Below are 42,180 nucleotides of genomic sequence, written 5' to 3'. Positions count from 1 at the left end.
GCGGCCGCCGATGCCGGCCCCGGCCAGGCGACGCGCGTCCCCGGCCGCGGCCAGCGATTCTGCATGGCTACGCCCGGACAGGCTGTCCAGCGCGTCACGGATACCTTGCCCGTCCAGCGGCGCCAGGGCTGGGAACAGGGTCGCCGCATCGCCCGTGGGCCGGACACCGGCCGCCGGCCGCACCGCATCGAGCGCCGCACCGACCGCCGCCTCGTTGGCGGACTGCGCCACGCCGGCCGCCGGCAGGTTGCCATAGGCAGCCGGCGTCACCACCAGGTCGATGGCGGTGCTGCCGTACAGCGCATCGAAGCGGGTGCCAGGGGCGAGGCCCGCTGCAGGCTGCGCCAGGGCCACGAAGCTGCCGCCGATGCCGCCTGCGGCCGCCACCACATTGGCGAAGCGCTGGCCGAGAACCGGGGTGTAGCTGTTGCTGGCCGGCGCGGAGATGCCGCGCAGCTGCACCGCCAGTGTGCCGCCGGCGGTGAAACCGTTGCCGGCGCCCAGCACCAGCACCCGGTCGTAGCCGCCGGCCCCGGCGGCCGCCGCGGTCCCGTCCACCTCGATCGTCAGGGTACTGCCGCTGGCCATGGTGACCGGCGCGGCGAAGGTCAGTAGTCCCGGCGAGTTGCCGGGCGCCAGGGTGCCGGCAATCCCCGTGGTGGCCGCCACGATGCCAGCACCGGAGAGGGTGCCGCCGGCCTGCACATCCACCGCGCCACCGGACAGCAGGCCGTCGACCTGCAGGCGGCCATCGCTGACCGTCGTGCCTTCGCCGAAACGGGCTGTGGAGGACAGCACCAGGGTGCCGGCGCCGGCCTTCGCCAGGCTGCCGTCCAGGTCGATCGGGTCGGACAAGGTGAGGTCGTCGCTGCGGTCGAAGCGGGTCTCCGCGCCCGCGCCGCCGGGCGGCTGGAACAGCACCGAATACCAGCCCACCCCCTGATAGGCGATGCCTTCGCCCTGCAGGCCGTCCGACAGGTCGGCGGTGAACAGGTGCCAGCCGGTGGCGGCGTCCAGGAAGCGATAGACCGGGTCGGTCCCCGGCACCTGGCTGTCGAAGGCGCCGAAGGCACGGCCCTCCGCGGTCCAGCCCGGATCGGCCGCCAGGTCCGCCTGTTCGGCCACATCGGCCGTGTAGATGCGGTCGCCGCTGGCGGCATGGGCATAGGCGTTCACGTCGGTCACGCCGGGCCGGGCGGTCTCATTCGCGAAATCGACGGCGACGAAGGCCATTCCCGCATCGGCGAGGGCGACGGCCTCGTTCGAACTGCCGGTCAGCCGGTCGGGGCCGGCGGGATCCTGCATGCGGAAGACGATCGGCAGGGTATCGCTGGCGTCGTAGGCGGACAGCGCCTGCGCCGCGTAGCTGACCGTGCCCGGATCGTCCAGGCGCATGTCGATCGCATAGGTCTGTGGCAGCGCCGCCCTGGTATAGGTGGTGCCGGCGGAAGGCGTGCGGCCGGGGCCGCCCGGATTGTAGAGGTCGAGATAGCCGGCCTCCGCCGAGGTCGGGATCTCGACCGAGCGCAGCAGGGCGATCGCCGCCGCATCGCCCTTCAGCACGATGTCGAAGTAGTTGTCGTGGTCCTCGACATAATAGGCGCGGTCGAGCGGTACATCCTGCGGCGCGCCGACCTCTGCCAGGCCCACCACCTCCACCGTGCCGACCCCCAGGTCGTAGACCTGCCCGGTCCTGTCGATCACCACCGTGTTGCCCTGGGCGTCGACCGCATGCAGCCGGAACAGCTGCGGGAAGTCGGTCGGCAGGATGCCGCTGACCCCGTCGGTGGAGAAGCCGCCGGAGGTGAACAGGCGCAGCCGGTACTGCGCATCCTCGCCGTAGAGCGAATAGGCGTCGTTGGGAAAGGCGTTCGACAGGTTGGGCGGCGAGAAGTCGCCGGCCGGGGAGAACGGACTCAGCGCGGCACCGACCAGGGCGGGCCCGGCGAGATAGGGATTGCTGGAAAGCTGCGTCAGGCCGGTGATGTCCACCGGCCCGTCCGGCCCGATCGCCATCAGCCGGCCGGCGCCGGGCACGATCTCGATGGAGACCGGATAGACGGCGCCGGGCGTGCCCGGCGTCAGGCGGTTGCCGAACTGGCCGAACACCACGATCACATGCCGTTCGTTCAGGTCGAAGTTCGGGTTCAGGGCGGCGACCGACGGATTGACCACCTGGCCGGTGTTGAGGGTGATGGCGATGGTGTCAGGGCGCACGGTGCTGGGCAGCAGCGGCCAGCTGAATTCGATCGGCATCGCATCGCCGTAGAGCGGCGCCCCGCCGAAACCGGCGGCGGCGATGCCCAGCTGGCCCGCGGCGGAGGTCAGGTTGCGCAGCGGCGGCACCGGGTCCAGCTGCGCCCAGTCGAGGTTGACGCCCGCGCCGGCCGCAACGGCCAGGTTCAGGTCGGCCGCGGTCCGCAGGCCGGGAATCCCCATGATCCCTTCGAAACCGTAGCCGGCGGCCAGGATCTCCGCCTCGCCGGTCCACAATTCGGCATTGACCACGACGTCGCGCTGCAGGTCGATATAGGCTGGCATCTGCGTGGCGGGCGTCTGCTGCGCGATCGCCGGCAGCCGGGCGCCGGCGAGTGCCAGGACAGCAGCGAAGCCGCCGATGACGACGCGAACCGAGGAACCCGCCATATATGCGCCTCCTGCCCGACCGGTGTTCCGACAGCCTTGCCCCGTTGCGATGCAAAGCCCCCGCTCTGGCGGGCCCGGGCCCCGACAAAGGCCACGGCATGACTAGGCCGATTCGAAAACGGACCGCAAAGCGACTTTGCTCTCGCAGACGCAATCGGGCCAATCGGCTCTCGCGATCGTAGAGAACTTGCTCAGATCATGACCAGCACTGTTCCGAGCGACCCGGACCGGCCGGCGGATGGGATGCCCCTGGACGGACTTCCGGTGCCGCGCCGCTACCTCGCCATGCTGGCGATGGCGATGGCGCTGACCATGGCGGTGCTGGATTCATCGATCTCCAATGTCGCCCTGCCGACCATCGCGCGGGACTTCGGCACATCGCCGGCGGAAACGATCTGGGTCGTGAACGCCTACCAGCTGGTGATCGTCGCGGCGCTGCTGCCGCTCGCCTCGCTGGGGGAGATCATCGGTTATCGCCGGGTCTACATCGCCGGCCTTGCCCTGTTCACCGTCGGCGCCGGGCTGTGCGCGATGGCGGATTCCCTGACCTGGCTGATCGCCGCGCGGATCCTGCAGGGCTGCGGCGCCGCGGGCGTGATGAGCGTCAACACCGCCCTGGTCCGCTTCATCTATCCCAGCCGCCATTTCGGCCGGGCGCTGGGGCTGAACTCCATGGTGGTGGCGATCTCCGCCGCCAGCGGCCCGACGGTGGCGGCGGCGGTGCTGGCCGTCGCGCCCTGGCCGTGGCTGTTCGCGATCCATGTGCCGCTGGGAATCGTCACCTTCTTCGTCGCCCGCGCCATGCCGGCCACGCCGCTGGGCAGCCACCGCTTCGACCTGGTCAGCGCGGCGCTCAGCGCCGCGACATTCGGCCTGCTGATCATCGCGATCCAGGGACTCAGCCACGATGCCGGGCTGCACTGGGTGCTGGCGCAGTTCGCCGCCGCCGGCATCGCCGGCTGGCTGCTGGTGCGGCGCCAGCTCAGCCAGACGGCACCGCTGCTGCCGGTCGACCTGCTGCGGGTCCCGATCCTGGCCCTGTCGGTGGCGACATCGGTCTGTTCCTTCACCGCGCAGATGCTGGCCTATGTCTCCCTGCCCTTCCACCTGCAGGACGCGCTGGGGCGCTCGCCGGTACAGGCCGGGCTGCTGCTGACCCCCTGGCCTCTGGCCACCGCGATCACCTCGCCGATCGCCGGGCGCCTGGCCGACCGCTGGCCCGCCGGCATCGTGACCAGCATCGGCGTCGCCCTGATGGCGATCGGCCTGGCGCTGCTGGCGACCCTGCCGCCGGCGCCGGGCGATGCCGCCATCGTCTGGCGCATGGCGGTCTGCGGCATCGGCTTCGGCCTGTTCCAGTCGCCCAACAACCGCACCATGATCGGCTCCACACCGGTGTCCCGTGCCGGCGGGGCGAGCGGCATGCTGGGTACCGCCCGCCTGCTGGGCCAGTCGGTCGGCGCGGCGCTGACCGCGCTGGCCTTCGGTCTGTTCGCGGAAGCGGGGGTCGCCGCGCTGACGATGGGGGCCGGCTTTGCGGCGGTCGCGATGATGTTCAGCGCCGCGCGCCTGGCGCCCGCCGTGGTCCGCCGGGTGCCTCGTCCGAACGAATAGGCCGGAGCGGCGGTTTACCGCGGATTAAGTCCGCCGCGCCAGAAATGGCGATCTCTTTCCGCTTTGAACGAGCCCGTCGCCGATGGCAATCGCCAAAGCCCTGGTCACCAATCTGGGGCTGTTGTCACTTGCCGCCATACTGGTCTTCCTGCTCCTCACCAGGCTTGCCCGGCCTGCCGAGGGCCGGGGCAGTCTTGTCCTGATCGGTGTCGTTCTGGGCGGCCTCGCCGCGGCGATCATCCTGTTCCCGATACCGGCCCTGCCGGGGACGGCCTTCGACCTGCGGGCCACACCCATCATCCTGGCCGGCGCCCTGGCTGGCGCAGGGGCCGGCTTCCTGGCGGCGATCATCGCCGCGGCCATTGACCTGAAGCTTGCCGGCCCGGCCGCGGCCGGCGGCATCGGTGCAGCCTTTCTCTGCACCGCCTTGGGCAGCCTGTATGGCTGGTGGCGGCGGCGCCACCGGCCGGAGCCGGGTATCGGGGATGCGGGTATCGGGGATGCGGGTATCGGGTATCCGGGCATTTGGATCTTCTCCCGTCCCGCCCTGCTGACCCTTGGCGTCCTCACCGGACTGGCTGTACTGCCCGTCTTCCTGGCCGGCATCCCGGCCGAGGCGGCGGGTGCCCCCGCGACCGGTCCCGCGGCCTACTGGCCATTGCTGCTGCTGGCCAATGCCGGCGGTGTCCTGCTCCTCGGCAGCATGCTTCAGACCACGCTGTCGGTCGCCCGGATGCGCGATCGCTACAAGGTGGAGCTTGAGACCTCGCGGCTGGCGCGCGGTACCGGCGGCATCGGGGTATGGAGCTACGACTATCGCAGCCGGCAACAGACCCGGGACCCGATCGCCCGTCAGGTGCTGGGCCTGCCAGACGACGACATGACGGAGGGCGATGCCGCCATCATCCGGAACCTGCTTCTGCCTGAGGACCTGGCCCGTTTCGACCGGCAGATGACCGATGCGCGACGGGGGACCGGCCCGATCGAATTGCGGTTCCGCATCCGCACGCCGGCAGGCGAGATCCGTCACATCAGGACCACGACGACCTATGTCGGCGGCACGTCCGAGGCGCCGCACCTGACCATCGGGGTCGGCATCGACGAGACGGCGGAGGTCCGGCTGCGCAGCGAAATGGCGCTGCGCGGTGCGGCCCTCGACGCGGCCGGCGACGGCATCCTGATCGCCGAGGCCGGCGGCGACCAGCCGATCGTCTATGCCAACCGGCGCTTCCTGGAGATCACCGGCTATGCCGAGGCCGAGGTGATCGGCCTGAATTGCCGCTTCCTGAACGACGGCCTGCGCGACCAGGCCGCCCTGGAGGACCTGCGGCGGGCGATTGCCGCCGGCCGGCCCTGCACCGTGGTGGTGCAGAACGCCCGGCGCGACGGCAGCCGCTTCTGGAACAGCGTCACGATCTCCCCGCTGCGGGACGATGACGGCCGCATCAGCCATTTCATCGGCACCTTGACCGACCTGACCGGGCAGATCTCCGCCCGGCTGGAGGCGATCCTCGTTTCCGCGCCCGACGCGATCCTGACCGTGGACGAGAAGCAGCAGGTCACCAGCTTCAACCCGGCGGCGGAGCGCCTGTTCGGCTGGCCGCGCGAGGTGATCCTGGGGCGGCGCGTCGAAAGCCTGATCCCGGAAGATGTCAGGACGCGCCACCGCAGGCTCGCGGCCGGCTATGTCGGCGACGCGGATGCGCAGCCGGGTTCGATGACCGGCATGCGCATCATCAGCGCGCGACGGCGTGACGGCAGCACCTTCCCCGCCCTGGTCAGCCTCGCCCGCTTCATCCGGGACGGCCGTCCCGCGGTCGCGGCAACCGCCCACGACATGACGGAAATCGTCACCGCCAACGACCGGCTGACCCAGCTGTCGCTGGACCTGTCGGACCAGCTGAAGGCGGCGGAGGATGCCAGCGCGGCAAAGTCGCAGTTCCTGGCGCATATGAGCCACGAACTGCGGACGCCACTGAACGCGGTGCTGGGTTTCGCCGACCTGATCCGCTGGACCGGCCCGGAAGAGATCGGCACCGAGAGGCTGTCCGGCTATATCGACGACATCCACCGCAGCGGCGCGCAGCTGCTCGACCTGATCAACGACGTGCTGGACCTGTCCAAGATCGAAAGCGACGGTCTGCCGATCCGGATGGAGCCCTGCGCCCCGCATCTGCTGGTTGAGGCCGCGGTGGAGACCATCCGGCCGATCGCGGAGGCCCGGAACATCGACCTGCAGGTCGATGTCGAGGCAAGCGCCCGTATCCGCTGCGACCGGCGGGCGATGCACCAATGCCTGCTGAACCTGCTGTCCAACGCGGTCAAGTTCTCGCCCGTCGGCCGCACGGTCGCGGTGCGGGTGACGCAGCAGCCGGCGCAGCTGTGTTTCGCGATCCGCGACGATGGCCCGGGCATCAGCCAGGAGATGGTCGCCCAGATCGGCCAGCCGTTCCTGCGCGGCACACTTTCCCACCTCAGCAGCAATTCAGGCGGGACCGGGCTCGGGCTGGCGATCACCAAGCGCCTGCTGGACCGGCAGAACGCCAGACTGGAGGTCGACAGCGCGCCCGGTGCGGGCTCGACCTTCACCATCATCGTCGAGACCGCGACCACGGCGTCTGGCGACACGACCAGGCAGGTCGACCGGCCTTCCCAGCCCGCGACCTGACCGCCGGCAACGCCTGCGCTACACTTGCATGGCCGGGCGGAGCCAGGATCCGGCGACAGCGGGAGGCGCGGCGATGGCGAAGCCGATCGCGACCGTCGCCCTGCCGGGCGGCATGCGCGTGCCGGTGCTCGGCCAGGGCAGCTGGGGCATGGGTGAGGATGCGTCGGTCCGGGAGGCGGAGATCGCCGCCCTGCAGGCCGGCATCGACCTGGGCATGACCCTGATCGACACCGCGGAAATGTATGCCGATGGCAGCGCGGAGCAGGTGGTGGCGGCGGCCATCGACGGCCGCCGGGACGCGGTCTTCCTGGTCAGCAAGGTGCTGCCGGAACATGCCGATCGCGACGGCACGATCGCCGCCTGCGAGGGCAGCCTGAAACGGCTCCGCACCGACCGGCTGGACCTCTACCTGCTGCACTGGCGCGGCGGCATTCCGCTGGAGGAGACGCTGGAAGGCATGCTGGCGCTTCAGCGCGCCGGCAAGATCCGCCACTGGGGTGTCAGCAATTTCGACACTGCCGATCTCGAGGAACTGGAGGCGCTCGCCCCGCCGGTGCCGCCGGCCGTCGACCAGGTGCTCTACAGCCTGATCCACCGCGGCATCGAATTCGACCTGCTGCCCTGGTGCCGTGCGCACGGCCTGCCGGTGATGGCCTATTCGCCGATCGCCCACGGCCACCTGCTGCGCAATCCCGCCCTGCTGCATCTCGCCCGCCAGCACCGGGTCTCGCCCGCGCAGCTCGCCATCGCCTGGGCATTGCGGCAGCCCGGCATGATTGCGATCCCGAAGGCCGCAACCGCCGCCCATGTGGCCGAGAACCGTGCCGCCGCCGAAATCCGCTTCAGCCGTCAGGAGGAAGCGGCGCTGGACCGCGCCTTCCCGCCCCCGGCCCGCAAGAAGCCCCTGGCGATGCTGTGACGCGACCGGGCCAGAGGGGGATCGGGAGATGACGCGTCCGGACGCACCGGCTCCCGCGGACCTCGGCGACGGCTGGCCGGTCGCCGCGCCCGCGGAGGCCGGGCTCGACCCCGGGATCCTGGACGGCTTGGTGCCGCAGTTCACCGCCTGGCGCGCGGCGAACCTGCATGCGGTGCTGATCGCGCGGCACGGCCGGCTGGCCTATGAGCGCTATTTCACCGGTCCCGACCAGCGCTGGGGACAGGACCTGGGCGCCGTCTCCTACGATTCCGGCATGGCGCACGACCTGCGCTCGATATCGAAGAGCGTCACCTCGCTGCTCGCCGGCATCGGGCGGCAGCGGGGCTGGCTGCCTGGCCTCGACACGCCGGTGCTGTCGCTTCTGCCGGAATGCGCGGACCTGGCAGGGCCGGACAATTCGGACCTGGACCGGGGCGCGATCACGATCCGCCACCTGCTGACCATGTCGGCGGGGCTCGCCTGGAACGAGGACCTGCCCTACAGCGACCCGCGCAACAGCGAGCGCCTGATGAGCATCGCGCCGGACCGCGCCCGCTATGTGCTGGAACAGCCGCTGCTGCGCCCGCCCGGCCGGGTCTACGGCTATAATGGCGGCCTGACCCTGCTGCTGGGCGACCTGCTGGCGGCCGGCGGCGGCGCGGCGCTGGACGATCTGGCGCAGGAGGTCCTGTTCGATCCCCTGGGAATCGCCCGGCCCGACTGGGTGCGCTACCCGGACGGCGTGCCGATCTGCGCCTCCGGCCTGCGGCTGCGCCCGCGCGACGGCCTGAAGATCGGCCAGATGGTGCTGCAGGGGGGCCGCTGGCAGGACCGGCAGGTGGTGCCGGCGGACTGGATCGTCGAAAGCCTGACGCCGCAGATCAACGGCCAGGAGCTGTATTTCTACGGCTACCAGTGGTGGCTCGGCCGCTCGCTGGTGCGGAAGCGCGAGATCGGCTGGGCCGCGGCAATGGGCTGGGGCGGCCAGCGGCTGTACCTGGTGCCCGGCCTGGACCTGGTCGTGCTGGTCCATGCCGGGCTGTACGACAACCCGCCGCTGCAGCCGGTGGTCGGCGGCGTCGTGCTGCGCCGCTATGCGCTGGAAGCCGCCGTCGCCGCCGATGCGGCCGGCACCTGAGCGATCTCCGAACGCCCGGTCAGGCCGAGCCGCCGGGCGATGGGTACAGATCGGGCAGCGGCCCGGCGGACCTGCCTTCGTCCCGGCCCCAGTTCCGCACCCCGACCCGGCTGCGAGCCGCGCGGAAGGCATCGTGCAGCGCCACGAGTTCCGCCGCCGGCGGCTGCCAGCCCGGTTCGGATCGGGCATCGCCATAGAGCCGCCGGGTCACCGCGCGCACCGCCTGTTCCAGGGCCTTCGCCTGCAGCCGCGCGGCCACAGCGGCGGCACCGCGTGGCGGGTTCTCCGGCCAGCGGGCACGGCCCCATTGTGCCAGCGCATCCAGGGCCGCCGCGGCAGTGCCGGCCGCGCAGGCCTGCGCCAGGGAGGTCTCCGCCCGTGCCAGGTCTTCCCGTCCCGCCGCTGCCCGGATCCCTGAAACCGGCGCGCCTTTCCGAGCCGCCAGAGCGGCATTCCGACGACGGCGCAGTGCAAGGAAACCGCCGGCGCCGAGAAGGAGCAGCCCGGCACCGGCGGCAAGGCCTGTCCCGCGATCGGGGAGCCAGGCGGAGGTGGAAAAGCGCCCCTGCCCGGCCCCTCCCGGGGAGGCCGTCTCCGGAGCGTCCGTTGCCCGTGCCGCGTCGACAGGGCCGGCGGCGACGGCTGCCGGCGCGGTGGAACCGCTGCCGGGCATTGCGGCGACCTGCAGGGTCCGCGCAGGCAGCACGGCCTCGCGCTGCTGTTCCGCCGCGACATCCCACCAGGCGACCCGGATCTCCGGCAGCGCCACCGTCCCGGCACGGCTGGGCACCACGGCCACCGTGGTCTGGCGGGCGGTCAGCGTGCCGTCGCCGCGGGTCACCGTCTGGCGGCCATCGTCCTCGACATACTGCTTCACCCCGGGCGCGTCGGGCAGCACCAGGTCCGGCAGCTGCGCCCCGGTCAGCCCCTTCGCCATCAGGGTGACCGTCCGGGTGACCGGCGTACCGGCGGTGAAGCTGTCGGCGCTCCAGTCCTCGACCAGGCGCACATCCTCGGCGGGCAGGAACCAGTCGGCGGTGGCTGACGCGGGGCGCTCGCGCACCTCCAAGACCAGCGGCTGCGACAGGACCTGACGCCGCTGTCCGAACATGCTGCCGAAGGGGTCGCTGCCGAAGCCCATCTGGCGCATGCGCGCGAACATGTCGGCAAAGGGATCCGCGCCACCGCCGCGGGCGAAGGGAAAGCGCGCGCCGAAGCCGGCGCGGTCGAAGCCGCCGACGTCCGCCGCAGGCACCTGCGCCTCCAGTCGCAATGGCGGGATCTCCAGACGGCCGGAGGCTTGCGGGAAGATGGCGAAGCGCCGCTCGATGACCCGGTAGTCGCGATCGCCGCGCCGCTCCCGATAGACCCTGTCCTCGCCGAGCCGTTCCACCACCGCGCCGGGAATCTGCGGATCGGTCAGGGCCGCGGCGGTCATGCCGGCGGCATCGTGGATGCGGGCGGTCAGCACCGTCTGGCCCTGGACGTAGGGATCGCTGCGATCGACCTCCGCTTCCAGGAACAGGTCGGGCAGATCGGCGGCCGCCGCACGTTCCTGCGGCGTCGGGGCGGCGGCGACCTGCAGCGGCAGGGCCTCGCTGCTCGCATCGCCGACCTGCAGTGCCGGCACAGTCGCCGCGCCGGCATGCCTCGGCGTCAGGGTCACCACCCAGTCCAGGCTGGCATCGCGGCGGCCGTTCACGATCATGGTGCGTTGCGACTGCCGCGTGTCGAGGATCCGGAAATCCCGCTCCAGTGGCGCCAGGTCGGGTGCCGGCGCGCCGGCCGAGGCGTCGTCGGGCCGATAGCGCAGCAGCAGCTCGACCGTCTCCCCCACCCGCACCTGGTCGCGGGACAGGGCGGATTGCAGGCTGTCGGCGAGAGCCGGCTGCGCGAGAAGTCCCAGGCCAAGCGCGGGGACGAGAACGGCGGCGAAGAGGATGGAGCGCGGCCCGTGATTGCGATCAGCGGATGCCATTGCCGAAGCCTCCCTGGCGATTTTCCCCATAGCGGTCTTCCAAGTACTTGCGGCGCAGTTTCTCCCGCAGCAGGGCGCCGGGATCGTCCCGCACCCGTGCCAGCCATTGCTCGGCCGCCTGGTCTTCTTCGGTGCGCCGGCCGGGCAGGTCGGCGGCGACCTCCTGGGCGTCAGCCCGGGGCTCATCGACCTGGGGCTCATCGGCGCCCGGCTGCAGGAGCGCCTGCATGGCGCGATCGATGCGGTCGCCGAGCGCCTCTCCTTCCATCGCCTCCGTCTCGGCGGAAACCGGGGTCCCGTTCTGCCGGTCTTCCGGGCCCTCCTGACCTGACTGCTCCTGCTGCCCCTGCCCGGACTGGTCCCGGGCCGATTGCTGTTGCGCCTGCTGTTCCTGCCCAGACTGGTCCTGAGCCGATTGCTGCTGCGCCTGCTGCCCCTCCCCGGACTGGTCCTGGGCCGATTGCTGCCGGTCCTCCTGCCCTTCCCCGGACTCGTTCTGGGCCGACTGCTGCCGGTCCTCCTGCCCTTCCCCGGACTCGTTCTGGGCCGACTGCTGCTGGTCCTCCTGCCCTTCCCCGGACTCGTTCTGGGCCGACTGCTGCCGGTCCTCCTGCCCTTCCCCGGACTCGTTCTGGGCCGACTGCTGCTGGTCCTCCTGCCCTTCCCCGGACTGGTCCTGGGCCGATTGCTGCTGGTCCTGCTGTTGCTGCTGTTGCTGCCGATCCAGCAGCTCCTGCAGCAGATCGCGATTGAAGCGGGCATCCTCATGCGCCGGCATCTCGGCCAGGGCCTGGTCGTAGGCGTCGATGGCTTCCTCGAGCCGGCCTGTGCGGGCCAGTGCATTGCCGCGGTTGTAGGCTGCCTCCGCTCCCTGCTGGTCCGCCAGGGAAGTGGCCGCGCGGCCGAAGTCGCCCGCCCGGTATTGCGCGGCGGCCTGCCAGGCCGGATCCGCGAACAGCTCCGCCGCGGTCGCGGCATCGCCTGCGGCGAGCGCGGCCGCGCCCTGCTGGTCCGGACGGGCCCAGAGATCCGCCCAGCCGAAACCGTGGCCGGCTGCGGTCGCATCGTCGGCCGCGGCCTGCGCCGGGCCCGGCGGGGTCAGCATCAGGCCGGCGGCGACGGCTGCAGGCGGCAGCATCGCGATCACTCCGCGCCGGAAGGCCAGCGGTGCCAGGGCCAGCGGCAGCAGGATCAGCCAGAAGCCCTCGTCCATCCAGGCATCGGCCTTTGCCTCGACCGCCTCCGCCTGGGCCTGTCCCGGTGCCGCCGCAGCGAAGGGCGCCATCAGGCCTGCGATGTCGCGATCGTCCGGCGTCAGCCGCACCACCTGTCCGCCGCCGGAAGCCGCCAGGCGGTCCAGTGCGGGCGGCACCGCGCCCCCGTCCGGCAGCACCGCCAGCACGGAGACGGGATAGCCGGCGGCGCGGGCCTGTGCCGCCGCCTGTTCCGCGGCCTCCGGTGCCGTGCCGGCGCTATCGGTGAGGAGGACGATGCCGCCCGACGGCGCGCCGGCCTGCCGCAGCAGGCCCGCCGCCTGGGCGATCGCCCGGTCGGGCCGGTCGCCGCGTCCCGGCATCAGGTCCGGCTTCAGCACCGGCACCTGCGCATCGATCACATTCGGATCGTCGGTCAGCGGGGCGACGGTGAAGGGTTCGTCGGCATAGATCACCAGGCCGGTCCGGCCCTCGTCGCGCGCCGCCAGCATGTCGCGCAGTTCGAAGCGGGCACGGGCCAGGCGGCTGGGCGCCAGGTCCGCCGCCTGCATCGAGGGGGTCATCGCCAGGGTCAGGACCACCGGCGTCTGCTCCTGGAACACAGGTTGCGGCAGCCGTTCCCAGGCCGGCCCGGCCAGCGCCAGGCTGCCGGCCAGCCAGCCGGAGGCGATCAGGACCAGCGGCCAGCGCGCCGTCCGGCCGGCCCCTTCCGGCATCAGCCGCTGCAGGAAGCGGCTGTCCATCACCCGCTGCCAGGCCTGGTCGGCGCCGCCGGCGACGGTGAGGCGCCACAGCAGCCAGGCCAGCGGCAGCAGGGACAGCAGCCACCAGGGGCGCAGCAGATGGAATTCCTCAAGCGACATCGCAGAAAATTCCCTCAAGCTATTGTTTTATCGTTTGAACCGATCTGCGGAACCATGCCCACGCGGCCCAGATGCACCGCCGCCACGGCACCGGACAGCAGCATCGCCAGGGCCAGCGGCCAGGCATGCAGCGCGCGGGTCGGGCGAAGGGTGGCGGGTTCGCCCTCGGTCGGTTCCAGCGCATCGATGCGGGCATAGATCTCCGCCAGCCCGCCGGCATCGCGGGCCCGGAAATAGGTGCCGCCGGTCGTGTCGGCGATCCGCCGCAGCATCGCCTCGTCGAGCTGGCTGTCGGGCGACAGCCGCCGCGGCCCCAGCGGCGTCTGCACCACCGCCCGGTCGGAGCCGATGCCGATCGTGTGGATCCGGATGCCGTAGTCGCGGGCCAGCCTTGCAGCCTGTTCCGGCTGCAGGGCGCCGGCGGTGTTCACCCCGTCGGTCAGCAGCACCAGGACCCGCGCATCCGCCGGCCGGTCCTTCAGATGCTTCACCGCCAGCCCGATCGCGTCGCCCAGCGCCGTGTCGGTGCCGGCCAGACCGATCGCGGAGTCCCGCAGCATCTCGTGGACAGAGTGGCGGTCGGCGGTCAGCGGGGTCTGCAGATAGGCACGGCTGCCGAACAGGATCAGGCCCAGCCGGTCGCCGGCACGCCGTTCCAGGAAGTCGCCGCCGACCAGCTTCACGGCCGTCAGGCGGTCCAGGGCGGCACCGTCGCTGCGGAACTGCATGTCGGCGATCTCCATGCTGCCGGAGACGTCGACCGCCATCATCAGGTCCCGCCCCTCAGTCGGCAGGGCCACCGGTTCGCCGATCCATTGCGGCCGTGCCGCCGCGACCACCAGGGCGATCCAGGCCAGGCCCATGAGGCCCAGCAGCGCCGTGCGGCGGACCCGCCCCCGGCTGCTGCCGCTGGCAGCACCCGGCAGGCCGCGGACGGCGGCGAAGAACGGCACCGGCAGGGCGCCGGCCCGCGCCTCCGGCGCGCGCCGCCACAGCAGCCGCACCAGCAGGGGCAGCGGCAGCAACAGCAGCATCCAGGGCCAGAGCAGGACAATACCGGACCAGTCGATGCCGTTCGGCAAGCCGAAATCCATCTTTTCCTCCCGCTCATGCGTTGCGGCGCAGCCAGCGCCGCGCCGCGTCCAGCAGGTCCTGCGGCGGGACGAAGACCTCCCGCGCATAAGGTCCCTGGGCGACCGCCAGGGCGACCGGCCCGGTGAAGACGGCCGGCGCCGAAACGCCGTCCAGGCCGGCAGCCCTGCCGCCCCGGTTCAGGAAATCGATCCAGGCCTGGCCGTGCAGGCGCGCCACGACGCGCCGGCCGAAGCGGGCCATCGCCGTCCGCCGCAGCAGTTCGGCCACCGCGGCAGCAAGGCCCTGTGGCGGCAGCCGCCCGGCCTCATGCTCCGCCGCCAGGCGGTCCAGCAGGCGCAGCGCGACCGTCCGGCGGCTGCGGCGATGCCGGTGCAGCAGGTAAATGCCGGCACCGCTGCCCAGCAGCAGGACTCCCCCCAGCAGCCACCAGCCCGGCGCCGGCGGCCAGGCGGAGACCGCCTCTGGCAGGTGGATATCGCGAAGCTTCGCCAGGGTCTCCTGCACGGCCGGGTCCTGCAGGGTTTCAGCGGCAGTCATGACGGTGCCCCCCCCGGTAATGTCTCTCCGGCGATTGCCCGGTAGGGCCGGCCGGCGAGCGCCTGCGCCGGATCGTCCACGGTGGACAGTTCGCGGAACGCGAGTCCCCCCTTGCGACAGGCCTCCGCCAGCGCCTGCCGGCGGGCGGCGAACAATCCTTCATAGGCGCGCCGCCAGCGGGCATCGTCTGCCCGCAGCACGGCCAGCGCGCCACCGCCGCCGCCCTCGGTCACCCGATAGCGACCCGGCCGCGGCGCGGCTGCTTCCAGCGGGTCGTGCACCAGGAAGGCCATGCCCTCGGCATGGCGGCCCAGGCGCATCAGTTCGTCAGCGGCCGCCGCGTCCAGGTCGTGGAAGTCGCTGAACAGCAGGACCAGGCTGCCGGGACGGGTGACCCGCCGCAGGCGCCGCAGCGACCGGTGCAAGGGCTCGCCGTCCTGACTGTCGGCACCTGCCGGCGCCGTCGCATCCGACAGGGCGTGCAGCAGGCGCATCAGCTGGCGGCGATCCCGTTGCGGCGGCAGTTCGCGATGGGCGCCGCCGGCAACGACCAGGCCGCCGATCCGGTCGCCCTGCTTCAGCGCCACCCAGCCGGCAAGCGCCGCCGCCCGCGCCGCGACGACCGACTTGAAGGCGAGCCGGCTGCCGAACTGCATCTGCGGCCGCAGGTCCGCAAACAACAGGACCGGCCGGTCGCGTTCCTCGTGGAACAGCTTGGTATGGGTGCGGCCGCGCCGCGCCGTCACCTTCCAGTCGATGCTGCGGACATCGTCGCCGGGCACATAGGCGCGTACCTCGGCGAACTCCATGCCGCGGCCGCGGAACGGCGAGCGGTAGGCGCCGGCCTGGCGGCTCAGGACCTGGCGGACCGGCGGCAGGGTCAGGCCGGCGGTCCAGCCTTCCAGCGCCACCAGCTCCTTCAGGGAGGCGGCGAGGCCCGTATCCTCCCCCCACCAGGCCAGATGCGGACCCGCCGGGCGTGCGGCCCGTGCCTCTGCGACAGCCATTTCCGTCCTCCGCCGGCAGCGATCAGGACAGCGGCACGGCGGACAGCAGCCGGTCGACCACCTCGTCGGTGGTGACGCCGTCGGCCTCCGCTTCGAAGGTCAGCAGGATGCGGTGGCGCAGCACGTCGGGCGCCACCGCCTGGACATCGTCCGGGGTGGCGAAGTCGCGGCCGTCCAGCCAGGCGCGGGCCCGCGCCGCCAGGTCCAGCGCGATGGTGCCGCGCGGGCTGGCGCCGGCGCGGATGAACGGCACCAGGTCGGGGGCATAGTCGGCGGGCCGGCGGCTCGCCACCACCAGATGCACCAGGTAGCGTTCCAGCGCCTCCGACAGGTGCAGGGTGGAAGCCGCCGCCCGCGCGGCGAAGACCGCCTCCTGCGGCAGGGGCGCGAAGCTGCCGATATCGGCGACTTCGCCGCCCGCGGCGGACGCGGCACGCACCCGGCGCAGGATCCGCGCCTCCGCCTCCGCGCCCGGATAATCGACCCGGACATGCAGCATGAAGCGGTCGAGCTGCGCCTCCGGCAGCGGGTAGGTGCCCTCCTGCTCGATCGGGTTCTGGGTCGCCATCACCATGAACAGGCGCGGCAGGCGATAGGTCTCCCGGCCGACCGTCACCTGGCGCTCCGCCATCGCCTCCAGCAGCGCGGACTGCACCTTGGCCGGCGCGCGGTTGACCTCGTCCGCCAGCACCAGGTTGTGGAACAGCGGCCCGGACTGGAAATGGAAGCTGCCCTCTTCCGGGCGGTAGATCTCGGTGCCGGTCAGGTCCGCCGGCAGCAGGTCGGGGGTGAACTGGATGCGGTGGAAATCCGCCTCGATGGCATTGGCCAGCGCCTTGATCGCCATCGTCTTCGCAAGGCCTGGCGCCCCCTCCACCAGCAGATGGCCGCCGGCGACCAGGCCGGTCAGCAGCCGCTCCACCAGGGCCTCCTGCCCGACGATCGCCCCGTTCAGGTGGTCGCGGAGGCGACCGAAGGCGGCCTGAAGCTCCGCTTCGCTGTCCGCCGTCATGCCGCCCCGGATGGGGGTGTCCAGATCCTGCATCGCGCGCATCTCCTGCTTGGCAGATGGCCGCGGCTGCGCGGCCCCGTCTCAGGAGCCAAAGCTGGCCTGCAAGATGGGTGGATCGTGGCCGGATCTGTTTCGCGGTCGCGCCGGATTGTGGCGGGAATGTGGCGCGCAGCGGGAGCATGGCACCGGCCGCCATCTCCCGGCAGAATGACCTGCGCGTGCGTGATTCGTGAAGGGACGGACAGCGATGCCGGACATCCCGCTTTGCTCCAATGCACCGGAGCCGGCAGTTCTTCTCGAAGCTGGGGATTTCTACAGCCTGGCGCTGAGCCCGGAGGCGAGCAGCCGGGATATCGCCCTGGCCGGCTTCCTCAGCGGCTTCACCGACGAGCTGGGGCCGGTGCTGCAGCACCTGCCGGATCCCGATGCCGAAGTTCTTCTGGCACTCGGCATCTACCACTGGTCACAGGAGCGGACGGACGAAGCCCTGGCCACGCTGGATCGTATCGCACCGGACGATGCGCAGGCGGCGCGGACGGAACGGCTGCGCGCCCTCCTGTCGCGCGAGGTGACGGTGCTGTCGTTCTCCGGCTCGCCCGGCGGCGGCGCGGCGCCAGGCGAGTCGGCCATGCACGCCCTGCGGAAGGATACCGGCCCGGGGCTGCGCCTGCTGACGGCCGGCTTTCAGCAGGCGGACGATCTGCGCCTGGACATCTCGCAAGAGCTGGCCGATCAGGTCCGGGCTGTCCCGCCGGGCCGCGACCCGGATCTGGTCCTGAACATCATGGAGGACTGCTACCTGCCGGCCAGTTTCGACAGCCTGCCGGCGCCGAAAATCGCCCTCCTGGCCGACATGCACGACCATATCCTGCGCCATAGCAGCCACTATCAGAGGCATGACCTGTTGTTGTCGCTGTCGCACGAGCAACGTGACATCGCCCGGCGGATGTTCGACAGCAGGGTCCTCTACATGCCGTTCGCGGATTACGTCTTCCTGGACATGTCCGCAGCGGGTGGCTCCGCCGGAAAGCCGATCACCTTTTCCTACGGCGGCAGCCTGCTGCACTTTGCCCGGACGAAGAAGCTCCGCGACCTCTGGCCGGTCGTCAACCGCAGCCTGGAGGAGGTGGTACTGCTGTATCAGGGGCGGATGCCGTTCGAGAGCTACGCAAAGCTTGTCGCACAGTCCCGCTACACGGCATCGACCTTCGACTTCGAGGATTTCGTCACCCAGCCGCGAACCTTCGAATATATGCGGCAGGGTGCCGGCATCTTGCAGGCGGCCGGCAGGTTCATGCGGCTGATCCTGACACCGCTCGGGGTCGAGATTGCCACGTTGGACGGGTTCTGTGGTCGCGAGGCGATGGCGAGCGGCGTGGCAGCGCCGACGGCCGATTTCGGCAGAGGCGGCCTTCTGCACGCGGCGGGCCTGTTCCAGGGACGCAGCAGCTATGCCGCCCTTGCGGCAGCCCATGGCCAGCGTCCTGGCATGGCGGCGCGGCCCGGACGTCAGGCTCTTCGCGCGACGATCGGGCTCTGTCTCCTGCAGACCAGCCGACCGGACATGATGCAAGAGGCGCGGCCGCTGCCGCGGCGCGGGCCCTGGTGTCCAAGCTATTCCGTTCCCACCGACGTCGTGGAACGGATGGCCACGACCGGCCTCGAGGCCAGCCTGGCGTGTCTTGAACAGCCGTCCGATTACAACCTTGCCCTCCAGCTGGCGCGGCGGCTGTTACATCACAGGAATGACCATCCCGGACCGGAGGACGGCGACAGCATTTCTCGCGATGGGCCGGACGACGAGACGCCGCAAGCGCCCGTTTCGGGATGGAACCGCCAGCGAGTCGCGAATCTGCGGTCGCAGCTCTCTGCGGAAGCGGTCGGTAAATTCCCCCATTGCTCCCCGTTCGTGTTCGACTTCTATCTCAGCCGGCTGGGCGCGTCCGTCCCGCCGCTCCCCTCGCCCGACCTCAGGCGGCTGTTCCTGGAAAGCGCCGACCGGCATATCGCTGCGGAAACCGCTTTCCTCAGGGCATGCCGGCCGCAACCGCTGCTCGATCTCGGTCCGGTAGAGGGCGACCATTTCATCGCCATCCAGTTTCTCGCCTCGCATTATCTCGGCACCTACGGCAGGGACGGCGAGACGGAAGCCGCCATCGACCTGTCGCAACGGCTGCGGCGGCAGTTGCTCGCCTATCTCCATCTTCTGAAGGGCGAACTGCTTCTGCAGGAGGGCCGTCACGACGAGGTGATCTGCGCCCTGTGGCAATCGCTGAAATGGTCCCACAACCACCCCAACGTAACCCTGCCGGTCACCCGGCTGCTGCGGACCTGGCAAGCCGACCGGCTGTGCCGCTACCTGTCGCTGCCCGAGCTTGTTTCCAAGATTCTCTCGGCCATGCGCGATGCCCCCGACCTTCTGCGCGCGGCCGGCCTCGACCTGGCCTATCTCTGTCTGCAGGCCGGAGACCGGCCTCTGGCCCGCGATCTCTGCGAACTCTGGTTCCGATGGGTCTATCGGGTGGTCAGCGTCGACGGTGCCACGGTCAGCCCGGCCAGTACCAGGCGCCTGCAGGCCTTGCGGCCGCTCTGGCCCGACTGGGTGGTGAACCGGCTGGAGGGTCGTCCCGGCCCGACGATCGCCCTGGCCGAGGCGTTCATCGACTACGGCCCGTTGGAGACGGTGCTGCGCGGCGCGCTGCGCGGTTGAAAACCCTACACCTTCGCGAACGGCGCCATGCCGTCGCGACGGAGCTGTTCGGTCAGGCCGAACTCCCAGTCCAGATAGGCCTGCATCGCCTCGCGCGCGCTTTCCGGGCTTTCATAGGGGCGCGGCCAGTGGTCGTCGGGCTCGCAGAAGGCCGCGGGCATGCCGGTCTCCAGCGGCAGGCCCGCTTCCGTCCATGCCGGCGTGCCGCCGGCCAGCACGCGGACGATCAGGTCCGGACGGGCCGCCATGAGGTCGCGGGCGCCGTAATGCGCCAGCACCGCATCGGGCGAGGTCAGGATCAGGAAGCCGATGGCTGGCATCCGCACCAGCCCCTCCACCAGGCGGGCGCGCACGCCCCACCAGGCGCCGGGAATATGGCCGCGTTCGAAACTGCGTGAATCCGCCAGGTCGATCAGCGCCGCCGCCTCGCCGGAATCCAGCACCGCCTTCGCCTCGTGCGCGCTGACCGTCTCCACCTCCCGGAAGTCGAGCGGCCCTGGCTCGGGCTGCGGCGGCACCGCGTCCGCCGCGGCCAGGCCGCCGGCCAGCCAAAAGGTGTCGGCGAAGCCGAGCTGCCGCAGCCAGGCCGCCGTCATCGGCGCGCGCACCTCCTCCCCGTCGATCAGCACGATCCGGGCGCCACGTGTGGCGAGATATTCGTCGGTCGCCTGCACCAGCTGGCCGCCCGGCGCATGGCGGGCGCCCGGCCAGGTGCCGGCGGCGAACTCCTCCGCGGTGCGCACGTCCAGCAGGTACAGCGTGCGGTTGCCCGCCTCCGCGGTCCAGGCGGCAATCGTCCCGCGGTCAATCGCGGCGGCGCCGAAACGTGCCGCCACCCGCGCCGCATCCGCCTGCGCCGCCGCCAGGGCCGCCGCGTCCGGCGCCCCGCCCACCGCGGTCGCGCCCTGAGCCAGGCCGTGGCCGGCGAGCTGCCAGCCCATGGTGCCGTTCTCCAGCGCCGCGACCGGGTTCGGGATGCCGGCATTGACAAGCGACTGCGCGCCGATGATGGAGCGGGTGCGGCCGGCGCAGTTCACCACCACCGTGGTACGCGGGTCCGGCGCCATTGCCCGGACCCGGTACAGCAGTTCCGCCCCCGGCACGTTCACCCCGCCGGGGATGCTCATACGGTGGAACTCGTCATAGGGGCGACTGTCCAGGATCACCAGGTCTCGGTCCGCCTCCAGCGCCGCGGCGACGGAATCCGCGCTCATCATGGGCGTATGGTAGTTTTCCGCCACGAACTCGCCGAAGGCCTTGGAGGGCACGTTGTTGCCGGAGAAGGTCTCCCCGCCAGCCGCCTGCCAGGCGCGCAGGCCGCCCTTCAGGACCGCCACGTCGGTGTAGCCCAGTTCCAGCAGCCGGGCGGCGCCGCGCGCCGCCAGGCGCACCGCCTCGCCGCCGTCGGTCAGCACGACCGGCGTCGACCGCCGCGGCACCAGGCGGGCGACCTCCAGCTCCAGGCGGGAAAGCGGCAGGTTCACCGAGAACAGGATCTGCGCATGGTGGAAGGGTCCGCGTTCCCGCAGGTCGAGGAAGGCGATCTCGCCCTCGCCTGCATGGGCGGCGGCGATGCGCCGGCGCAGCTCGTCACCGTCGATCCGGCTGAAGCCGGGCTGTAGGTCCGTCATGCCGGTTGCTCCTCCGGGCGGTCGGTCAGCAGGATCAGGAAGGCGGCGAGGTTCACCCCGGCAAAAGCCATGAAGGTGGGCCCCGCACTGCCGTCATGCATCAGGGAAAGCAGGGTGCCGATCGCCGCGGCCCCCAGGGTCTGCACCACGCCCAGCACCCCGGTGGCAACCCCGGCCCGGGCGCCATGGGCCTGCACCGCCAGCGAGGTGGAGTTCGCCACCACCAGGGAAAAGCCCAGCATGGCGCAGCAGAAGCAGAGGATCTGCAGCTCGTGCAGCAGCGCCAGATCCGGCAGCAGGCCGCTGACCAGGGTGCCGGCGATACCGCCGGCCATGCCCAGCAGCAGGCCGCTGCGCAGCATGGCCATGATCTTCACCCGCTTCAGCAGGCGCGCATTGACCAGGCCGCCGACCGCGATGGTGCTGGCGACGATGGCAAAGACCAGGGCCATTTCCGGCGGCGACCAGCCCCAGTTCTCGATCACGATCGGCGAGATCGTGGAGAGGTAGATCAGCAGCGCGGAGAAGCCGAGCGTGTTCACCGCCACGAACATCAGGGTGCGCCGGTGGAACAGCACCAGCCGGTAGGAGGCGAGGATACTGCCCGGCCGCATCGCCGCGGCGCCGCGGCCGATATGGGTCTCCCCCTGCACGAACAGGATCAGCAGGAAGATGCCGACGCCCCAGGCGGCGACGAAGCCGAAGATCCAGCGCCAGCCCAGCGCCTCCAGCATGGCGGCGCCAAGGATCGGCGCGATGATCGGCCCCAGGATCAGCATCGACATCACATAGGACATCACCCGTGCCATCGCCGCCCCCTCGAACCGGTCGCGGACCAGGATCCGGCCCAGCACGGCCGGTGCGCCGGCGCCGATGCCCTGCAGGAAGCGGGCGCCCATCATGCTGGCGATATCCGGGCTGAGGGCGCAGGCGAGGCTGGTGACGATATAGGCCAGCATGCCGATCAGCAGGACCGGGCGCCGGCCGAAGGCGTCGGAGGCGGTACCCCAGCCGGCCTGGCCCAGGGCGAAGCCCAGGAAGAACAGGGTGACGGTGAGCTGGCCGTCCTCGACACTGGCGCCCAGGCTCTCGGTGATCGACGGGATCGCCGGCAGGTAGATGTCCATGGCGATCGCCGGGCAGACGACGATCGCCCCTGTCATCAGGACGAAGCGCGGCAGGGAGACGGGCGGCAGGGCCATGGTTCCGGATACTCTCGAATGCGGATGCCCGGCGGTCCGGCTGGCGCTGGGGTGGTGGCGCGCCGGGCCGTCCCGGGCGGGGCCGTTCTAGGCGCGGCCGCGCGCCTCGTCTATACAGGGCGGGTTGCAACCGTATGCGGGCTGCGGCCGGCTGCCATGCATGCTGCCCGGGGGCCGCCCCGGAGAGCGGCGCGCGGCAGCACCGGAACCGCCCCGCCGGCCTGGAGGAGGCGCGCCATGAACCAGTTCTCCACCGATCTCGGGACCGAAGCGGGCGGGGCCGCGTCCCGGCCGCTGTCGCAGGTGCTGGCCGATTTTGCCATCGGCCTGGACCATGACACGGTGCCGGAGGCGGCCCGGCAGCGGGCCGTGCTGCTGATGCTGGACGCGATCGGCATCGCCTTCGCCTGCACCCGCTACGACTTCGCGCATCGCATGCTCAGCGGCATGGCCAGCCTGGATGCCGGCGGCGACATGCCGGTGATCGGCATGGCGGCCCGCCTGCCCTGGCGCGACGCCCTGGTGATGAACGCCTACCTGGCGCATGGCCTGGATTTCGACGACACCCATGTCGAAGGCGTGGTCCATGCCACCGCCGCGGCGATGCCGACCGCCCTGGTCACCGCCGCCTGGCGCGGCCGCTCCGGCCGCGACGCGGTCACCGCCTATATCGCCTCGGTGGAGACGGCGGTGCGGATCGGCGCCGCGGCCAAGGGCGGCTTCCACCAGGTCGGCTACCACCCGACGGGCCTGGCCAATGCCTTCGGCGCCACCCTGGCAGCGGCGCGGCTGCTGGACCTGACCGCGGAGCAGGCGGCCCATGCCCAGGGCATCGCCCTGTCGACAGCGGGCGGCAGCCTGGAATTCCTCAACGACGGCGCCTGGACGAAGCGGATGCATCCCGGCTGGGCCGGCATGTCGGGCGCCACCGCCGCGGCCCTGGCGAAGCAGGGCTTCCAGGGGCCGGCGCTGGCCTATGAGGGCCGCTTCGGGCTGTACAACATGCTGCTGCAGAACGCCGCCGCCTCCTGCGACCTGCCGCGCCTGACCGAGGGCCTGGGCGACGTGTGGGAGGTGGCGAAGGTCGCGGTGAAGCCCCTGCCCGCCTGCCATTTCGCCCATGCCTCCGCCGATGCCGCGGCGATCCTGGCACAGCAGCACGGCCTGACCGCCGACGATGTGGAGAGCCTGGAGCTTGCCGTGCCGGAAGGGGTGGTGAAGGTGATCTGCGAGCCGGAGGCCCAGAAGCGCCGCCCCGCCAATCCCTACGAGGCGCAGTTCAGCGTGCATTACCTGTCGGCCAACGCCTTCCTGAAGGGCGGGGTCGGCTTGCGCGACCTGGAGCCCGACGCGATCCGCGACCCGGCCGTCCTGGCGCTGGCCGACCGCACCAGCTACCGGATCGACCCGGCCTCGCCCTTCCCGAAATACTTCTCCGGCGAGGCGAAGATCGTCACGAAGGACGGCCGCACCCTCACCCACCGGGAGGAGATGAACCGCGGCTGCGCCGACCGCCCGCTGTCGGCGGAGGATATCGTGTCGAAGTTCATGTCGAACGCCACCATGACCCTGTCGCCCGCCCGCGCGGCCGAGGTGCGCGACGCGGTGCTGATGATGGACGACGCGGACCTGCCCGCCGACGACCTGCTGGAGCTGCTGGCGGGCTGATCGCCCCCTGCCGCCGCCGGACAGCCGCCGCCGGCCCGCCGGCGGCGGACGCTCCGGCTGCCGCGTTCATCGGAAAGGCCAGCCATGTCCCAGGCACAGCTCGACGCGCTCCTGGCGCTGTTCCGCAAATATCCGTTCGACCCGGCGGTCGGCGAAGGCCCCCGGCGCAGGCTGATGGACCGGATGGGTGAGGTGTTCGCGCCGCCGCCGCAGGTCGCGGTCGAGCCGGTGGCGCTGGGCGGCGTGCCGGCGGAGCGGCTGACCGCTTCGGCCGACGGACCCGCCCTGCTCTACCTGCACGGCGGCGGCTATGTCACCGGGTCGGTGGCCTCCCACCGCCATCTGGGCGGTCTCCTGGCGGCGGAGATGCAGGGGACCGTCCATGTCCTCGACTACCGGCTGGCACCGGAGGCGCCGTTTCCCGCTCCGCTGGACGACGCGGTTGCCGCCTGGCGGGCGCTGGCGGCGGAACGCGGCGGCCGCCCGGCCGGCATCGCCGGGGATTCCGCCGGCGGCGGCCTGGCTTTCGCCACCGCGCTGCGCTGCCGCGCGGCAGGGTTGCCGATGCCCAACTGCATCGTCGGGCTGAGCCCCTGGGTCAATCTGGGGACCGAGAGCGAGAGCTACGACAAGCTCGGGCCCCTGGACCCGACCCTGTCGCGCGAGGCGGCCGCCTGGTACGCCGACCGCTACCTGGCCGGTGCCGACCCGCGCGATCCGATGGCCTCGCCGCTGTTCGCCGACCTTGCCGGGCTGCCACCGGTGCTGATCCAGGTCGGCGACCGGGAGGTGTTCTTCGGCGACGCGGCCAGCATGCACCAGTCCCTGCTGGCGGCCGGGGTCGAGGCGCGCCTGTCGGTCTGGCAGCGGATGTTCCACGCCTGGCACCTGTCCTGGCCGCAGCTGGACGAAGGCCGGGCGGCGCTTGCCGAGGCCGCGGCCTTCATCCGGGAGAGCCTGTCGGCCTGACCGCCGGCCGCGCGGCGGCAGGTCCTATCCCTCCAGCAAGCCGTTCAGCCGCTCCGCCGCCGCAACGAAATCCGCCTTGAACTGCTGCACGACGGCGCCGGCGGACATGGTCTGCGTCATCAGCCCCACCCCCTGCCCGACCCAGTAGGTGGCCAGGTCGCGGGCGCCGTCATGGCCGCCCTGTGCCAGGGTCGCGACCTTGCCCAGTGCCGGCTCCGACAACAGCGACTGCAGCGGCATCGGCAGCGGTTCCGGCGCGCCCTCCGCTTCCCAGGCATCGGTCCAGGTGGAGCGCAGCTGGCGGGAATGCTTGCCGGTGCGCGAGCGCGACCGCACCGTGTCGCGGGAGGAGGCGGCCAGCATCTTCTCCTTGATCACCGGGTCGGGCTCACCCTCCGCCGTGGTCAGCCAGACCGAGCCGCACCAGGCGCCGGCCGCGCCCATCGCCATCGCCGCCGCCATCTGGCCGCCGGTGACGATGCCGCCGGCCGCCAGCACCGGGGTATCGCCGGCGACGGAGACCACCTCCGGCACCAGCACCATGGTGGAGATCTCGCCGCAATGGCCGCCCGCCTCGCCGCCGGCCGCGACCAGGATGTCGACCCCGGCGGCGATCTGCGCCAGGGCATGTTCCTTCGCGCCGACCAGGGCGGCGACCGGGACGCCGGCCGCCTTGCCGCGCTCCAGCATCGTCTTCGGCGGCACGCCGAGCGCGTTCGCGATCAGCCGGATCGGGAAGGAGAAGGCGACGTCCAGGATCTCCTCCGCCCCGGCCGCATCGAGGTTGCGGGCGAAACGCAGCCGGTCGGCCCGGCGGTCGTCGAGGTCGGCGGTATCGATGCCGCGCTGCGCCAGCAGTCCCGCGACGAAGCTGCGGTGTTCCTCCGGCAGTGCGGCGATCAGCCGGTCGCCGTCGAACGCCTGGCCCTTGCCGGCGATCCTGTTGGGCACGATCAGGTCGACGCCATAGGGCCGGCCGCCGGCATGGGCGTCGATCCAGGCGAGTTCCTCGCGCAGTTCCTCGGGCGTGTGGCGGACCGCGCCGAAGACGCCCATGCCGCCCGCGCGACTGACCGCCGCCACCACGTCGCGGCAATGGCTGAAGGCCAGCAGCGGAAACTCGATACCCAGCATCGCGCAGATCGGTGAACGCATTCCCTTCCCCCTCCCGGCTACCATCATTTTCACAGACCGAACGTTCTGTCTGTGTGTTATAAATCCAATGCTGACGAGGGGCAAACGCCATGACGGCAGCGGCGATCGCCCCTGGCCGGCGAATCTGTCATCTGCCCATATTTGACAAAATATCTGACAGACCGAACGTTCCGTCTGTCAAACTTGGCCAGTCCGGAGCCGTCGATGCCGCCGCCCCAATCCCAGATGCAGCTGCTCCGCAAAAGCCGGCAGGCGGAGAATGCGCGGGCACGCATCTGCACGGCGACCATCCTGTGCCTGGACCGGCACGGCTATGCCGGCACCTCCATCAACCGGGTACAGGACCTGGCGGGGGTCAGCCGCGGCGCGCTGACCCACCACTTCCCGTCCCGCCAGACCCTGGTGGCGGAAACCGCCAGCCGCATTCTGCAGCGGGCAGTCGGCTCCACCGAGAGCCGCCGCGCTTCGCTCGCCAGGGTGATGCGGGAGGCGGTCGCTGCCGGTGACGGCGGCGGCGAGGATCCCGTCGCCGCCTGGCTGGTCCGCACCTGGACCCGGGTGGTGAACAGCCGCGAGGGCCGGGCCCTGCTGGAGATCCTGATCGCCACCCGCACCGACCCGGAGCTGCACCGCCAGCTGGCACCGGAACTGGCGGCCTGGGACCGGCGGATGTCGGATGCGATCCTCGACCTGTTCACCGGCAGCGCCGGCGCGGACGACGCGGCATGCGATGCAGAGGCGCGGCTGCTCTGGGGCATCTGCCGCACCTTCCTGCGCGGCCTGCTGGTGCAGGAGCGGTTCACCGCCGATCCGGAAACCCTGCGGCTTTACATGCAGCGTTTCGCAGGCTTGATATCGCCGCAATTGCGGCTGCGCGCGCCGGTCACGGCGACGCCGGCCGCACCAGTGAAAGAGAGGAATGCCCGGTGAGAAACCCCTTCGAGACCGATGAGCGACGCGGCTTCCGCGAGAGCATGGCCCGCTTCGTGGCGCAGGAGATCCGTCCCTTCGCCGACGAATGGGACGAGGCCGGCGGCTTTCCCTGGGAACTGCACCGCAAGGCCGGCGATCTGGGCCTGTTCGGTTTCGGCATCGCCGAGGAATATGGCGGGCTGGGTTTCGACGACTGCTTCATGCGCGCCGCCGCCGGCGAGGAACTGGGGCGCTGCGGCGCCACCGGGGTCGCCGCCTCCCTGGGCGCCCGCAATATCTCAACCGGGCCGATCGCGCTGCTGGGATCGGAGGAACTGAAGCTGCGGGTGCTGCCGAAGGTGCTCTCGGGGGAGACCGCCTCCTCGCTGGCGATCACCGAGCCGGGCGGCGGCTCCGACGTGGCCAGCCTGCAGACCAGTGCCCGGCGGGACGGCGACGAATGGGTCCTGAACGGCCAGAAGACCTTCATCACCGGCGGCATGAATGCCAGCCACTATGTCGTCGGCGCCCGCACCGGCGGGCCGGGGCTGAAGGGCATCTCCCTGTTCTTCGTCGACTGGGGCACGCCCGGCTTCAGCCGCAGCGCGCTCGAGCGGAAGATGGGCTGGTGGGCCTCCGACACCGCAAGCCTGTATTTCGACGATGTTCGCCTGCCGGCCAGCGCCCTGCTGGGGCCGGAGAATGGCGGCTTCATCGCGATCATGAACAACTTCAATTACGAGCGGCTGACGATGATCGCCCAGGGCCTGGGCATGGCGAAGCTCTGCTTCGACGAGGCGGTGGCCTATGCGCGGGAGCGCCGCACCTTCGGCAAGCGCCTGATCGACCACCAGGTGATCGCCCACAAGGTGGCCGAGATGTCGGCCCGCATCGATTCCGTGGAGGCCTATCTGAACCAGATCTGCTGGCTGGCGGAGAACGGGCCGATGCCGGTGGCCGAGATCTCGAAGGCGAAGTTCCTGTCCACCAAGATGCTGGAATACGTCGCCTCGGAATGCATGCAGATCTTCGGCGGCGCCGGCTATCTGCGCGGCAACCCGGTGGAGCGGGTCTATCGCGAGGTCAAGGTGATGGCGATCGGCGGCGGCTCGGAAGAGATCATGAAAGACCTGGCGATCCGGCAGATGGGGGTTGCCGCCGGCTGATCCGCCGGCGCCGCCTCAAGGCGTCCAGAACACCGCCAGCCAGACGGTCTGTGCCTGCGGGTCGGTCCAGGCCACCCGGTGGCGCAGGCCCGCCGGCAGCAGGACATGGTCGCCTGGCGTCATTTCCTGCACCCTGCCGTCGGCGAATTCCAGCCGCGCCGCGCCGGCCAGCAGGGCCACCCATTCATCTTCCGCCTGGTCGTACCAGAAGCCGGGCGTCGAGGCCTGGCCGTGGCTGACGATCCGCTCCACCCGCATGCCCGGCCGGCCCGCCAGGACCTGCACCAGCTCCTCCTGGCCGGCATTCTCCGGCGCCAGGAGGTTTGCCGCACCTGTTTCCGCCATGACTGCATCCCCCCGCCCGGAACTGCCAGTGCCGCTCATCGTTGCCCGTGAAAGGGACCCCTGTCGCAGAAGGACAAGCGCCATGCCCGAGACACCGTTGAGCGACCGCGATTTCGACCTGGTGAGCACGATATACCATGCTGCGAAGGGCGCACGGATCAGCCGGCAGCACGCGGCCGACGCGCGGGAGGCCAACGACCAGGAGGCAGCTGCCTTTCTGGAGACGGCCCGCAAACAGTACGACGACCTGGCGGCACGCGGCTGCCAGCTCCTGAAGCAGCGGCTCTGACCCTGGCCTGCACGACAGGTCTGGCTGACGCCCCGCCCGCCCTCCCCTATCCTGCGGCCCGCAATCGCAGCGGGGAGGAACGGGATGAGCGCCGCGCCGGCAGTGACCTTCTGGTTTGAGTTCGCCAGCACCTATTCCTATCCGGCGGCGCACAGGGTCGGGGCCCTGGCCGCGGCGGCCGGCGTACCCGTCGTCTGGCGGCCCTTCCTGCTGGGTCCGGTCTTCGCCGCGCAGGGCATGACCGACAGCCCGTTCAACATCTATCCGGTGAAGGGCGCCTATATGTGGCGCGACCTCGAGCGCATCTGCGACGCGCAGGGCCTGCCGCTGACCCGGCCCGGCGCCTTTCCCCGCAACGGCCTGCGGGCGGCGCGCATCGCCACCGCGGCGCTTGCGGCGGGCGCTGCCTGGGCGCCGGATTTCGTGCGCGCCGTCTATCATGCCAATTTCGCCGAGGATCGGGAGATCGCCGACCCTGCCGTCCTGGCGCGGCTTCTGACCGGCCTGGGCGCCGACGCCGCGGACTGGCAGGCCCGGGCCGAGACCCCGGAGACGAAGGCCGCGCTGCGCGCCGCGACCGACGAGGCACAGGCGCTGGGCCTGTTCGGCGCCCCCAGCTTCACAATCGCCGGAGCGGATGGCGGGGTGGAGCTGTTCTGGGGCAATGACCGGCTGGAGCAGGCCCTGGCCTGGGCCCGGTAGCCGGCCTCCGCCCGCCCGGCCTGATCGGCTGCGCCGCCCCGGGCTTGCGCCACCGGTTTGTTCATCGGCAGCGGACTTGGTTATAAGCGTATGCGGCCCGCCGTTCGGCGGGCCGGGATCGTCCGCCAGATCGAGCCCTACAGACCAGACGGAGACGTTGATGCGGCGCACCGAGATTATTGCGGCGGCCGAGGCCGTCGACCGGCTGCTGGAACAGACCGGCATCGCGGCCCTGGCGGCCGCAGCGGCCGGCCTTGCCGGCAGCGGCGACGGCATGGCGCTGGCGGACCGGGTGTTCGACGTCTATGGCCGCGCCGCCGCGGAAACCGGGCGCCTGACGGCTGCGGAACGCCATGTGCTGCACAGCTTCGGGATGCAGGCGATGCTGGATCGCGACTGGTGGCGCAGCGCGATGAGCGAGGCCGCCGCCGGCCGGGCCGGCGCGCTGAACGCGCTCGCCCTGCAGATCCGTGCCTTCCGCACCGCACGCCCGGCGCTGCAGGCGCTGGTCGCGCCGACCACCATCGCCGAGCATGTGCAGGGGGGTGCGGAGGACCAGGCCAAGCTGGACGGGCTGATGCTGCTGCTGATCGACGATGCGCAGCACCGCTCCACGCCGGAGCGACTGATCGCGGCCCTGTCGGCGGTCAGCACCTTCTACCGGGTGGCGGCACGCCTGGAAGGGCATGGCGAGGCCGACCTGACCGTGCTGGGCCTGGATTCCGGCAACGACAAGTCGATCGAACTGGTGGGGCTCGCGAAGGTGATCGCCGCCGTGCGGGAGATCATCCTGTCGGTCTATCGCCGCGCCGCGGCCTATGCCGATCTGACCGGACAGGAACGTCTGCAGCAGATCAAGGCCGACCTGCCGGTGCTGCACGATCTCGGCCGGCTGGGGGCGGAGCAGGCGGAGATCTTCCGCCGCAGCCTGGGCCAGGCGGTCGACGATTTCGTCGCCGCCGGCACCCTGATCCCGGAAATGCTGGACCTGGCCGGCCCAGCCGCCCGCCAGGTGATGACCCCGGAGCGCAAGCTGCTGGCGCAGCCGTCCAGCGCGGCGGCGGAAAGCGACGGCCTGGCAGAGATGCAGGCGATGCTGCAGGCCCTGCGCCGGGAACGCGACGACCTGGTCGCCGCGCTGCCGCCGGAGCGGCGGGAAAGCCTCTACCGCCGGCTGACCGCCGAGGGCCTGGCCTGACCCGTCTCAGCCGGCGCCGCCGGCCAGCCAGGTTCCGCCGGGCGGCGCATCGCCGGCATCATGGTCCGGCCGGTCCCCGCCCGGTCCCGTCAGCTGGCGGATGACCGAAAGCAGGTGCAGCCGGTCGATCGGCTTGGCGACATAGGCGTCCATGCCGGCCGCCAGGCAGCGATCCTGGTCCTCCGCCATGGCGAAGGCGGTCAGGCCGATCACCGGCACCGCATTGCGCGGCGGCGGCATGGCGCGGATCTCCCGGGTGGCGAGGATCCCGTCCATGACCGGCATCTGCACATCCATCAGCACCGCGTCGTAGCTGCCGCGGGACAGGGCCGCGACCGCTTCCGCACCGTTCGCCACCAGGTCCACCGCATGACCCGCCGAGACCAGGAGCGCCTCCAGCAGCCGCCGGTTCATCGCATTGTCTTCCGCCGCCAGGATGCGGCGCCCCTGCGATGCCGCGGCCGGGGCTTCGCCGCCCTCCGCCGTGGCGATTGCGGCCGCATCGGCCGAAGCGGGTGCGACGGTCGCTGCGGCCGGGATCCGGAACCAGAAGCGCGCGCCCTGGCCCTCGACGCTGTCGACCCCGATCGCCCCGCCCATGCGCTCCGCCAGCTCCCGGCAGATCGCCAGGCCCAGGCCGGTGCCGCCGAAACGGCGGGTGGCAGAGCCGTCGACCTGGACGAAGGGCGCGAACAGCGCCTCCTGGTCGTTGGCGGCAATGCCGATGCCGCTGTCGGCAACGGTGACCTCCAGCCAGCCGCCATCCTCCGGCAGGTGGCTCAGGGCCACCGTGACATGGCCGAGGTCGGTGAACTTGACCGCATTGCTGACCAGGTTGGAGAGGATCTGCCGCAACCGCAGGCGGTCGCCGACCAGCCATTCGGGCAGGCCGGCGACAGGCTGCAGCTTCAGGCTCAGGCCTTTCGCCGTAGCGGTGCCGCGGAACAGGGCCATCACCTCTTCCGCCATCTCCCGGATCGCGAAGGGCGCCGGCTTCAGGTCGATGGCACCTTTCTCGATGCGGGCCAGTTCCAGGATGTCGTTCAGAAGCCCCAGCAGGTCGCGGGCGGATGACAGGGCGGTTTCCGCATAGTCGCGCTGGCGCGCATCCAGGGCCGTGGTCTGCAGCAGGTCCAGGGTACCGATGATGCCGTTCATCGGCGTGCGGATCTCGTGGCTCATGGTCGCCAGGAAACGCGACTTCGCGGCATTCGCCGCAACCGCCGCCTGCTCCGCCTCGCGCGCCACGCGGGCCGTCCGCAGTAGCTCCAGTTCGTCGATGGCGATGGCGGCAAGCCGTTCGAGCACACAGAGGTCCAGCCCCTGGAAGTCCATCGGCCGGTCGTAGAGGATGCACATGGTGCCCAGGACATGGCCGTCCGGGGTCACCATCGGCGCACCGGCATAGGCGCGGATGCCCGCCGGGCCGGTCACCAGCGGATTGTCGGCGAAGCGCGGATCCCGGGTCGCGTCGGGCACCACAAGCAGCTTGGCGCCGGCGAGCGCATGGGCGCAGAACGCGTGTTCCCGTGGCGTCTGCGCAAAAGCGACGCCGACCCGCGACTTAAACCATTGCCGGTCCGCATCGACAAAGCTGACCAGCGCCATCGGCGCCGCAAAATAGCGCGCCGCAATCGTCGTCAGGCGGTCGAACGTCTCCGTCGGCGGCGTATCGAGCACCTCGTAGCGGTGCAGAGCCTGCAGGCGCGACGGTTCGTTGGCGGAAGACTTTTCCATGAGGCCATGTTCCGGCTTGGTGTGCTCGATCGACAAATGTTATCGCTGCCGGACCTTGCGATATCCTTAAGCGCCCCCTCGCCGCCGCTGCCCGGATCTTAAAGCTCCAGCTGCATCATCGGCCGGGTCGGGGACCGGCGCGTGACCTCCCGGAAGCCTGCCGCCCGGAAGGCCGCGGCCGTGCCGGTCCAGGCATAGACGGCCGGGTAGCGGCCATCCGTGGGCTCCACGGGATAGCCCTCGAGCCGGCTGGCGCCGCGGGCGGCCGCAAAGCCGGCCGCCGCCTTCAGCAGCGCCACCGACACGCCGCGCCGCCGATGGCTGCGTGCCACCAGGAAGCAGCTGACCGACCAGACCGGCCGGTCGTCGACAGGCTTGTGGATGCGCGACCCGGCCAGCCGCGGGAAGGCGCCGCGCGGCGCCACCGAGATCCAGCCGACCGGCAAGGCACCGTCATAGGCCAGCAGGCCCGGCACTTCCCCCGCCGCGAACAGCGCCTGCATGGCGCTGCGGTTGCCCTCCCCCTTCGCGGCATCGAAGCCCTTGCGGCCCAGCCGCCACAGCATGCACCAGCAGCCGCCGGAACCGCCCTTCGGCCCCATCAGCGCCTCGAAATCGTCCCACCGGTCGGGCCCGGCCTCGTGCACGGCGATCGCCGCTGCCTCGCTCACCTCGTTCCCTCCCCCTTGCGGTTCCACCGGATGCCCCGCAGGCCGCGGCCCTCGAGCACCAGGATGCCGGCGATCACGGCCGCCGCGCCCAGCAGCTGCATCGGCGCCAGCACCTCGCCCAGCACGATCCAGGCCATGACGATGGTGGTCGGCGGCCCGATCGTGCTGACCAGCGCCGCACGCTCCGCCCCCAGCTGGCGCACCCCCTCGGCGATCATGAACAGCGGCAGCACCGTCACCGCGCCCACCAGCAGGGCCATCAGCCCCCAGGCGGTCGAGGTGAAGCCGGCCAGTTCCTCCAGCGGCGGCCGCAGCGCCAGGAAATGCGCCAGCAGGCCGGCCGTCGCCGCGGTCATCGCGAACACCGTGAAGCGCACGCTGCCGATCCGCGCCGCCGCCGCCTGGTTGGCCAGGAAGTAGAAGGTGAAGCCGACGGCGGAGGCGAGCGCCAGGGCGGCGCCATAGGCATTGGCGTCGAACAGGTCGGCATCCAGCGCCCCCACCGCCAGCACGATGCCGACATAGGTGATCGCCAGCGCCAGCAGGGTCCGCCGGGGCGGCAGCTGGCCGCGGCGGATCGCCTCCACCAGCACGACGAAACTGGGATAGGCATAGAGCAGCACCCGCTCCAGCGAGGCATCGATCAGGCGCAGCGATTCGAAGTTCACCAGCGCGCCGACATAGTAGCAGGCAAGGCCTGCCGCGGCGGAAATCGCGATTCCGCGACGGTCCCGCAATACGATCCGCCCCCAGCCCAGCCGCATGGCCGCCCAGATCCAGAAGACCGGCAGCGCTGCGGCGGACCGCACGGCGACCAGTGTGGTCACATCGACCCCTTCGGCATAGAGCAGCTTCGCCAGGATGCCCTTGTTCGCCAGCAGCATGGCACCGCCCATCGCCAGCGCCAGGCCCAGCCACAATGCCGCGGGCGGGGGCGCAGCGGGCGCGGGCGCAGCGGGCGGGCCCGCCGCCGGAGCCGCCGCAGCAGGCGCGGAATCCGGCGGCGCGGCGCCGCCATCCGGCGGCCTGTTTGCATTCGTTGTCATCGGCGGGTCGGAACGCTTTAATGGGCGCCCGCGACCGGCCTCCGGCCGGCGGGCATCGCTATCGTCTGCACCATATCGGGAGAAGTGTCATGGCCGATCCGAGATTGCGCCGCCAGCTGGCGGAAGGGAAGTTCGTCGCGGCCCCCGGTGTGTTCGAGATGATCACCGCCCGCATCGCCGAGAGCATCGGCTTCGACGCGGTCTATGTCACCGGCTACGGCACCGTCGCCTCCCATCTGGGCCTGCCCGATGCCGGCCTGGCGACCTATACCGACATGCTGTCGCGGATCTCGCGGATCTGCGAGCTGTCCTCGGTGCCGGTGATCGCCGATGCCGATACCGGCTATGGCGGGCTGCTGAATGTGCAGCATACCGTGCGCGGCTATGAGCGCGCCGGCGTCACCGCGATCCAGATCGAGGATCAGGAATTCCCGAAGAAGTGCGGCCATACGCCGTACCGGCGGGTGATTCCGCTGGACGACATGCTGCGCAAGATCGAGGTCGCCGCCGAGGCGCGGACGAGCGACGACTTCCTGATCATCGCGCGCACCGATGCGCGCACCGGCCATGGCCTGGAGGAGGCGATCCGCCGGGCGGAGGCGTTCGGCAATGCCGGCGCCGACATCCTGTTCGTGGAATCGCCGGAAAGCCGCGACGAGATGGCGGAGGTCTGCCGCAGCCTGAAGAAGCCCTGCATCGCCAACATGGCCGATGGCGGGCGCACGCCGATCCTGCCGGCGGCCGAGCTGCAGGAGCTGGGCTATGCGCTGGCGATCTGGCCGGCGCTGGGCTTCCTGTCGATGGGCGCGGCCGTGGCCCATGCCTACACACGGTTCAAGGAGACCGGCAGTTCCACGCACGACGACGTGCCGCTGTACAATTTCCAGGACTTCTCGAAGCTGATGGGCTTCCAGGAGATCTGGGACTTCGAGGAGCGCCACAAGGAAGTGGCGGAGTAGTCGGTACGGCGGCGCAGGCATAGAAGACATCTGGCAGCAGCCAGGCGGAAGGAGACGGGGCGATGGGCGTGAAGGTGGATGTCGGGCGGCTGCAGCAGACGGTGCGCGACCAGTTCGGCGTGGAAATCGACCGCGACCTGGCGGAGCGGATGCAGTCCACCATCGAGCCGGCGCTGTCCGACCTCGAAGCCGCGCGGTCGAAGGTCGTCTTCGACGGCAGCGAGCCGGCCAGCTTCGACGCCGTGATGATGGAACTGGCGCCCGAGACGGTGCGCAGCCAGGCGGCGACCTTCGGGGGGACGAAGGGATGAGCGGGCAGGACCTCACCGACCTGGACCTGGTCGCCGCGGCCGACGGCGTCGCGGCGGGCCGCTTCTCCGCCCGCGAACTGGTCGAGGCGGCATTGAAGCGGATCGAACGCTGGAACCCGGTGGTCAACGCCTTCATCTCCGTCGATGCCGATGCCTGCCTGCAGGCCGCCGACGCGGCGGATGCGGCGCGCGCGGCGGGGGGCGACCTGGGGCCGCTGCATGGCGTGCCGCTGGCACACAAGGACCTGTTCGGCCGCAAGGGCTACCAGGCGACCTGCGGCTCCAAGGTGCGCCGCGACCGGGTCGCCGCCGGCACCGCGACGGTGCTGGAGCGCCTGGATGCGGCCGGTGCGCTGAACCTGGGCGGGCTCAACATGTCGGAGCTGGCCACCGGACCCACCGGCCACAACCTGCATTACGGCCATTGCCGCAATCCCTGGAACCCGGAGCGGTTCACCGGCGGCTCTTCCAGCGGTACCGGCGCCGCCGTCGCGGCGCGCCTGGTGCCCGGCGGGCTGGGCACCGATACGGGCGGCTCGATCCGCCTGCCGTCGGCCTTCTGTGGCATCGTCGGCCTGAAGCCGACGCAGGGTCGGGTCAGCCGCCATGGGGTGATGGGGCTCAGCTTCTCGCTGGACAATATCGGGCCGATGACCCGCACCGTGCGCGACTGCGCCCGCATGACGGACGTGCTGGCCGGGCACGACCCGCTGGACACCACCTCCGCCCGCCTGCCGCCGCCCAACTGCGAGGCGGCGGTCGGACGCTCGGTCCGCGGCCTGCGGGTCGGCGTGGTGGAGGACGGCCATTACACGCGCTACCTGTCGCCGGAGGCCGCCGCGCTGCTGGAGGATGCCAAGGCGGTGCTGGCCGATTGCGGCGCCACCCTGGTGCCGGTCTCCCTGCCCCACCAGGAACTGCTGGCCAACCTGTCCAATGTGCTGCTGGGGGCGGAAGCCACCATGTTCCACGGCCCCGACCTTGTGGAACGCGGCGACGACATCCAGCCGCAGGTGCGCGCCCGCCAGATGGCCGGCTTCGGCTATCCGGCGCTGGCCTATACCCGTGCCCTGCAGCTGCGCGGGCCGATCCTGCGCGAGGTCGTCGCCACCGGCTTCGCCGGGGCGGACGTGATCCTGCTGCCGATCATCAACACGACGGCGCGCGGCATCGCGGAAACCGACGTCGGCAGCGCCCCGGGCATGGCGGAGTTCATCGCCCAGGTCTCCAGCTGCAGCCGCCCGCTGAACTATCTCGGCCTGCCCGGCCTGGTCAGCCCCTGCGGTTTCGATTCCGACGGCCTGCCGATGGCCTTCCAGCTGATGGGCCGCCCCTTCGACGAGGAGACCCTGTTCCAGGTCGCCGCCGCCTACGAGGCGGAGACCCGCTGGTGCGACCGCAGCCCGCCGGAACCGGGGTGACAGAGCCCGGGTGACAGAACCGCGCTGACGGTCCGTCAGGGCAGTGGCGACGACAGCGCTGCCAGTTCGGAAAGGGCGAGCGCCAGCACGGCCTCGTTGCCCACGTCCATCATCATCATGTGGGAGTGGCCCGGGAGGCCGTGCGCGGCGAGGTCCAGCACAGCGGCACATGCACCGCGGTTGCCGAGCCGGTCGTGCAGGTCCCGGATCTGCGCCCGCAAACCCTGCCACAGGGGGTCGCCGTCGCAATAATCGCCGAACAGGGCGAGGAAGCGGCTATCGGCAAGGCAGCCGGGCAGGTCCGGTGGCGTGCCATTGGGCTCCAGTGCGATGATCCCGGAAACCAGTTCAGGCGACTCGGTGGCGATCCGGTAGGCCAGACCGGCGCCGGACGAATGGACGATGATCGTGCACCGGCCGATCCGGCGGACCGCTTCCAGGATCGCCGGCAGGGCCCGCGAATCGCTGTCGGGCCAGCGCGGCACGAACTGCTTCATCAGCTCAGGGAAAGCCGGCAGCGGAAAGCGCCCGCCGGGATGGGTGCGGCGGGCCGCGAAGCCGTCCGCGGGCCCGAGGCGGAAGATCCGCCAGGCCTCTTCCGCGGTGCGCATGATCGCCGCGTCCGGCCAGATGCCCGGCAGCGCGCACCATCCGGCCCGGCCGCGCTCCACGCTGTCGATCACATAGACCGCCCTGCCCAGGCGCAGCAGCAGTTCCAGCCAGCCGGGCCGGCCGTCGGGCGTGGTTTCCCAGCAGGCGCCACTGAAGCCGCCGCCATGCAGCAGCAGCACCGGGTCGCCGCTCGCCGCCACCGGCAGGAAGTACTGCACGTAGCAGGCCTCGATCGCGTAGCGGCCGTTCGGGTCGTGGCGAAAGTCCGGCAGGGTGTCGGAAATGTACAGGCGCGCCGTCGGACGGTCGGCGACCGTGACCTCGCGCCCGCCGGCGAAGAAGCTGCCCATGTCGCGCAGCGCCAGCGGCTCTCCGGTTGCAGCGATGCTCACAGGGCCACCGTGGTCAGTTCGGGAACAGCGATGAGCAGTGCGATCAGAACGAACTCAATCAGGATGAAAGGCACGCAGCCGCGGAAGATCTGCCCGGTGGACAGCTCCGGGCAGGCGCCCTTGACGACGAAGACGTTCAGCCCGACAGGCGGCGAGATGACGCCGATCTCGGTCATCTTGGTGACCAGGATGCCGAACAGGATCGGGTCGATGCCGGCCTGCTGCACGACGGGGAAGACCGTCGGCATGGTCAGCAGGATCATCGACAGCCCGTCGATGAAGGCGCCGAGCACGAGGAAGGGCAGCAGCAGCAGGACGGTGAGCAATGCCGGCGGCAGGTCGAAGCCGGCGACCCAGCCGGCCAGGGCCTGCGGCAGCTGGGTGGTGGCGAAGCCGAGGCTGAACAGGGCCGATCCCAGGATCAGGGCGAAGATCGCCGCGGAGGAAAAGCCCGTCTCCACCAGGCCCTGCAGCAATTCCCGCCGCCGGCCGGCGGTGTGGCGCAGCGCGATCAGCAGGGCGACGCCGGCGCCGACGGCCGTCGCCTCGGTCGGCGTCGCCACCCCGCCGTAGATTGCACCCATTACGGTGAGAAACAGCAGCGCCACCTCCCAGCTGCGCGCCAGGCTGCCCAGACGGGTGCGCAGGTCGGCCGGAGCGCCGCGGGCGGCCGCCCGGACCTGCGGATCGAAGCGGGAGACGATGGAAATGCCGATAGCATAAGCGATCGCGGTCAGGACGCCGGGCACCACGGCGGCGACCAGCAGCTTGGTCAGCGAGACGCCGGTGGCCAGGGAATAGATCACCAGCACCCCGGATGGCGGGATCAGCACCCCCAGGGTACCGCCGGCGGCCACTGCCCCGGCGGCCATCCGCTGCGAATAGCCTGCCAGAAGCATCTGCGGGATCGCGATCCGCGACATGGTCGCCGCGGTGGCGACCGAGGCGCCGGTGACCGTGGCGAAGCCGGCACAGGCGAAAACCGAGGCGATCGCCAGGCCGCCCCGCACATGACCGACCCAGGCCCGGGCGGCGGCGAATGCCCGCTCCGACAGCCCGGCCGTCAGGGCCAGATGACCCATGAACAGCGACAGCGGGACGATGATCAGGGTGAGGTTTGCGGTGGTGGAGAAGGGTTCGGCGCCGGCCAGGAACTCCAGGCTGCGGGTGCCGCGGGTGGCCGCAAGCCCGGCGAGACCGGTCAGCCCGAGGGCGAATGCGATCGGCATGCCGACGACCAGCAGCAGGCAGAGCCCGGCGATCATCAGGTAACCGACGATGTTCGGGTCGATCACGCCGTGCTCCCATCGGGCCGCAGCGCCCGCCATGCCTGCAGCAGCAATTGCAGCGCCAGCAGGGCGAAGCCGAGCGCGATGGCGATCCGCACCGGCCAGACCGGCAACGACACCACGCCGATTGTCGTCTCCTCGCGCAGCACCGCCGTCCAGGCCTTCATCGCCGTCACCCAGGCCATGATCGCGGCGAAGCCCAGGCTCGCCAGTGTGGCGACCAGGCGGCAGGCGCGGCGGGCAGCACGCGGCATCCGCTCCACCGCCGCGGTCATCGTGAAATGATCGCCGCGGGTCTGCGCCCCGGCCAGGCCGAGGAAGACGAGCAGCACCAGCAGCTGGGTGCTTAGTTCCGCCGCCGCCGGCACGGTGGTCGACAGGAGTTTGCGGAGGAAGACGTCGGGCACGATCAGCAGCACCATGAGCAGGGTGGCACAGCCGCTTACCGCGCCCAGCGCGACCAGGCCCCGCTCGACTGCCGACAGACCGCCCGTCATCCGTGTCCCCACCTTCATCTCCTGGCCGGTCCCGGCCTCCGGTGCCGGTTCGACCGGCACCGCGCCGGTCCCGGAACGGCTACTGGCCGCGCACCCGGTCGAACCCGGGAACGTAGCTGGAGGTGGCGTCGTACTTCGCGACCAGGTCGCGGTACTGCTGCAGCACCTGCTTCCCGTCCAGGCCGCGGTCTTCCATTTCCGACGTCCAGTCGTCCCAGACCGCCTGCGCGGTTTCGTCCCGCCAGCGCTGCGTCTCCGCCGGCGACAGGCCCTGCACCGTCAGGCCCGTCGCTTCCCTGATCCGTGCCACGGACGCATCCACCGCGGCGTCTGTGACCTTCAGGAAGCGGTCCGGGATCTCCGCCGCCACTTCGCCGATCACCGCCTTCGCGCTGTCAGACAAGGCATCGTAGCTCTGCTTGTTGAAGGCCAGGGCCACGATCGCATAGATCCCCATGCGCCCCTGGTCGCCGCCGAACTTCGCGATGTCCTGCAGGCCCACCAGGGTGCTGACGTCGAACGGCGCGGAGGTGAAGCCGTCGATGGCACCGCTCTTGAATGCCTGGACGCCATCGTTCATGCCCATCGCCACCGGGGTCGCCCCCAGCATTTCCAGCGACTTCGCGATGCCGAGGGTGGCACGGACCCGCAGCCCCTTCAGGTCCTCTGCCGAGGTCACGGAGCGGTTGGTCCACAAGGTGTTTTCCGTGGCGGTCAGGGCATAGAGCAGGTGCATGCCGTTCGCCTGCCATTCGTCGCGAAAGGCCGCATTCTGCGCATAGAGGTCGGTGACCGCCTTCGCCGCGGCATCCGCCTTCTCCGTGATGTAGGGCTGCACCACGCCGGACAGCGGCAGCATGTCGGGATTGTAGCCGGGCGCGCCGGTGGCGAGGTCGGCGGCGCCGGACGACAGGCCCGGGAACACGTCGAGCGCGCTGAGCAGGGTGCCGCCATAGTAGCGCTCGAAGGTCACCTCGCCGTCGGTGCGGCGGGTCACCTCGTCCATGAACCAGTCGTCGACCTGCACCCAGGTGAAGCTCTGCGGCAGGTAGGTCGCATAGGTCAGTTTCGCCGGCTCGGCGGAGACTTCCGCCGTACCCAGCAGCACCGCCGCCCCAAGGACCAGGGTGGCGCCGCGCAGCGCTCTACGGATCATCGCTTCCTCCCGTGTTTTCTCGCCGCCACAAGGCGGATCGCCTCCGGGGCCGCCCCCGGTGCTGTCGCATGATAGGGGTGTTTTGTCTCGTACGATACATTAAATGTTTCGCACGAGACAATAATGGCTATGGCCTGCGCGCCCTGCGCTGTGCCATCCTGAAGCCGGAAAGGCCGTCGCCGCGCTGTCGCCGCACCCACTTTCGCCATCCCGCCGGAAGGAGAGACGCTTGGATCTGCCGGAGATCTTCGATCGCACCGTGATGCCGTTGACCTACCGGCTGGGCTATCTCGTGAACTACTACCGCGAACCCCTGATGCGCGACATCGAGGGGCGGTTCGGGCTGATCCGGCCGGAATGGACGGTGTTGCTCTGCCTTTCCGCGCAGCAGGGGCTGACAGCCAGCGACATCTGCGACATGACCGGCCATCTGCGCGCCGCGGTCAGCCGTGGGGTCGGGCTCCTGGAGAAGAAGGGCCTGATCGAACGCGTGGGGGACGAGAGCGACGGCCGCCGTCTGCGGCTGTTCCTCACCGGCCGCGGGCGCGAGGTCTTCGCCCGGATCGAGCCGCTCCTGCAGGCCCGCGAGGACGCCCTGCTCGCCCGCCTGTCCGCCGCGGAGCGCGAGCGGCTGCGCCGGCAGCTCGATCACCTCTGCGAACGGGTGCGTGCGCTGGACTGACGCCCGGCTGCGTCAGGACGGCCGCCGCCCGCTCAGTCGCGGTGGCGCGGCATGGCCTGGAGCTGCGCCCGGCTGGCGCTGGTGCGGACCCGCAGGCCCTTGCCGTCGGTCCGGCGCAGCACGGTGACTTCATGCATCGGCAGCGCGACGGCCTTGCCGCCAAAGCCCAGCATGCCGCCCATGTCGACGACGAGCGCGGTGATGATGCCGCTGTCGGTCGCCATCACCGACCGGACCGCGCCGATCCTCTCGCCGCCGCTGCCATAGACATCGACACTGCGCAGCATCTGCGGCGTGACCTCGCTCATCGCCGCCTGGCGATAGCCGTCCGGCGTCGCGGCGGCACTGCCGGATCCAGCCGCGGCCAGCGGCAGCCGCGTGCCGCCGCCTGGCGCCGCGATGCCGCTGGCGGGCGTCATGGCGAGCGGCTTTGCGCCTTCGCCGGCGCCTTCATAGGCCGGCGCCCGCTGCAGGCTGTCGCGGGTCGCCGCCAGCAGCAGGATCCGCCTGGCCGGATCCGCCGGGTCGCCGGCCAGGACCACCGCCTCGATCGGCACCGCCACCACCTTCCCGGTCGAACCGACGAAGCGCCCCACATCGACAAGCACGGCGCGCACGGCACCCGCCTCCGTCAGCAGCAGGTCCGTCACGGTCCCCAGCCTCTGTTTCGGCAGGGCGCGGGCGAGAAGGCCGACGGGCGAATTGCCGGCAAGCCCGGCAAGCTGCTCCAGGAGCGGGTCGTCGGCGGCATGGACGGCGGCCCCGACCA

Annotated in this window: 35 protein-coding genes; 16 read left to right on the top strand and 19 right to left on the bottom strand. The window is 71.1% G+C overall.

The window, feature by feature from the left end:
* Positions 1–2,646 (bottom strand): autotransporter-associated beta strand repeat-containing protein (locus ACFOGJ_RS21950; protein WP_379904599.1); only part of this gene is annotated, 2,646 nt, incomplete at its 3' end.
* Positions 2,647–2,889: 243 nt separating this feature from the next.
* Between ACFOGJ_RS21950 and ACFOGJ_RS21945 the strand changes: the two genes are divergently transcribed.
* The 4 genes from ACFOGJ_RS21945 to ACFOGJ_RS21930 all read left to right on the top strand — a co-directional run bounded on the left by ACFOGJ_RS21945 (position 2,890) and on the right by ACFOGJ_RS21930 (position 8,985).
* The gene (locus ACFOGJ_RS21945) at positions 2,890–4,260 is read left to right on the top strand and encodes an MFS transporter (RefSeq protein ID WP_379904597.1); all 1,371 of its coding nucleotides are present in this window, start codon (positions 2,890–2,892) and stop codon (positions 4,258–4,260) included.
* An 82-nt stretch (positions 4,261–4,342) separates the two neighbouring features.
* Positions 4,343–6,928 (top strand): PAS domain-containing sensor histidine kinase, encoded by a 2,586-nt coding sequence (locus tag ACFOGJ_RS21940; protein WP_379904595.1) that lies wholly within the window; start codon positions 4,343–4,345, stop codon positions 6,926–6,928.
* Between the two features lie 73 nt (positions 6,929–7,001).
* The gene (locus ACFOGJ_RS21935) at positions 7,002–7,847 is read left to right on the top strand and encodes an aldo/keto reductase (protein ID WP_379904593.1); all 846 of its coding nucleotides are present in this window, start codon (positions 7,002–7,004) and stop codon (positions 7,845–7,847) included.
* Positions 7,848–7,875: 28 nt separating this feature from the next.
* Positions 7,876–8,985, top strand: coding sequence for a serine hydrolase domain-containing protein (locus tag ACFOGJ_RS21930; RefSeq protein ID WP_379904591.1), 1,110 nt, complete (start codon positions 7,876–7,878; stop codon positions 8,983–8,985).
* Between the two features lie 19 nt (positions 8,986–9,004).
* Here ACFOGJ_RS21930 and ACFOGJ_RS21925 read toward each other — a convergent pair whose 3' ends face one another.
* From ACFOGJ_RS21925 to ACFOGJ_RS21900, 6 genes are read right to left on the bottom strand one after another with little or no spacing between them, the layout of a single operon-like run.
* Positions 9,005–10,963: a BatD family protein gene (locus ACFOGJ_RS21925; RefSeq protein ID WP_379904589.1), complete on the bottom strand. Its 1,959-nt coding sequence runs from the start codon at positions 10,961–10,963 to the stop codon at positions 9,005–9,007.
* Entirely contained in the window at positions 10,950–13,040 is a 2,091-nt protein-coding gene (locus ACFOGJ_RS21920) for a VWA domain-containing protein (protein WP_379904587.1), read from the bottom strand. The genes ACFOGJ_RS21925 and ACFOGJ_RS21920 overlap by 14 nt, the downstream gene beginning before the upstream one ends.
* 14 nt (positions 13,041–13,054) lie before the next feature.
* Complete coding sequence (locus ACFOGJ_RS21915) at positions 13,055–14,134, bottom strand: vWA domain-containing protein (protein WP_379904585.1); 1,080 nt, start codon at positions 14,132–14,134, stop codon at positions 13,055–13,057.
* 13 nt (positions 14,135–14,147) lie between these two features.
* The gene (locus ACFOGJ_RS21910; RefSeq protein WP_379904583.1) at positions 14,148–14,672 is read right to left on the bottom strand and encodes a DUF4381 domain-containing protein; all 525 of its coding nucleotides are present in this window, start codon (positions 14,670–14,672) and stop codon (positions 14,148–14,150) included.
* A complete protein-coding gene (locus tag ACFOGJ_RS21905) occupies positions 14,669–15,679 on the bottom strand; it encodes a DUF58 domain-containing protein (protein WP_379904581.1) in 1,011 nt (336 codons plus the stop codon). The genes ACFOGJ_RS21910 and ACFOGJ_RS21905 overlap by 4 nt, the downstream gene beginning before the upstream one ends.
* 22 nt (positions 15,680–15,701) lie before the next feature.
* Positions 15,702–16,724 (bottom strand): AAA family ATPase, encoded by a 1,023-nt coding sequence (locus ACFOGJ_RS21900; protein WP_449288598.1) that lies wholly within the window; start codon positions 16,722–16,724, stop codon positions 15,702–15,704.
* 214 nt (positions 16,725–16,938) lie between these two features.
* Between ACFOGJ_RS21900 and ACFOGJ_RS21895 the strand changes: the two genes are divergently transcribed.
* Positions 16,939–19,401, top strand: a complete 2,463-nt coding sequence (locus ACFOGJ_RS21895; RefSeq protein WP_379904579.1) for a hypothetical protein — start codon at positions 16,939–16,941, stop codon at positions 19,399–19,401.
* Between the two features lie 5 nt (positions 19,402–19,406).
* Here ACFOGJ_RS21895 and ACFOGJ_RS21890 read toward each other — a convergent pair whose 3' ends face one another.
* The gene (locus ACFOGJ_RS21890) at positions 19,407–21,032 is read right to left on the bottom strand and encodes a rhodanese-like domain-containing protein (protein WP_379904577.1); all 1,626 of its coding nucleotides are present in this window, start codon (positions 21,030–21,032) and stop codon (positions 19,407–19,409) included.
* Positions 21,029–22,234: a multidrug effflux MFS transporter gene (locus ACFOGJ_RS21885; protein WP_379904575.1), complete on the bottom strand. Its 1,206-nt coding sequence runs from the start codon at positions 22,232–22,234 to the stop codon at positions 21,029–21,031. The genes ACFOGJ_RS21890 and ACFOGJ_RS21885 overlap by 4 nt, the downstream gene beginning before the upstream one ends.
* A 237-nt stretch (positions 22,235–22,471) precedes the next feature.
* On the opposite strand from ACFOGJ_RS21885, the gene ACFOGJ_RS21880 reads away from it, so the two are divergent.
* Together ACFOGJ_RS21880 and ACFOGJ_RS21875 are read left to right on the top strand one after the other, a co-directional pair.
* Positions 22,472–23,902: an MmgE/PrpD family protein gene (locus tag ACFOGJ_RS21880; RefSeq protein WP_379904572.1), complete on the top strand. Its 1,431-nt coding sequence runs from the start codon at positions 22,472–22,474 to the stop codon at positions 23,900–23,902.
* A gap of 84 nt (positions 23,903–23,986) precedes the next feature.
* Positions 23,987–24,871: an alpha/beta hydrolase gene (locus ACFOGJ_RS21875; protein WP_379904570.1), complete on the top strand. Its 885-nt coding sequence runs from the start codon at positions 23,987–23,989 to the stop codon at positions 24,869–24,871.
* Between the two features lie 24 nt (positions 24,872–24,895).
* On the opposite strand, the gene ACFOGJ_RS21870 is transcribed toward ACFOGJ_RS21875, so the two are convergent.
* Positions 24,896–26,026, bottom strand: a complete 1,131-nt coding sequence (locus tag ACFOGJ_RS21870; RefSeq protein WP_379904568.1) for an NAD(P)H-dependent flavin oxidoreductase — start codon at positions 26,024–26,026, stop codon at positions 24,896–24,898.
* 204 nt (positions 26,027–26,230) lie between these two features.
* On the opposite strand from ACFOGJ_RS21870, the gene ACFOGJ_RS21865 reads away from it, so the two are divergent.
* Positions 26,231–26,956 carry a TetR/AcrR family transcriptional regulator gene (locus ACFOGJ_RS21865; RefSeq protein WP_379904566.1) on the top strand — a complete coding sequence of 242 codons (726 nt, stop codon included), beginning with the start codon at positions 26,231–26,233 and terminating at the stop codon, positions 26,954–26,956.
* A complete protein-coding gene (locus tag ACFOGJ_RS21860; protein WP_379904564.1) occupies positions 26,953–28,104 on the top strand; it encodes an acyl-CoA dehydrogenase family protein in 1,152 nt (383 codons plus the stop codon). The genes ACFOGJ_RS21865 and ACFOGJ_RS21860 overlap by 4 nt, the downstream gene beginning before the upstream one ends.
* Before the next feature lie 15 nt (positions 28,105–28,119).
* On the opposite strand, the gene ACFOGJ_RS21855 is transcribed toward ACFOGJ_RS21860, so the two are convergent.
* Positions 28,120–28,449 (bottom strand): cupin domain-containing protein, encoded by a 330-nt coding sequence (locus ACFOGJ_RS21855; RefSeq protein WP_379904562.1) that lies wholly within the window; start codon positions 28,447–28,449, stop codon positions 28,120–28,122.
* An 82-nt stretch (positions 28,450–28,531) separates the two neighbouring features.
* Here ACFOGJ_RS21855 and ACFOGJ_RS21850 point away from each other — a divergent pair, with 82 nt between their 5' ends.
* From ACFOGJ_RS21850 to ACFOGJ_RS21840, 3 genes are all read left to right on the top strand, one after another.
* Positions 28,532–28,738 carry a hypothetical protein gene (locus ACFOGJ_RS21850; RefSeq protein WP_379904560.1) on the top strand — a complete coding sequence of 69 codons (207 nt, stop codon included), beginning with the start codon at positions 28,532–28,534 and terminating at the stop codon, positions 28,736–28,738.
* Positions 28,739–28,822: 84 nt separating this feature from the next.
* The gene (locus ACFOGJ_RS21845) at positions 28,823–29,440 is read left to right on the top strand and encodes a 2-hydroxychromene-2-carboxylate isomerase (protein WP_379904558.1); all 618 of its coding nucleotides are present in this window, start codon (positions 28,823–28,825) and stop codon (positions 29,438–29,440) included.
* Positions 29,441–29,600: 160 nt separating this feature from the next.
* Positions 29,601–30,638: a hypothetical protein gene (locus ACFOGJ_RS21840; RefSeq protein WP_379904556.1), complete on the top strand. Its 1,038-nt coding sequence runs from the start codon at positions 29,601–29,603 to the stop codon at positions 30,636–30,638.
* 6 nt (positions 30,639–30,644) lie between these two features.
* Here ACFOGJ_RS21840 and ACFOGJ_RS21835 read toward each other — a convergent pair whose 3' ends face one another.
* From ACFOGJ_RS21835 to ACFOGJ_RS21825, 3 genes are all read right to left on the bottom strand, one after another.
* Complete coding sequence (locus ACFOGJ_RS21835; RefSeq protein ID WP_379904554.1) at positions 30,645–32,375, bottom strand: GAF domain-containing hybrid sensor histidine kinase/response regulator; 1,731 nt, start codon at positions 32,373–32,375, stop codon at positions 30,645–30,647.
* 98 nt (positions 32,376–32,473) lie between these two features.
* Positions 32,474–33,046 carry a GNAT family N-acetyltransferase gene (locus ACFOGJ_RS21830; protein ID WP_379904552.1) on the bottom strand — a complete coding sequence of 191 codons (573 nt, stop codon included), beginning with the start codon at positions 33,044–33,046 and terminating at the stop codon, positions 32,474–32,476.
* Complete coding sequence (locus tag ACFOGJ_RS21825; RefSeq protein ID WP_379904550.1) at positions 33,043–33,966, bottom strand: DMT family transporter; 924 nt, start codon at positions 33,964–33,966, stop codon at positions 33,043–33,045. The genes ACFOGJ_RS21830 and ACFOGJ_RS21825 overlap by 4 nt, the downstream gene beginning before the upstream one ends.
* 215 nt (positions 33,967–34,181) lie before the next feature.
* Here ACFOGJ_RS21825 and ACFOGJ_RS21820 point away from each other — a divergent pair, with 215 nt between their 5' ends.
* From ACFOGJ_RS21820 to ACFOGJ_RS21810, 3 genes are all read left to right on the top strand, one after another.
* Positions 34,182–35,051: an isocitrate lyase/PEP mutase family protein gene (locus ACFOGJ_RS21820; protein ID WP_379904548.1), complete on the top strand. Its 870-nt coding sequence runs from the start codon at positions 34,182–34,184 to the stop codon at positions 35,049–35,051.
* 62 nt (positions 35,052–35,113) lie between these two features.
* Positions 35,114–35,362 carry a hypothetical protein gene (locus ACFOGJ_RS21815; RefSeq protein WP_379904546.1) on the top strand — a complete coding sequence of 83 codons (249 nt, stop codon included), beginning with the start codon at positions 35,114–35,116 and terminating at the stop codon, positions 35,360–35,362.
* Positions 35,359–36,783 carry an amidase gene (locus ACFOGJ_RS21810; RefSeq protein ID WP_379904544.1) on the top strand — a complete coding sequence of 475 codons (1,425 nt, stop codon included), beginning with the start codon at positions 35,359–35,361 and terminating at the stop codon, positions 36,781–36,783. Before ACFOGJ_RS21815 ends, ACFOGJ_RS21810 begins: the two co-directional genes overlap by 4 nt.
* Positions 36,784–36,818: 35 nt before the next feature.
* Here ACFOGJ_RS21810 and ACFOGJ_RS21805 read toward each other — a convergent pair whose 3' ends face one another.
* Genes ACFOGJ_RS21805 through dctP form a run of 4 tightly spaced genes read right to left on the bottom strand, consistent with a single transcriptional unit; the run spans position 36,819 to position 40,729 of the window.
* Complete coding sequence (locus tag ACFOGJ_RS21805) at positions 36,819–37,787, bottom strand: esterase (protein ID WP_379904542.1); 969 nt, start codon at positions 37,785–37,787, stop codon at positions 36,819–36,821.
* Positions 37,784–39,082, bottom strand: a complete 1,299-nt coding sequence (locus ACFOGJ_RS21800; RefSeq protein WP_379904540.1) for a TRAP transporter large permease — start codon at positions 39,080–39,082, stop codon at positions 37,784–37,786. The genes ACFOGJ_RS21805 and ACFOGJ_RS21800 overlap by 4 nt, the downstream gene beginning before the upstream one ends.
* The gene (locus ACFOGJ_RS21795) at positions 39,079–39,633 is read right to left on the bottom strand and encodes a TRAP transporter small permease (protein ID WP_379904538.1); all 555 of its coding nucleotides are present in this window, start codon (positions 39,631–39,633) and stop codon (positions 39,079–39,081) included. Before ACFOGJ_RS21795 ends, ACFOGJ_RS21800 begins: the two co-directional genes overlap by 4 nt.
* 19 nt (positions 39,634–39,652) lie before the next feature.
* Positions 39,653–40,729: a TRAP transporter substrate-binding protein DctP gene (dctP, locus tag ACFOGJ_RS21790; protein ID WP_379904536.1), complete on the bottom strand. Its 1,077-nt coding sequence runs from the start codon at positions 40,727–40,729 to the stop codon at positions 39,653–39,655.
* A gap of 229 nt (positions 40,730–40,958) precedes the next feature.
* Between dctP and ACFOGJ_RS21785 the strand changes: the two genes are divergently transcribed.
* A complete protein-coding gene (locus tag ACFOGJ_RS21785; protein ID WP_379904534.1) occupies positions 40,959–41,411 on the top strand; it encodes a MarR family winged helix-turn-helix transcriptional regulator in 453 nt (150 codons plus the stop codon).
* Between the two features lie 32 nt (positions 41,412–41,443).
* Here ACFOGJ_RS21785 and ACFOGJ_RS21780 read toward each other — a convergent pair.
* Positions 41,444–42,180, bottom strand: a 737-nt coding sequence (locus ACFOGJ_RS21780) for a PRC-barrel domain-containing protein (protein ID WP_379904532.1), incomplete at its 5' end; no start/stop codon positions are given.

This window comes from Marinibaculum pumilum, assembly GCF_042646425.1.
GTDB lineage: Bacteria > Pseudomonadota > Alphaproteobacteria > Ferrovibrionales > Ferrovibrionaceae > Marinibaculum > Marinibaculum pumilum.
Note: the sequence above shows the minus strand (reverse complement) of the source record. Positions and strands in the feature narration are given on the sequence as shown.

Coding starts and splice junctions, on each gene's coding strand:
- ACFOGJ_RS21900 (WP_449288598.1), bottom strand. CDS start 16,724: ATGCAGGATCTGGACACCCCCATCCGGGGCGGCATGACGGCGGACAGC.
- ACFOGJ_RS21935 (WP_379904593.1), top strand. CDS start 7,002: ATGGCGAAGCCGATCGCGACCGTCGCCCTGCCGGGCGGCATGCGCGTG.
- ACFOGJ_RS21910 (WP_379904583.1), bottom strand. CDS start 14,672: ATGACTGCCGCTGAAACCCTGCAGGACCCGGCCGTGCAGGAGACCCTG.
- ACFOGJ_RS21820 (WP_379904548.1), top strand. CDS start 34,182: ATGGCCGATCCGAGATTGCGCCGCCAGCTGGCGGAAGGGAAGTTCGTC.
- ACFOGJ_RS21850 (WP_379904560.1), top strand. CDS start 28,532: ATGCCCGAGACACCGTTGAGCGACCGCGATTTCGACCTGGTGAGCACG.
- ACFOGJ_RS21945 (WP_379904597.1), top strand. CDS start 2,890: ATGCCCCTGGACGGACTTCCGGTGCCGCGCCGCTACCTCGCCATGCTG.
- ACFOGJ_RS21905 (WP_379904581.1), bottom strand. CDS start 15,679: ATGGCTGTCGCAGAGGCACGGGCCGCACGCCCGGCGGGTCCGCATCTG.
- ACFOGJ_RS21880 (WP_379904572.1), top strand. CDS start 22,472: ATGAACCAGTTCTCCACCGATCTCGGGACCGAAGCGGGCGGGGCCGCG.
- ACFOGJ_RS21870 (WP_379904568.1), bottom strand. CDS start 26,026: ATGCGTTCACCGATCTGCGCGATGCTGGGTATCGAGTTTCCGCTGCTG.
- ACFOGJ_RS21815 (WP_379904546.1), top strand. CDS start 35,114: ATGGGCGTGAAGGTGGATGTCGGGCGGCTGCAGCAGACGGTGCGCGAC.
- ACFOGJ_RS21930 (WP_379904591.1), top strand. CDS start 7,876: ATGACGCGTCCGGACGCACCGGCTCCCGCGGACCTCGGCGACGGCTGG.
- ACFOGJ_RS21885 (WP_379904575.1), bottom strand. CDS start 22,234: ATGGCCCTGCCGCCCGTCTCCCTGCCGCGCTTCGTCCTGATGACAGGG.
- ACFOGJ_RS21890 (WP_379904577.1), bottom strand. CDS start 21,032: ATGACGGACCTACAGCCCGGCTTCAGCCGGATCGACGGTGACGAGCTG.
- ACFOGJ_RS21925 (WP_379904589.1), bottom strand. CDS start 10,963: ATGGCATCCGCTGATCGCAATCACGGGCCGCGCTCCATCCTCTTCGCC.
- ACFOGJ_RS21855 (WP_379904562.1), bottom strand. CDS start 28,449: ATGGCGGAAACAGGTGCGGCAAACCTCCTGGCGCCGGAGAATGCCGGC.
- ACFOGJ_RS21810 (WP_379904544.1), top strand. CDS start 35,359: ATGAGCGGGCAGGACCTCACCGACCTGGACCTGGTCGCCGCGGCCGAC.
- ACFOGJ_RS21845 (WP_379904558.1), top strand. CDS start 28,823: ATGAGCGCCGCGCCGGCAGTGACCTTCTGGTTTGAGTTCGCCAGCACC.
- dctP (WP_379904536.1), bottom strand. CDS start 40,729: ATGATCCGTAGAGCGCTGCGCGGCGCCACCCTGGTCCTTGGGGCGGCG.
- ACFOGJ_RS21865 (WP_379904566.1), top strand. CDS start 26,231: ATGCCGCCGCCCCAATCCCAGATGCAGCTGCTCCGCAAAAGCCGGCAG.
- ACFOGJ_RS21920 (WP_379904587.1), bottom strand. CDS start 13,040: ATGTCGCTTGAGGAATTCCATCTGCTGCGCCCCTGGTGGCTGCTGTCC.
- ACFOGJ_RS21895 (WP_379904579.1), top strand. CDS start 16,939: ATGCCGGACATCCCGCTTTGCTCCAATGCACCGGAGCCGGCAGTTCTT.
- ACFOGJ_RS21840 (WP_379904556.1), top strand. CDS start 29,601: ATGCGGCGCACCGAGATTATTGCGGCGGCCGAGGCCGTCGACCGGCTG.
- ACFOGJ_RS21835 (WP_379904554.1), bottom strand. CDS start 32,375: ATGGAAAAGTCTTCCGCCAACGAACCGTCGCGCCTGCAGGCTCTGCAC.
- ACFOGJ_RS21875 (WP_379904570.1), top strand. CDS start 23,987: ATGTCCCAGGCACAGCTCGACGCGCTCCTGGCGCTGTTCCGCAAATAT.
- ACFOGJ_RS21915 (WP_379904585.1), bottom strand. CDS start 14,134: ATGGATTTCGGCTTGCCGAACGGCATCGACTGGTCCGGTATTGTCCTG.
- ACFOGJ_RS21940 (WP_379904595.1), top strand. CDS start 4,343: ATGGCAATCGCCAAAGCCCTGGTCACCAATCTGGGGCTGTTGTCACTT.